This window comes from Flavobacterium sp. ASW18X, from assembly GCF_005144745.1.
Lineage (GTDB): Bacteria > Bacteroidota > Bacteroidia > Flavobacteriales > Flavobacteriaceae > Croceivirga.
The window spans coordinates 288,358-346,028 of sequence record NZ_SWKK01000003.1; the positions used below are offsets into that span (position 1 = coordinate 288,358).

Genomic DNA, 57,671 nt, shown 5'->3' on the forward strand with positions numbered 1-57,671 from the left:
AAAAAATTAAAGAATGGAACTTTTAAGGGAACTTTTGAGTTACCTAAAGAGAATAGTTACGAGTTCCGTTATTTGGTAGATGAAAATTACGTAAATGACGAATCTGCTGATCGTTACCAATGGAACGATTTTGCCGGTGCAGAAAACGCTGTGATAGAACTTTAAATATAAAAGCCCCGTTTATTAACGGGGCTTTCCTTTTTTTTATGCAATAGTGAATAAGTAGTTTTTAAAAGTACTATTTGCATCTGTAAATTGATTCACCACACGTAAACCGGCATCTTCTGCCATTTGGTGAACCATAGCATCATCATATTTTTGTGAAATTTCGGTATGTATAGTCTCCCAAGCATCAAACTCAAAACTTTGTTCTAAAGCTTCTATGGTTACTTCTTGTGCAATTTTGCTCACCAAATAGCTTTTGGCAGTACCTGTTTCTGGGTTATAACTCTCCCAATGAATAAAGTTGTCCAAATTAAAATTGCCTCCTAATTCATTGTTAATTCGGGTTAAGACATTCTTGTTAAATGCTGCCGTAATACCAGACGCGTCGCTATAGGCATTTAAGATTGTCCTTGGGTGTTTCTTTTGGTCCATCCCCATAAAGAATAAATCGTCTTTATTAAGAATATGGGCAATGTTCATCAAAAATTCTACCGCAAGTTTATGGTTAAGGTTGCCTATATTAGAACCTAAAAACAAGATTACCTTTTTCTTTTCTTGAGTTTGCCCCATTTCTTTTAAACTATCAAAATAAGTGCCTTGTATAGGTTGTACAGATACGTTAGGCAATTCATTGGTCAAGGAGGTACTTAGTTGTGCTAAAGCATTGGCACTAATATCTATTGGGCGGTATTCAAATTGGTAGTTTTGCGCTAATAGCCCTTTTAAAAGTAGTTTGGTCTTAGTGCCATCACCAGCACCAAGTTCATATAAATTGAAAGGAACATGTGGGGCAGAAAAACTAGCGGTTATTTCTGTTTTATGTTGCTCAAAAATTGCGTACTCCGCTCGTGTTAAGTAATATTCTGGCAAAGCCATAATTTGCTGAAAAAGCTTATCTCCAATTTCATCATAAAAGTATTTGGAAGATAAATGTTTAGGATAGGAGCTGAGTCCTTCTTTTACCTCTCTGGCAAAAACCGTGTTTGTTTTAGGTGTTGTTGTTTTTTCCATTACATGTTTTATTTTACCAGTCTTAGGCCAGTGTATTGCCACCTTAATTGTGGGTGAAAAAAATTTCTATAGGTGTGGCGTGTGTGTTTTATTGGGGTGGCTATAGAACCACCTCTGAGTACTTTTTGACTTACCATGAATTTGCCGTTGTATTCGCCCAAAGCCCCGTCTGCTTTTTTATAGTTTGGATAGGGTAGATAAGCACTTTCTGTCCATTCCCACCGGCTACCCCATTGTAGTTTGTCATTCGCAACTTCCCATTCAAATTCTGTTGGCAGTCGTAAACCCTTCCATTGTGCAAAAGCGAAGGCTTCATAAAAGGAAATATGAGCTAAAGGTGCATTTAATTGAATTGGTTGTAGGCCTTGTAATGTATAATACTGCCAATTATCTGCTATCAAGTGCCAATAACTGGGAGCTTTAATATTGTTGCTGGTTATCCAATCCCATCCTTCTGCATGCCATAAGTCAAAACGTTCATAACCACCATCGGTTATAAATTCTAAAAATTCACCATTGGTTACTAACGTGTTTCTAATACTAAAATCATGTAGGTAGACTTTATGTCTACCCAATTCGTTATCATAACAAAAAGCATCGCCCTTGTGACCTATTTCATAAACTCCCTTATCAATAGAAATCCATTCCGTTTGTGTTGCATCAGGGGGATATTCGACAATCTTATCATCATAACTTGGCAATAGTGGATTGTTACCAAGAATGTACTTAATATCTGTTAGCAATAATTCTTGGTGTTGTTTTTCATGATGAATGCCAATTTCTAAAAGTGCTATTACATCTTCAGTAATGGGGGCATCAAATAAAGTAGCAATGGCTTGGGTAACTTGCTCTCTATAGCTATAAATTTGAGAAACGGTTGGTCTACTTAAATTGCCACGGTTTGCACGTACCACTCGTTTGCCAACAGTTTCATAGTAGCTATTAAAGACAAATGAAAAATCCTCATGATAGGTTTTGTAATTCTTTACGTGGGGTTTAAGGATAAACTCTTCAAAAAACCAAGTAGTATGGCCCAAATGCCATTTTGGTGGACTCACATCTGCTATGGGTTGTACCACATAATCTTCTGTAGCTAGTGGTGCACAAAGTTTTTCGGATTGTTTTCTTGTTGCTAAGAAAAATTCCAGCATAGGGTGCATTGTGGGCATGTATAGCGTTTTTTCTAAATATACGCATTAAATAGGGGGCTACTACGCATTAGATATGTTATAAATTGGTAAAGAAAAGCTAAAAATGGTTCCCTCATTGGGTTTGCTTAATACCTTGATGCTGGCATTATGCAGTTCTACAATTTTTCTTACAATGGCTAAACCTAGGCCGGCCCCTTCTTTTTCATGACTTTGTTTGGTTTGTCTGTAGCGTTCAAAAATTAAAGCCTGATTTTCTTCTGTGATACCAGGGCCGTCATCCTTTATTAAAATAGCAACTTCTTTATTGTTGTTGACTAATTGAAGTGTAACCGTGCCGTTTTCTGGCGTAAATTTTAGGGCATTGTCTATTAAGTTTTGGATGGCACGTTCTACCAAAGATATATCTGCAAATACCAGCGGCACGTTTTCTGGAATGTCCAGTGAAAATTGAATGTTCTTTTTCTGCGCCAATACTTCATAGTTGTTGCAAATGTCATGCGCCAATTCGCTTAATAAAAATGGTTCTTTTTTGGGGGTTATTTGCTTGGCTTCTAACTTGGAATACTCAAACAATTGGGCTATCATCTTAGATAATCGCTCGCCACTAGAACTTATAATATCCATGTAGCGTTCTTTATCGCTTTCAGATAATTGTCCTTCTTTCATTTTCAAAGTTTCGATATAACCTTGTATTACGGATAAGGGCGTACGCAGGTCATGGCTAATATTGGCTATAAGTTCCCTACGCATGTTTTCTAAAGATTTTATGTGTTCCATATCTTTTAATATGGTATCTGCCATCTCGTTATAGGTGTTGGCAAGTCCGGTTAAATCGGTTTTGTGCTTGGCAGCAATTCGGTACTCTAAATCTCCTTGCTGAAAACGCTTGGCAGCATAGCTAATTTCCCGTAAGTTCTTGGTTAGATACCAAATACTAAGAATGCCTAAAAGTCCGGCAAAAAACAAGGTAAGGATAGAGATGCCCAAGCCCATTTTTTGTGCATATCCGCCAAACAATAACGCTTTGGTATTACTGTAATCTTGCCCAGCTAAAATAATGTAGATATAGCCTTCTTTTCCGCCTTTAGAAAATTTGGCTGCAGAAAATATTTGTTCTTCTCCAGGACTTCTAGGATTGTCTCCTAGGATATAGCCATTTCCATTTTGAGCAATAAAAGTTTCAATTGGGGCTAAGGCAACTTGTTCTTGTTGTTTTTTGGGGTCACTATGGTCTAGAACAACAGAATACTGTACTTTTCCTTCCATATCTAACAGATAAACTTCTATAGCACGATTTATTCCCATCATATCGTGCATAATGTCTCCAAACAAAGCTTTGTTTACATTGCCCAAACTATCTATGGGGCTTTCAGAAACAAATTTTTCGTCAATTAAATCTTGGGCTAAATTAGCGTGTAATCGTTGGGTGGTCTCGGATAAATAGTGATTAGAAAAATAAAATGTGGCCACCGTAAAACCAATACCGGCCAAAAGAAGTACCGCTAAGAAAGAAATTATTAGTTTGGTAATAAGCCGGTTAGAGTAGAGATTTTCTTTCATACTTCTTCATTGAATTTATAGCCAACACCCCAAGAGGTTAAAATATATCTTGGATTGCCCATGTCTGGCTCTATTTTAGAGCGCAATCTGTTAATGTGTGAGTTTACCGTATGCTCATAACCCTGAAAATCATAACCCCAAATAAGGTTAAGTAGCTTGGTACGGTCATAACTTTTACCGGGATTGCTAGACAGTAACACTAGTAAGTCAAACTCTTTAGGGCTTAAGTCTATTTTTTTGTCTTTTAGGGTAACTTTCCTGTATTCTAAGTCTACTGCTAGTTCTCCAAAGGTCATTTTTTTGGTTTCCTTAGTTATAGGTGCTACGGGAGCACTCATATTACCGCGTCTAAAAATGGCTTTTACACGTGCCAAGAATTCTCGTATGCTAAAGGGTTTAGTTAGGTAGTCGTCTGCGCCCATTTCCAAACCTAGTACCTTGTCTATTTCTTCAGATTTTGCCGTTAGCATTAAAATAGGACTATTTAGTTGTGCGGCACGTAGTCTTCTGCAAATTTCTATTCCGTCTAGTTCTGGTAACATTACATCTAAAACAATAAGGTCTGGCTTAAGAGATAAAGCTTTTTCCAAACCTTTTATCCCTTTTGTGGCGGTTTCCACTTGGCAGTCCAAGTCTTTTAAATGGAGTTCTAATAAATGAATAATTTCCGGGTCGTCCTCTATAATCAATACCTGCTTCATACGGGCTAAATAAGACATAATATTTCACAAAAAGTTCACAAGTCCACAAGGCATTGTGATGGTTTGTGATAAAATAGTCGCACTTTTCTTAAAAGGCTAACAATTTGATATTAAGATAGGCATTAAAGTGTTGAAAATCAACATGTAATAAATTTTGAAATTTCTGTGAAGAGTTTGCAATCTGTGGTGGGTTCCTTTGTCAAAACTTAAAAATTATAACAATGAACCACTTTAAATCATTATGGCTAATAGCAATATTGGCCTTAGTCGTAGTCTCGTGTTCAGATGACGATGATAGTACTACGACACTAGAAAATTTAGAAGCTGGCACACTAGCTGGCGGTCCTTTTAACTTTACGGTAGATGGTGTGCCAGATATGGTGAGCGGAATAACCTTAGACAATTTTACTGGACAAGGAGATGTACAGTCTTTTGTGATTACCGACGACGCTAAGAACATTTTGGGCTTACCGCCAACTTTTGAAGCCTTAGAAGGTGTGGATTTTGATGGGGCAGGAGAAGGTGTATGCTATATTTACCATATTACCTACCAAACGGGTTTAACAGGTTTGGAAACCGAACAAAATTTAGACGATTTAGATGGCACGTTTGATTTATCCAACTTTATTGTTGTAAATCGTGGCGGTCTTAACGCCGGAATGTTATCTGGCGGACCGTACGAATTTGTTGTAGATGGTTTACCAGATATGGTTTCAGAAATTGCATTGGATGCAGCAAATGTAACCGGCGATAACCAAACGTATGTAATTACAGATGATGCTAAAAATATCTTGGGTTTGCCACCAACCTTAGAAGCAGTGATGGGGGTAGATTTTGATGGGGCTGGTGTTGGTTCTTGTTACATTTATCACCTAACGTATTCCGCAGAATTAGGCGGATTGGAGCAAGGTGGTAACCTAGATAATCTTACTGGGCAATTTGCCGTGTCTAACTTTGTTGTAGTAGATAGAGTTGGGCTGAATGCAGGCGCATTAAGTGGAGGTCCTTATAATTTTGTGGTAGATGGTATGCCAGACATGGTGTCTGCTATTGCTTTGGACGAGACGGACCTAAATGGTGAAAATCAAACCTATGTAATCACAGACGATGCTAAAAATATTCTAGGATTGCCACCGACTTTAGAAGCAGTAATGGGTGTAGATTTTGATGGAGCTGGCGTAGGTTCTTGTTACATTTACCATGTTACATATACTTCTGGTATAGAAGGTTTGGAGCAAGGCGGTAATCTAGAAACCTTATCTGGTTCTTTTGCGGTGTCTAACTTTGTAACAGTAAACAGAAACGCATTAAACGCAGGTATCCTTTCTGGCGGACCGTTTATGTTTTCTGTAGATGGGACTGCCGATAGGGTTAGCGGTATTACTTTGGACGAAACTCAGCTAACAGGTAGCAATCAAGGTTATGTAATTACAGATGCAGACCTAAATATTCTAGGTTTACCGCCAACATTAGAAGACGTAGAAGGGGTGGATTTTGATGGCGCAGGCATAGGACTTTGTTTAATATGGCACATAACCTATGAAGATGGTATTGTGGGATTGGAAGCTGGAGCAAATGCAGCCGATTTGGATGGTTTTTTTGCGTTATCTAATAGCGTAAGTGTATATAGAAATCCAAATGCTGGAGTTATTTCTGGTGGTCCTTTTACCTTTCAAGTAGATGGTAACCCAGATATGGTAAGCGGTATTAGCTTGGATAGTAGTGCTGCCACAGGAAGTAACAGTACTTGGGTAATTACAGACGACCAAGGTAATATCTTAGGCTTGCCACCAACATTGGCAGCGGTAGAAGGTGTAGACTTTGATGGTGCTGGTACAGGCGTTTGTCTAATCTGGTATATGCGTTATGAAGACGGTTTAACAGGCTTGGAAATGGGTAGTAATGTAGACGATTTGGAAGGTTTGTACGGACTTTCTAATAGTATAACCGTAACACGAAACTAATTGCTATGGAAAAGAATGGTCTTTTCTAAGTGTTTTGTTTATTTAAAAAGCCCAAACCATTCGGTTTGGGCTTATGTATTTATACGGCCACGGCACCTTTAATATGTGGGTATGGGTCGTAATTTTTTAGGGTAAAATCTTCAAACGTAAAGTCAAATATGTCTTTAACGTCTAGATTTAATTCCATTGTGGGTAAAGGTCTAGGTTCTCTACTTAATTGTAGTTCTACCTGTTCCATGTGGTTGTTATAAATATGTGCGTCTCCAAAGGTGTGGATAAATTCCCCAGCTTCGTAACCACAAACTTGAGCCATCATCATTGTGAACAAGGCATAAGATGCAATATTGAAAGGTACTCCAAGAAAGATGTCTGCACTACGTTGATACAACTGGCAACTTAATTTACCGTTGGCTACGTAAAATTGAAAAAAGGCATGGCAAGGCGGTAAAGCTGCTTTACCATTGGCTACATTTTCTGAGAAAGATACAGAAGTATTTGGCATAACACTTGGATTCCAAGCAGAAACCAACATTCTACGGCTATTGGGGTTGTTCTTTAAGGTATCAATTACCTCTTTGATTTGGTCAATCTCTTCACTATTCCAGTTGCGCCATTGGTGCCCATAAACAGGACCAAGGTTACCATTTTCATCTGCCCATTCATTCCAAATACGTACGCCGTTTTCTTGTAAATAGGCAATGTTTGTATCACCTTTTAAAAACCAAAGTAGCTCGTGTATAATTGATTTTAAGTGCAATTTTTTTGTGGTCACCATAGGGAAACCCTCTTGTAAATCAAATCGCATTTGGTAACCAAAAACACTTAAAGTTCCGGTGCCCGTTCTATCTCCTTTTTGATTGCCCTCTGCAAGGACATGTTTTAATAAATCGTGGTATTGTTTCATAAAAAGCGCTCTACTGTCTCATGTATAGATAAGACTTTAAACTAAAAATAAAAGTAGCGGATAATTCAACCTAAATTCATTTTTGTTCTAAAGTATTATACACTTTTTATTAACGAGAAATGGTGCTGACAAAGCTTAGGCAAGGAAGATGGAATGGAGCGATTTTGTAGGATAGGTAAAAGGGAGGTTTTTAAAAATCCTGATGTCCTTTTTTTCCTATTGATTGACCATTGATTTTTATTCAAACTTCTTGTAAAAAAACAGATTTTAAAGGCATAGCGTAGCGGTTTCTCTCAAAATATCGATTACAATCTAGAATAGCCGCATTATTCCGAGTGAAAAGACCCCAAAAAAATCGGATTTAATAGTTTTTCTAATTGGGCTTTGGTACGTAAATAAACCAAGTACTTACAATTAACCTAAAATCATGCCGGCAATGGTGGCAGAAAGTAGGGACGCTAAGGAGCCACCTAGAACCGCTTTCATGCCAAATTCGGATAAGGTTTTTCGTTGTCCCGGTGCTAAAGAACCAATACCTCCAATTTGGATGCCTATGGAAGCAAAATTAGCAAAACCACAAAGCATATAAGTGGCCATGATTACCGATTTGTTATATGTGAAATGAGCACTGCTCGCTACATTTTTCAATTCTGCTAGTTGTATATATCCAATAAACTCACTTGCTGCGAGTTTGATTCCTAGTAATTGCCCCATTAGCATTACGTCCTCATTACTAACACCAATAAGCCACATTAAGGGGGCAAATATGGTACCTAGAATAGCCTCTAAAGAAAATGAATCGTAGGGAGTGTTAGCTGCTATCCAGGTATTTAGTGTAGTGTACTCGCCAACGCTACCTAGTATGCCGTTAATCATGGCAATAAAAGCAACGAATACTAAAAGCATTGCGCCCACGTTCACAGCTAGTTTTAAACCTTCTGTAGTACCATTGGCAATGGCATCTAAAAAGTTAGCCCCAATGCGTTCTTGAGATACCTGTACGTCTGTATTAATGCTTTCTGTTTGGGGATATAATATTTTAGATATAACGATAGCTCCAGGTGCAGCCATAACAGAGGCAGCTAATAGGTGTTTGGCAAAAACCAAACGTAAAGCGGGGTCGTCACCTCCTAAGAATCCAATATAAGCAGCTAAAACGGCACCAGCTACCGTGGCCATGCCGCCAACCATTACTAAAAGAATTTCTGACTTATTCATTTTTTCTAAATAAGCCTTGATAAGTAATGGAGCTTCCGTCTGACCTAAAAAGATGTTTCCTGCAATAGATAAGCTTTCTGCGCCAGAGATACCTAAGGATTTGGTTAATAACCAAGCCAATGCTTTGACCACTTTTTGTATTACTCCTAAATAAAACAACACAGAGGTTAAAGCAGAAAAGAAAATGATGGTCGGTAGAACTTGAAAGGCAAAAATGAACCCGAAGGTATCCATATCTACCACAAGGCCTTCAAATAAAAATTGACTCCCAGCTCGGGTAAAATCTAGAATGGAAACAAAAACTTCGCCGATGGTTTCAAAAACCAACTGCACAAAAGATACTTTTAGAACTCCTATGGCAATGATTAGTTGTATGGCTAAGCCAATACCTACTGTTTTCCAATTTATGGCTCTTTTATTGGCACTGAATAAAAAGGCAATTATAACTAGCGCGGCCATGCCCAACATTCCTCTTAACAAAGTGGATAAAGAAAAACCTTGGTTAGGCACCAATTGGTTTTCTGTGCTGTTTAAGCCAATGGTAGTGGCGGTGTTGGCAAGGCTATCTGCCACAACGGGCTCTTGTGCCACCAACTGTGAACTTAGAAGTCCTAGTATGATGAAGCACCAAAACTTGGCTGGTTTCATATAAAATGGAAGTTATTTTCTTTTAGAAATTTCGTCTCTTAATTGGGCTGCTTTTTCATAGTCCTCTTTGGCAACCGCTTTGTCCAATTCTTGGTGTAGTTCTTCCAAGGTCATTTCTCTGTAGGCACCGCTAGGATTAGAATCTATCTCTACAGTTTCTCCTTCTTGCAGAATTTCGTCTACCATAATACTGTCATCACTTTCGTTCTCTTCCTTATCTTGATTAGAGAACTTTAAAAAGATGCCTGCCTTATCTAAAATGGTTTTATAGGTAAAAATAGGGGCGTTGAAACGCAAGGCTAAAGCAATGGCATCACTGGTGCGTGCGTCTACAATTTCTTCGTGGCCGTCTCTTTCGCTAATAATGCTAGAATAGAATACGCCATCAACCAATTTATGAATGATTACTTGCTTTACAAGGATGCCAAACCGATCGCAAAAATTCTTAAATAAATCGTGGGTTAGTGGTCTTGGAGGCTTAATTTCCTTCTCTAGGGCAATGGCAATAGACTGGGCTTCAAAAGCACCAATAACAATTGGGAGTTTACGGTCTCCTTCAACTTCATTTAAAATAAGGGCGTACGCGCCGTTTTGTGTTTGGCTGTAAGATATTCCCTTAATCTTTAATCGTACTAAACTCATATTAACTTTTGCCTAAAATAAAAGTGGCTGTTCAAAAATATGGCCTAAACCGAATCTGAACAGCCGCTTCCAAAAGGCAAATTAACAAAATTTAAGCGTTTTGGGCTTTAAATTCTTTTAATTTTTCTATGAGTTGAGGTACCACTTCAAAGGCATCACCGACAATACCGTAGTCCGCTGCCTTAAAGAATGGTGCTTCTGGGTCATTATTGATTACTACCTTGGTTTTAGAGGCACTTACTCCTGCAAGATGCTGTATGGCTCCAGAAATACCAATAGCAATGTAAAGATTGCTAGCTACTGGTTTACCGGTCTGCCCAACGTGCTCACTATGTGGTCTCCAACCTAAGTCAGAAACCGGCTTAGAGCAAGCCGTTGCGGCACCGAGGACGTCTGCTAATTCTTCTATCAATCCCCAGTTTTCTGGTCCTTTAAGGCCTCTACCGCCAGAAACAACGACATCAGCATCTGCAATTGTAGCTTTGCCTACAACCTTATCCACCTCTACAGATTTTACACCTAAATCGGTGTCAGCTATCGTTGGAGCAAAAGCTTCAACACTGGCTGTAGTACTATTTTCTACAGTGCCGTAAGCATTGTTAGAAACGCCTACAATCTTAATTTCTGATGTAATCTCTGTATGTGCAAAGCCTTTGTTACTAAAAGCAGTACGCTTAACAACAAAAGGGGCTGAGCTTTCTGGTGCAGCCACAACATTAGGAGCATACCCTGCTTTTAAAGTTCCTGCAAGGATGCCACCTAAAAACTTACTGTCTGCACTAGAACTAATGATTACTACTTTAGCGCCTTCGGCTTCTACCGCTTGTGATATTGCACTGCTATAGGCCTTCGCATTAAAAACGCTTAATTGGTCGTTACTTACATTAAGTACTTTGGCTACACCGTAAGTTCCCAATTCTGAAGCGTCTTCTACATTAAAGGTAATAGCAGTTACACTAGTGCCCATTTTTTGAGCTACATCATATGCATAAGAAGCTACTTCAAAAGCGTTCTTTTTTAATTTTCCTTTTTCTGATTCTGTATATACTAAAACTGACATTTTCTTCTTGCTTTAAATTAGATTACTTTGGCCTCATTGTGTAACAATGCAACTAACTCACCAACATTACCAGCGTCTACCAACTTAACAGGTCCTTTAGCTGCAGGCTTTTCAAAGCTTTGATCTGTTGTAAAACTTGCAGCATCCGCAGGAGGCACAACATTTAATGTTTTTTTACGAGCCATCATAATCCCTCTCATGTTAGGGATACGTAAATCGCTTTCTTCTACTAATCCTTTTTGACCACCGATAACTAGAGGTAAACTAGTACTCACTTTTTCTTTACCGCCATCTATTTCTCTAACAGCGGTTGCGTTGGTACCGTCTACTTCTAAGCCTATACATGTATTTACAAAATTCATTTCTAATAAAGAAGATAGGATACCAGGGACCATACCTCCATTGTAATCAATAGATTCACGACCAGCTATAATTAAATCATAACCTCCATTCTTAACTACTTCTGCTAACTGGCTAGCAACAAAAAAACCATCTGTAGGCGTAGCATCTATTCTAATTCCCTCATCAGCACCAATAGCTAAGGCTTTTCTCATAGTTGGTTCCACGCTAGCATCACCAACCGTTGCAATGTGTACAGTAGCTCCTTGCTTTTCTTTAAACCACATTGCTCTAGTAAGCCCAAACTCATCATTTGGATTTATCACAAATTGTACTCCATTTGTATCGAACTTGGTGTCACCGTCTGTAAAATTTATCTTAGAGGTGGTATCAGGTACGTTACTAATGCAAACTAATATTTTCATAGTATTAGGTTAATTTATTACGACTGTAAAGATAACGATTTTTCCCAAATTTATTATGCATGCATAATAAATTTTGTCATTTTTTTGTTTTTTGTGGGTAATCCGTTCCTGTATTATTTCCTATTTTTGCTAGCATTTAAAATAAACCACTCCAGTTATATATGAAGACATTACAATTTAGACAGGCTATAGCAGAGGCCATGTCCGAGGAAATGAGAAGGGATGAGTCCATTTACCTTATGGGAGAAGAGGTTGCAGAGTATAATGGCGCTTATAAGGCTTCTAAAGGAATGTTAGATGAGTTTGGTCCAGACCGTGTTTTGGATACTCCTATCTCTGAGCTTGGCTTTGCCGGTATTGGAGTGGGGTCTGCCATGAATGGTAACCGCCCTATTATTGAGTTTATGACCTTTAATTTCTCTTTGGTAGGGATTGACCAAATAATTAACAACGCAGCAAAAATTAGACAGATGTCTGGCGGTCAGTTTGATTGCCCTATAGTATTTCGTGGTCCTACAGCCTCCGCAGGACAATTAGCAGCAACACACTCACAAGCTTTTGAAAGTTGGTATGCTAACTGTCCGGGTCTTAAAGTGGTAGTGCCATCTAACCCAGCAGACGCAAAAGGCTTATTAAAAGCATCTATTAGAGATAACGACCCGGTTATCTTTATGGAGTCAGAGCAAATGTATGGGGATAAGGGTGAAGTTCCAGAAGGGGAATATACTATTCCTCTAGGTGTTGCAGAAATTAAAAGAGAAGGTAAGGATGTTACCATAGTTTCTTTTGGTAAAATAATAAAGGAAGCATACAAAGCTGCAGACGAGTTAGAAAAAGAAGGTATTTCTTGTGAGGTTATCGATTTAAGAACGGTACGTCCTATGGATCATGAGACCATCTTAAACTCGGTTAAGAAAACCAATAGATTGGTAATTTTAGAAGAAGCTTGGCCATTTGGCAACGTTGCTACTGAGATAACGTATCAGGTACAAGAGAAAGCGTTTGATTATCTAGATGCTCCTATTATAAAAATTAACACCGCAGACACACCTGCGCCATACTCTCCTGTTTTATTAGAAGAGTGGTTGCCAAACAGTGACGATGTGGTAAAGGCTGTTAAGAAAGTGTTATATAAAGACTAATGCGATATATCTAAGGTATATTAGCCCCGTCAAAAAATCTTTTGACGGGGTTTTTCTTTTAATGTATAAGTGTCTAATTCTGCAAACAGGTGTCTTATACTAACAGATTGTGGATGGGATGGCAGTCCCAAGGTAGAAACAGACTACATGCAAAAAATCTTAAGTTACTTATTCTTTATATGTTTTATCACTGCTTATGCCCAAACCAAAGTTGGTGGTATGGTGGTAGATGAGTTTGGGGAAGGGGTTCCCTTTGCTAATATTTTATTCAAGGATTCTTCAGAAGGTACTATTACAAATGATAATGGTAGGTTTTATCTAGAGTCTGATAATACTTTTGAAATCCTAGTGGTTTCTTATGTTGGCTATGATACCAAAGAAATTGTATTGCCTAAAAAAGTAAACTACAACATGGAGATTGTGTTGGTAGAAGCAGCACAACAATTAAATGAAGTTGTAGTATATACTGGGAAACAATCAAAAAAAAATAATCCAGCTATTGAAATTCTTAAAAAAGTTTGGGCCAAGAAGAGAGAAAACGGGGTATATAAATACAATAGTTATGAATACGATAAGTATGAAAAGGTTGAGTTTGATTTAAATACCATAGACAGCTCGCTTATAAAGAGTAAAATGTTTCGTGGGTTAGAGTTTATGTTTGATGATTTAGATACTTCCCGAATCACAGGGAAAACCTACCTGCCAATGTTCCTTAATGAAGTCTTTTCTAAAGTTTATGGTGATAACAAACAAAACCTGAAGAAAGAAGATGTTTTAGGGAATAAAAGTTCTGGTTTTGCAGGAAATCAGGCAATAACGGCATTTGTAGAAGACTTATATTCAGATTACGACATCTACAACAATTATCTTAAGTTTTACGATAAAAGCTTTACAAGTCCAATTTCTAAAACAGGTGTAGATACTTATAATTATGTGCTAGCAGATAGTACCTTTATAGATAACAAATGGTGCTACAATATTATTTACTATCCCAGAAGAAAGAACGAACTTACTTTTAAGGGCGATTTCTGGATTGCAGACACCTCCTTTGCTGTCAAAAAAATTAATATGGAGGTCACTAAAAGTGCCAACATCAATTGGGTAAAGGATATTTACATTGAGCAAGATTTTGATGTTGTCAGTGATTCGGTCTTTTTATTGAAACGAGATTATATGCTTACTGATTTTGCGTTCAGTAAAAAAGAAGATTCCCGAGGCGTTTATGGTAAACGTACTACCGTATATGATCATTACAATTTTAATCTAGACCGTCCAGAAGCCTTTTATAAGTCAGAAAGCGACCCTTATGACCCAAGGGTGTTTGATCGGGATAGCGTCTTTTGGAAAAATGCTCGTTTAGAACAATTGAATGATGATGAAGAAGGCATTTTTCAGTTATTAGATACGCTTAAAACAGTACCAAAATTCAGAACTTATTACGATGTGGTAAGTATTCTGGGTTCTGGCTATGTAGAAATAGATAAATGGAATGTAGATATAGGGGACGTATACAGTACTTTCGGTTTTAATGATGCAGAAGGTATACGAGTACGTGGTGGCGCAAGAACTTATTTTGGCCAGAATGATCCATGGCGTGTAGAAGCCTATACCGCTTATGGTTTTGAAGATAAAAAATTTAAATACGGTATTTCTGGTAAAGTGTTATTAGACCGCAAGAATAGGATTATCCTATCTGGTGGTAATCGTAGAGATATTGAACAATTAGGGTTAAGCCTTACCAGTACTACAGATGTTCTGGGCAGAAGCATCGCCTCCTCTTCCTTAGTTTCTGTGGGGAGTAACAACAGGCTTACGAATATTAATCTCTCTGTATTGAATTTAGAAATAGAACCTGTAAAAAACCTTCGGTTTAATGTAGGTACTTCTTTTAGAACATTAAGTTCTGCCTTGCCAGAAGCGTTTAGTTTGGCTTATGTAGACCCGAGTTCAGAGACTGGTATTTCTTCAGAAATCAAACAATTCGACATTAATACGTCTATCATTTTTACACCAGGTAGAAGGACTATTGGTTACGGTGTGGAGCGTTCAGATATAGATGATGACATCAGCACTATTGTCTTAAATTATACCAAAGGGTCAAAAGGTTTTTTAGAAAGCGATTTTGATTACGAGCGTTTGCAATTTAGCTATACGCAACCATGGCAATTAGGTGGTTTTGGTAGGTTGCTAACTTCTGTAGAATTGGGTAAAACGTTTGGCGAGGTACCATTAGGATTATTGAGTGTTATACCGGGTAACCAAACCCTTTTTACCATTTATAATACCTTTCCAAATTTAGATTTTTATGAGTTTGTAACGGATACCTATGCTACAGTTCATTTAGAACATAACTTTAATGGAAGAATTTTTTCTAGAATACCAGTAATTAGAAACTGGAATTTAAGAGAGATAGTAGGGGTACGCGCAGCCTGGGGTAGCATCTCTGATGAAAATATAGCATTGAGTAGTCCTACAAATATTCCGCTAATTGCCCCTAATAATACACCATACTGGGAATATTCTTTTGGAGTTGGTAATATTTTTAAGATTTTTAGATTGGATTTCAATTTTAGGGGTAACTATTTAGATGCTCCAAATGCCAGGTCCTTTGGTATAACAGGTTCTTTCGGATTTAACTTTTAGATAAGAATTGAACTACAATTAACATAGAAATCCTTCGTTTAAGTTACTTTTGCAACCTAAATTTTTAAATATGGCTAAGCAAGCAGGAGAAAATAAAGGAAAAAATACAATCACATTTGACGTTCTTATTGAAATTCCTAAAGGAAGTAGAAACAAATATGAGTACGATTTTGCCCTGAATAAAATCCGTTTTGATAGAACATTATTCTCATCTATGATGTATCCAGGAGACTATGGTTTTGTGCCAGAAACCTTGGCATTAGATAAAGATCCGTTAGACGTGCTGGTATTAGGTACGGAGCCTACCTTTCCTATGGTAGTAATGGAGGTGAGACCAATTGGTGTTTTTCATATGACAGATGAAAAAGGTCCAGATGAAAAGATTATCTGTGTTCCTGTTAACGATCCCGTTTGGAACAGAAAAAAGGATATCAGTGAAATAAATCCACACCGAATGAAAGAGATAGAACATTTCTTTGCAGTATACAAGGATTTAGAAGAGAAAAAGGTAGATACTGGCGGTTGGGGAGATGCTCAAGAAGCGATTAAAATCTACCATGAATGTGTAGAGCGTTATGAGAATAGCGAACACAAAGCAAACAGAACTTTTATGATATAAGGTTAGTTATCGCCACAATATAAAGCCATCTTTTCTTAAAAAAGATGGCTTTTTTTATTCAGGTACATTTTCTTACATTTATGAAATGTTGAAAAATTTAACATAATCATAATTAACTAACTAAACTGAATTGAAATTATGGAGCAACTTGTGAATTTTCTGCCTGCATTTGGGGTATTGGCCTTATTGTATGTCTTTATTAAAAGTGGTTGGGTTTCCAAACAAGACGTGGGAGAAGAAAAAATGGCACGTATAGCAAAAAACATTGCAGACGGTGCCATGTCTTTTTTAAAGGCAGAATATAAAATACTAGCCGTATTTGTTTTAGCTGTGGCCGTTTTACTCTTCTTTAAGGGGAGTAATGAAGAAGGCTCTAATGGCCTAGTGGCGGTATCTTTTATTGTTGGGGCCATATGTTCTGCGTTAGCCGGTTTTATAGGGATGAAGGTAGCTACCAAAGCTAATGTCCGTACTACCCAGGCAGCAAGAACTTCGCTAGGAAAAGCCTTAGAAGTGGCCTTTGCTGGTGGAGCTGTAATGGGGCTTGGCGTAGTAGGTTTGGGCGTACTTGGCTTAAGTGGTTTATTCATGATTTATAGTGGTCAGGGTTGGGCTTTGGGGGAAGTCCTTAATGTGCTTTCTGGATTTTCTTTGGGAGCTTCTTCCATAGCGTTATTTGCGCGCGTAGGCGGGGGTATTTACACAAAAGCTGCCGATGTTGGTGCAGATTTGGTAGGTAAAGTAGAAGCGGGTATTCCAGAAGACCATCCACTAAACCCTGCTACAATAGCGGACAATGTAGGGGATAATGTAGGGGATGTTGCAGGTATGGGAGCGGACCTTTTTGAATCTTACGTAGGTTCTATTATTGGTACTATGGTATTAGGTGCTGCATTTACGCAAATTCCAGCTTTTCAATCATCTTTTGATGGGTTGGGCGCAGTCTATCTTCCGCTAGTACTTGCGGCAGTAGGTATTATTATGTCTATTATAGGTACCTTTTTTGTTAAAGTAAAAGACGGAGGTAATCCCCAAACAGCACTAAATATAGGTGAATTTGGTTCTGCTGGATTGATGCTGGTGGCTTGTTATTTTATTATACAAATGATGCTGCCAGAAAGTTGGTCTTTCAACGGTGTAGAATACGGTTCTTTAGGAGTATTTATAGCTGTTTTGGCTGGTTTAATTGCTGGTTTGGCCGTTGGTAAGGTAACCGAGTATTATACCGGTACCGGTACTAAACCTGTAAATAGTATCGTACGTCAATCAGAAACTGGTGCGGCTACCAATATTATTTCTGGTTTGGGCGTAGGGATGATGTCTACCATGTTTCCTATCTTGTTAATTGCTGCAGCTATTTTGGTATCTCACCATTTTGCGGGATTGTATGGTATTGCTATTGCCGCGGTGGGGATGTTAGCAAATACTGGAATACAGTTAGCGGTAGATGCGTACGGACCTATTTCTGATAATGCTGGAGGTATTGCAGAAATGGCAGAATTACCCAGTGAAGTCCGCGAGCGAACCGATAAATTAGATGCAGTTGGTAATACAACAGCGGCTATTGGTAAAGGATTTGCAATTGCTTCTGCGGCCTTAACAGCTTTGGCCTTATTTGCAGCTTTTATGCAAACGGCAGGCGTAACGGGTATAGATGTTTCTAAGCCTACAGTAATGGCAGGTTTATTAATTGGTGGTATGCTACCATTCGTATTTTCAGCCTTATCCATGAATGCAGTAGGTAGAGCAGCGATGGCTATGATAGAAGAGGTGAGAAGGCAGTTTAGAGATATACCACAACTTAAAGCAGCTTTAGAAGTAATGAGAGCGGTAGATTCTGATATGTCTAAAGCTACGCCCGAGCAACGTGCGACTTTTGATGCTGCGGATGGGGTAGCAGAGTATGATAAGTGCGTAGCTATTTCTACACAAGCTTCTATTAGAGAAATGGTACTTCCTGGATTACTAGCTATTGCTGTGCCGGTTGCCATCGGTTTTATAGGTGGAGCAGAAATGTTAGGTGGACTTTTAGCAGGAGTGACTACAGCGGGAGTCCTTATGGCGATATTTCAGTCTAATGCTGGTGGTGCATGGGATAATGCTAAAAAAACAATAGAGAGTGATGGTAGAAAAGGCTCGGATGCCCACAAGGCAGCAGTAGTAGGGGATACCGTTGGGGATCCTTTTAAGGATACTTCTGGTCCTTCTTTAAATATTTTATTAAAGTTGATGAGCGTAGTAGCATTGGTCATTGCACCCAGTTTAACCAGCATGTCTGCAACTGATGACATAAGCATGTTAAAAGAGGATGGCAAATCTATTACGATGACTACGGACAAGGGGATAGAGACACAACAAGTAGAGAAGCAAATCCGTGTAGAAATGAGTAATACGGAGAAGGGTGCATTTAAGGCAATATTAACCGAAACTACTACGGTCAATGGTAAAGTGACAGAAGAAACAAAAGAGTTTTCTGGAGCAACTAAAGAGGAGGTGCAAAAAGCAATAGATGCTTATACACAAAAAAAAGAATAAGGCATAACTTCCCCGAGTTATTGTTAAGGAGCTACAATTTACAAAGTAGCTCCTTAGTTTTTTATTGTAATTTAAAATTGATAGGGATAGAAAAAGGAACCTTTACGGGTCTACCTCTTTGCTTTCCAGGTTGCATGGTGGGCAGTTTACTCATAATCCGGGCGGCTTCTTTTTCTAATAGCTCATGAGGTCCACGCATTTTTATATTTGTAATGTAACCGCCTTTATCAATGGTAAAAAGTACGTGTACTTTACCTTGTAACTGCATGTCTATAGCAGTTTCAGGGTATTTAAAGGTTTTCTTTATATGTTTTAGCATCATTTCTTGAAAACAAGCTTTTTTATCGGTAGCACCTTCGCAACCTGGAAAAATAGGGGCGTCTTCTACCGCAATAAAAGAGACTTCTTCTTCCTCTTCTACAGCTAGCGTTTCTATCGCTGTATAGTCTAGCTCAGTTAAATCATCTGTAGATTCAGGAAGATTAATAATGCTTTCAGGAACCTCAACATCATCTTCTTTTATAGTTATAATTGCAGGTGATTTTATTATTGGTTTAGGTGGCTCTGGTAGCTGTTGTAGGGTGATGGGGACTTCTTCATCTATAGAAATCAATGCTATACCGTTCTGTGCCTTAGGTGTCGCTTTAGCGAATGATTTCCATTCTATGGCGATATAACTTAGGGCTAAAATAAAAGCTAAACCGGCAACAAAGAAGGTGCCGGAATGCTTTTCTACTTGTAAATTAGGATGTTTTTTAGCTTTCATAAACATTTGGTTTTAGGATTATGCTTATGAAAGTAGGTGTTGTATTATCGTTTAAAAATTAGGGATGAGTAAACTCCTTGGTTGAATGAGCTAACGCATCTTAAACAATAAGGTTGATGGTTGTGTTGTGCGGATAGGCACAATTTTTTTAAATCACTGATCGGTACTTCTTTGGTTTGTTTCCTAATTCATTGGCCCATTCTATGGCGTCTTCTAAATCCAGAAATGTTTGCATTTGATTGCGCATAAACATTTTTTCTAATAAAGAATTAGACCAAGATTTACCTTTTTTCTGAGTAACTATTGCATAGCCTTTTAAAGAATAGCTAAATCTAAAAAAGTGAATCCAATCACTTGGTACCACAGAATAGTTGTTAACGCGGTTAGAGATGTAAACCACCTCTTTGCCATTATGGTCATATAAATTGGTAAGTTCTTCTACCACTTGTTTGGCGTGGTCTTTCCAGTTAAATACGATATCTTCTTTAACTTCTGCGACCACAAAATTTTCAAAAAGATAATAATCGCCAAAAGGATAATTTATTTCCTGAATGGCATCTTTGTAATAGGGGGATTCTTTTACACTTGTCATTTACGTCCTTCACATTTATTTCTCTAACAAAATTACGTTCAAGAGTTATTTTTATTTTAACCCATCGATAAAGTGCACGTAAAATAGGTGTAGTATGTAAGAAATGGACTATATCGAAGAAAATAGTCTGTAAAACGACTAAGTGTAAGTGAATTAAGGCGTTGTTTTATCTCGGTGAAATGCTACGGTGATTAAAAAAGGCCATGTATTTCAGCATCAATTCTGTTAATAATGTTGCCCAAATCTTCTGGGTTAGATACAAAATCAATATCGTCTACATCAATTATCAATAACTTTCCCTTTTCATAAGTATTAGCCCAAGCCTCATAACGTTCATTCAATCGGCTTAGGTAATCTATACTGATACTGCTTTCGTAATCTCTACCTCTTTTGTGTATTTGTTTTACTAAATTAGGAATGGTACTACGTAAGTAAATAAGCAGGTCTGGTGGCTGTACCAAACTTTCCATTAGCTCAAACAACCCTTTGTAATTGTCAAAATCTCTATTGGTCATTAGGCCCATGGCATGTAGGTTGGGTGCAAAAATATGAGCATCCTCATAAATAGTACGGTCTTGAATTACCTTTTTACCGTGTTCTCTAATTTTTAGAATCTGTCGGTACCTGCTGTTTAAAAAATAGATTTGTAGGTTAAAACTCCAACGCTCCATTTGGGTGTAAAAATCATCTAAATAAGGATTGTCTACAACATCTTCAAAATGGGCCTCCCAATGGTAATGTTTAGCCAATAAAGTAGTTAGGGTAGTTTTTCCTGCTCCAATATTTCCTGCGATGGCAACGTGCATGTTTCTTGGTTTTAACGGGTGTTGTACAAATTAATCGGGAGGTGCAATATACAAGTATTCCACAGTCCTAAAAAATCTTTTTGCTCGCTAATTAGGCATATTTTTTGGATTTAATTTTTTTAAAATAAAGATTAAACCTTTTTCAATTTTAGGGGTCTTACCTCTAATCAAAAACAGACCAAAAATGAGATTGAACCACATTTTAATTGTTTGCGCCTTACTATGTTTAAGGTTTGCTTGCGCTCAAGAATTTCAAGGCATAGCAACGTATCAAAGCAAGACTACTTTGGATATTAATTTAGAAGGTAGGCGCATACCGGAAGATAGAAAGGCCCAGATAATGGAGCGTATGAAAAAGGGCATGGAGCGTACGTACGACTTAAATTTTGATAAAACTGCAAGTTTATACACAGAACAGCAAGCTTTGGAAACACCCAATACGGATAGTAGGGGTGGCCGTTTTAGAATAATGATGGGCGGCTCTACAGGTATTTATTACAAAGACATACAAGCCAAAACATTTAAAAATCAACAAGAGCTTTTTGGAAAGGTTTTCTTAGTAGTAGATAGTTTGGAGCCATGGCAATGGAAATTGGGTTCTGAAACCAAAAAAATCGGAAACTACACGGCCTACAAGGCAACAGCCATTAAAAAAATAGATACGAGCAAAACAAATCAGTTTAGACGATTTGGACCGCCACCTCCACCGGGAGATGAGGAGAAAAAGGCGCAAGAAAAGGATAGTACTGGTACAAAAACGGAAAACACTCTTTTTAACCGAATGGAACAACCTACGGAAAAAGAAATTGTAGCGTGGTATACTCCAGAAATTCCTGTAAGTACAGGACCAGGGAACTATTGGGGTTTACCAGGACTAATCCTAGAGGTACATGACGATAAAACCGTAATCCTTTGTTCTAAATTAGTGCTAAACCCAACGGAGAAATCTAAAATTGAGGCACCTAAAAAAGGCAAAGAAGTTACCCAGGCTGAGTATGATGAAATTGTTGTAGATAAGATGAAGGAAATGTCTGAACGATTTAGAGGGGGTAACAGAGGTAGACAAGGCGGATTTAGACCAAGAGGGTAATGATGGGTACATATAAAATTGCGGTATGGGTAGGGAGTTTACTTTTTACCGTAGGAGCGTTAGCACAAAACATTACGCTAAAAGGTATGGTCAAAGATAGTCTGCAAAACCCTTTAGATATGGCTAATGTTATGGCTGTAAACCAAGATGGGCAGGCGTTAGATGGTTTTGGAATCACCAGCCCTGAAGGTAAATTTCAATTTAATGTAAAGGCAAACGCTACATACATGATAAGGGTTAGTTTTTTAGGATTTACCACCAAAGAAATTCCCTTGACCACAACAACACAAGATGTTAATTTAGATGTCGTTCTATACGAATCGGCAGAAAGTTTAGATGAGGTAGAGGTAGTCTATGAGATTCCAGTTTCTATAAAAGGTGACACCATTATTTACAATACGGATTCTTTTGTAACGGGTACAGAAAAAAAATTAGAAGATGTTTTAAGCCGTTTACCTGGGGTAGAAGTCAATGATGACGGCGAAATAGAGGTAGAAGGTAAAACAGTAACTAAGGTAATGGTAGAAGGCGAAGATTTTTTTGATGGTGATTCTAAATTGGCGACGAAAAATATTCCTGCAAATGCTTTGGATAAGATAGAAGTGCTACGTAATTATAGTGAAGTTTCACAATTAAAAGGGGTTACCAATAACCAAGATAATATAGCCATTAATTTAAGATTAAAAGAAGGGAAAAAGAAATTTTGGTTTGGAGAGATTACCGGTGGTGCAGGTCCAGATGGCAGGTATACTGCCAACCCCAAGTTGTTTTACTATAGCCCGGATTTTAGCTTAAACCTGCTAACGAACCTTAACAATGTGGGCGAAGTAGCTTTTTCTAGAAGAGATTATTGGAATTTTACGGGAGGTTTTAGAGGGGCTACTCGTAGCAATACAGGAACTAGTTTTAATACGGGTTCTAGTGGCTTAGGGATTAGTACGGCACAAAACGATAGAGCAAAAGAAATAGATACCAAATTTGGTGCTTTAAACTTTACCTTAAAACCAACGGATGTTTGGACATTAAATGGTTTTGGAATATACTCCTATACTAATACGCTTATGGAAACAGAAGCAAGCAGGATTTTTATTGCAAGTAACCAAACGGAACAAACCACGGCTAGTACAGACCAAGTTTCTAAACTGGGGCTTATAAAGTTGGGGTCTAACTACAAGCCTAACGATACTTTTCAATGGAATTATGATGTTTTGGTAAGGCTATCAGACGAGGAAGAAGTTACAAACACCTTGTCTTTGACAACAACCGCAGATACTATTAACGAGCAAAATAGCCAACGACCAACAACCATTACACAAAATAGCAATATATATTACACGGCTAATGAAAGCAATATTTTTGCTTTAGAAGCAAGTTATGAGTATGCAGATGAAAATCCGTTTTATAATGCTATTAGGGAGCAGCAACCGTTTTTAGGCACCATTCCTTTTAACGAAGAGCAATCTGTATATAATGTAAATCAGGACCAATACACCCAAACGCATCGATTAGATGCTAAACTGGACTATTTTTGGGTAACCTCTCCTAAAAGTCATGTAAACTTTACCCTGGGCACTACGGTAAGTGAGCAACGTTTTAATTCTAAAATATTTCAAATTTTAGATAACGGCACATCGGAAGATTTTAATGAGAGTGCGTTAAACAATGATGTTGACTTTTCTTTTTCTGATGCTTTCTTGGGTATGCACTACAAACTAGTTGCAGGTAAGTTTACGTTAAATCCTGGTTTTCATGTGCATGCGTATAAAGCCACGAACACTCAATTAGGAACTTCTGTAAGTGATGATTTAGTGAACATAGTGCCAGATATGTTTATTCAATACCAATTTAAAGATTCGGAGAGCTTACGCTTTAATTATAACATTACGCGGAGTTTTTCAGATATTAACAGCTTTGCTTCGGGTTATATCTTTAACAATTACAACTCGCTCTATCAGGGTAATCGGGATTTAGAAAGTGCATTGTATCATAATGTCAGCTTAAACTTTTTCAGTTTTAAAATGTTTAATCAGCAAAATATCTTTGCGAATGCCTCTTACAGCAAGCGCATAGATGCATTTAAGACCAATACCAGTATTACGGGTATAAATCAGGTTAACTCACCAATAAATTCCAATTTGGAAGATGAGACCCTTTCTACCAATGGCAATTACCAAAGAACTTTTGGTAAGGTAAAAGTTAGTGCCCAAACCGGACTTTCTTATGGTAATACTAATAATATTGTTAACGGTGAAGCTCAAAATTCGCAATCGTTTACCCAAAATTATACGGCTTCTGTGGGTAGTAGTTTTGTAAATGCACCCAATTTAGAGATAGGTTACCGCTACACGGTAAACGATTACAATACAGGTGCCACCAACGCTACGTTTTATACCGATAGGCCATTTGCTAAGTTTGATGCCGCTTTCTTAAACGGCTTTGTGTTCTTGGCAGATTACGATTACTATTTTTATAGGGATAAGGCAGAAACGGTAGAGAATAAATACGGTTTCTTAAATGCCAGTTTATCCTATCAAAAACCTAAAAGTAAGTGGGAATATAGTATTGAGGCTACCAATTTGACCAATAATGAGGTGCTGAATAGGGATACGTATAACGACAATTTTATAAGTACTTCTGCCTATTTTGTGCAGCCAAGGTATCTGATATTCAAAATTAAGTACGATTTATAATTTTCAATTTTGTCAAAAGCATTTGGCTTCCTACTTTTGTCCTCCATTAATGAGGAAGGATTTGACTGATTGCAACCTCAGAAGTTGAAACTGGTTTTCGGCGGAAATAAAAAAATGCTAAAAAGTGGTGTTAACTTCTTTGGGGTGTTTCGTCAAATCTATCCATAAAATTGAAATGAATGCCCTATTTATTTACTTCGGAGTCCGTAAGTGAAGGACACCCAGATAAAATAGCAGACCAGATTAGCGATGCCTTGTTAGACAACTTTTTGGCGTTTGACCCAGAAAGTAAGGTTGCATGTGAGACCTTGGTAACTACAGGCCAAGTGGTATTGGCCGGAGAAGTAAAGAGCGATACTTATTTAGATGTGCAAACCATAGCTAGAGAGGTAATTAACAAAATAGGTTACACCAAAGGGGAATACCAGTTTAGTGGCGATTCTTGCGGCGTAATTTCTTTAATACATGAGCAAAGCCAAGATATTAACCAAGGTGTAGACCGTGCTACTAAAGAAGAACAGGGTGCAGGAGACCAAGGAATGATGTTTGGTTACGCCACTAAGGAGACCGAAAATTACATGCCTTTGGCTTTGGATATTTCTCATAAAATTTTGCAGGTATTGGCAGATTTAAGGAGAGAAGGCAAAGAAATATCCTATCTGCGCCCAGATGCAAAGGCACAGGTTACCATAGAGTATTCTGATGAAAACGTACCGCAGCGTATAGATACAATTGTGGTTTCTACCCAGCACGATGCTTTTGACGAGGACGATGCTATGTTGGCTAAAATCAAAAAGGACATTATTGAAATCTTGATTCCACGGGTTAAGGAACAATTGCCAGCCTATGTGCAAGCATTGTTTACTAATGGTATAACGTATCATATAAACCCTACTGGCAAGTTTGTAATAGGAGGTCCGCACGGAGACGCTGGTCTTACAGGTCGTAAAATTATAGTAGATACCTATGGGGGTAAAGGAGCGCATGGTGGTGGTGCCTTTAGTGGTAAAGACCCGAGTAAGGTAGACCGTAGTGCCGCTTACGCGGCAAGGCATGCTGCCAAAAATTTAGTGGCTGCAGGGGTTGCAGATGAGATTTTGGTGCAGGTGAGTTATGCTATTGGTGTAGTAGAGCCTACCTCTATTTTTGTAGATACTTATGGTACGGCAAAAGTTGATTTATCTGATGGTGCAATAGCTAAAAAAGTGGCAGAATTGTTTGATATGCGTCCGTTTGCTATTGAAGAACGCCTTAAACTACGTAACCCTATCTATTTAGAGACCGCCGCTTACGGGCATATGGGTAAAACCCCACAAACCGTAACCAAGGTTTATGAGTCTCCTTACAACGGTAGAATAGAAAAAGAGGTAGAGTTGTTTACTTGGGAAAAATTAGATCAGGTAGATGCGGTAAAAGCCGCTTTTGATATCTAAAAGAATCGTATAGATTTAACTTTTAATTGAAAAACCGCTAAGTATTTAGCGGTTTTTTTATACGTAATTTCTTAGTTTGTATTTTGGAATACAAAAAGAATTCGTTGCAACATCAGAAGAAAAGAAAGCAGCCTTGGCCCACCAAGGACGCCATGCAACAAATCTATGAACTAGGTTTTTGGGGCTCAGGAAACAATCCATATTATTCTGGTCATGGTTCTCACCATCCAAAATATGTAATACCCTATATTTCTGCGGTATCTCAGTTTTTAAGCAGTTTTACAAACCCGATCAAGGTATGCGATTTAGGCTGTAGAGATTTCAATATAGGCAAGAAGCTGATTCCCTTTGTTTCAGAATATATTGGTGTAGATATTGTACCGGCACTTATTCAATTCAACCAAGAAAAGCATAGCACGGATAGTGTGTGTTTTAATTGTTTAAATTTGGCAGAAGAGGAACTGCCAAAGGCAGATTGTGCTATTGTTAGACAGGTGCTGCAACATTTATCCAATACAGAGATTGAAAGTATAGTACCCAAGTTGTATCAGTATAACTACCTAATACTAACAGAACACCTTCCAGAAGGTAAATTTCAGCCTAATTTAGACATTATTTCGGGTAGAAACATTCGCTTAAAAAGAAATAGCGGTGTAATTCTAGAAGCAGCACCGTTTAACTTTAAGCCGATAGCAAAAAAGCAGTTGCTAGCCATCCAAGATGCTACAAATGGGGGCGTTATAATCACTACCTTATATCAATGTAATTAAAATAACCAAATTGAGATTTACATGCTTCCAAGAATTCTGTTTACGGCTATAATTGTTTATGTTTAAGGGAAATATGAGGATATGAAAACTCCGTACTACGTGTTTGTGTTTTTTGTGTTATTAATTTTAAATCCAATTAACGCACAGGAATCTGTGTTTGTATCTGACTTTATAGAGCGATTAGAAAATTCGCAAAAGTACGTGGAGCAAGTGGCGGAGCTCATGCCAGCGGAAAAGTTCCAGTATAGGGCTTCAGAAGAATCCTTGAGTTTTGCACAAAATCTATTGCATATCGGCTTCGCCTTAAACTGGCATTCCAAAACTTTGATTGGAGGCATAAAAACCCCAACTTGGCAAGAAGATACAGTATATAAAGAAGCGGGTAAGTCAAAGAAAGAAATGATTGCAATAGTAAATGCTACATTTAAAGAGGCAATTGCATTGTTAAAACAGATAGATGTTGATGAATTGGAAAATCGACAGGATTATTTTGGTTTGGATAGGACCAAAAGGCAAATCTGTTTGCTTTTGGCAGACCATATTACGCATCACCGAGCTCAAATGATAGTCTATTTAAGATTAAACGGAATTACACCGCCACGGTATGTGTTGTATCAATAATTCACAGAAAAACGGGTGGTTAGCGTTTATTAAAACAACTGTTACAAATTCAATAGAAAAGTAGTAATCCTTTAAAAAAAGGTAAAACATTAGGAATTCTAATATTTCTGCCTTTATATTTGCCCTATAAAGTTCACACACGTATTGAATAGTTATCAAGAAAGGTGGAGGGAATAGACCCTTTGAAGCCTTAGCAACCCTTGAGCGTTACCAACAACTGTTGGTGCTTCAAGAAGGTGCTACATTCTACCCTAGTGGGAAGGATAACACAAAGAGAATTTCTCATCTATCTTCTTATAACTTTTTTATACCTGTTTACGACAAACATGTCGTTGGCTTTTAGTATTCAATTTTTAATAGTCGATAAAAACAGAAACATGAGTAATTCACAATTTGCAACCAACGTTTTACACGCAGGCCATGATACCACACAAACAGGCGGTACCAGAGCTGTTCCCATTTACCAATCTACCTCTTATGTATTTAACAATACGGACCATGCGGCCAATCTATTTTCTTTGGCAGAACTTGGATTTATCTATACCCGTTTAAATAACCCTACCAATCAAATTTTACAAGAGCGTTTAGCTGCTATTGAAGGTGGCGTAGGTGCTGTAGTTTTTGCATCGGGTACTGCTGCCATTTCTACCGGTTTGCTAACTTTATTAAAAGCAGGAGACCATATTGTGGCTTCTAGTAGTCTATATGGTGGCACCTATAATTTGCTAAATGTAACCTTACCAAGATTAGGTATTACCACTACGTTTGTAGATGCCGCAGACCCAGACAATTTTGGCAAAGCAGTACAAGAAAATACCCGTGCGTTTTTTGTAGAATCCTTAGGAAATCCAAAATTAGATGTGTTGGATTTAAAAGGGATTTCTAAACAGGCAAAGGCAGCGCAGGTTCCTTTTATTGTAGATAATACGGTAGCAACACCAGGCTTACTAAATCCTATTGAACATGGTGCCAATTTGGTAATACACTCGTTGACCAAATATATTGGTGGTCAAGGTAATTCTCTAGGTGGTGCTATAATAGATGCAGGAACGTTTGATTGGAGCAATGGTAAATTCCCTGAATTTACAGAGCCTTCTGCAGGTTACCATGGTTTGGTATACCATGAGGCCTTGGGCGCCGCAGCATTTACGTTTAAACTGATTTTAGAAGGACTTCGTGATTTTGGTGGGGCATTGAGTCCTTTTAACGCCTTCCAGATTATCCAAGGATTAGAAACCTTGCCGGTACGTATAAAACAGCATAGTGAAAACGCCTTGGCATTGGCAGAATGGTTAGAAGGTAGAGAAGAAGTAGCTTGGGTAAATTATCCAGGTTTAAAGAGTAGTAAGTACAATAGCCTTGCACAAGAATATTTGCCTAAAGGGCAAAGTGGTATTGTTACTTTTGGGGTCAAAGGTGGTTTTGAAGCAGCAAAAAAATTAACAGACGCAACCAAGGTCTTCTCTTTATTGGCCAATATTGGTGATACTAAATCTTTAATTATACACCCAGCGAGTACCACACACCAGCAATTGAGCGTAGAGCAGCAAGCAAGTGCCGGGGTTACACAAGATTTGATTCGTTTGTCTGTTGGTTTAGAAGATATAGCGGATTTAAAGTCCGATTTGGAACAGGCATTCGCGGCCGTAAAATAATACAGTTAAAGAGGGTTTGCCCTAAGTAATTTAATCGCATACATGTTACATCAATTTAAGATAGAAAATTTCAATACCCTGAGTGGTGCTACGCAAGACATTCAATTGTCTTATCAGCTTTTTGGTAAAGAATTGCACACGGCCCCAATTGTGATGGTGAATCATGCATTGACGGGTAACTCAAATGTTACCGGAGACGACGGCTGGTGGTCAGAAATTATTGGAGAAGGAAAATGTATAGATATCCAAATTTATACCGTGCTGGCATTTAACATTCCGGGTAATGGGTTTGATGGCTTTGTCATAGAAAATTATAAAGATTTTGTGGCTGGCGATATGGCACGTATTTTTCTAAAAGGATTAGAATTACTTAAGGTAAACCACTTACATGCTTTGGTAGGTGGTTCTTTGGGTGGCGGCATTGCATGGGAAATGATTGCGTTAAAACCTGATATTGCCGATAATTTAATACCGGTGGCATCCGATTGGAAATCTACGGATTGGTTAATTGCCAACTGCCAAATTCAGGAACAGTTTTTGGTTAATTCCAAGAATCCAGTGCATGACGCTCGTATGCATGCCATGTTGTGTTACCGTACACCAGAGTCTTTTAAAGAACGCTTTAAAAGAAGTACCAATGAGGAGCTCAATGTGTTCAATGTAGAAAGTTGGTTAATGCACCACGGTAAAAAGTTGCAAGAACGCTTTCAACTATCAGCATATAAGCTGATGAACCAACTACTCAAGACTATTGATATAACTCGCAATGGTGAAGCCATTTTTACCAAGATTGAAGAAAGCAACATACGCATACACATCATTGGGGTAAATTCTGATTTGTTTTTTACCGCTGAAGAAAACAAGGAAACGTACAAAAGATTGGCTCAAAGTAGTAGCAATGTTACCTACGGTGAGGTACAATCGTTGCACGGGCATGATGCATTTTTAATAGAATTTAAACAATTAGAAAATTTAATACGCCCGGTATTTGAGCAGCAACGTGTTCAATCTGGATTAAAGGTTTTAAAATTTGGTGGTCGTTCTTTGGCCAATGGTAAAGGTTTAAATGCGGTTCTGGACATACTAGCCCAAAGGGTTGCGGCTGGCGAACGTTTGGCGGTTGTACTTTCTGCTAGAGAAAAAGCTACGGACACCTTGGAGCGCATGTTAGAAAAAGCCGCTTCCGGAGGGGATTATAGCGTAGATCTACAAAGCTTTGCCCTTTACCAACAGGCAGGTTTGGCCCAAGTAGATATGAGTCAAGAACTTTCGGTATTGGAAAGCAAATTAAATGGTGTTGCCCTTTTGGGCGATTATAGTGCTAAAACCAAAGATGAGGTATTGTCTTTTGGCGAGCTTATTTCAGGGCAATTGGTGAGCCGATTGTTAAAGGAAAAGGGTATTAACGCGGTATTTATAGATTCGCGCCAGCTCATAAAAACAGATAATGCTTTTGGAGAAGCAAAGGTAGACGAAGGTTTGTCCAAGATCAAAGTGGTTGAAAAATTTGCCCAATTAGAACCAGATGCAGTGCCAATTATTACGGGCTTTATTGCCTCTAATGAAAAAGGGGAAACTACTACTTTAGGTAGAAATGGTAGTAACTACACGGCATCTCTATTCGCCAATTTTTTAGATGCAGAGGAATTACTGAATTATACACATGTAGACGGAATTTTTACCGCAAACCCAGATGTGGTTACAGATGCCAAAATCATAGATTCACTTTCATTTGCAGAGGCAAATGAGCTAGCCAATTTTGGGGCTAATATTCTACATGCAAAGACCATAATTCCGCTTTTAGAAAAGAATATTCCCTTACGTATTTTAAATACGTTCAATCCAAAATCTAACGGTACATTGATTAGTGCTGATGGTGGCAAACAAGGTATTACCTCTTTGAGTGTAATGGAAAATATGGCATTGATTAACCTAGAAGGTCGTGGTTTGCTAGGTAAAGCGGGTGTAGATGCGCGTATTTTTAATGCCTTGGGCCGCAGAAATATAAGTGTAGGTATCATATCTCAAGGTTCCTCAGAAAGAGGTATTGGTTTGGTGGTAAATGCCAAGCGCGCTTTGGATGCCAAAAAAGCGCTTGAAGATGAATTTGCAAATGATTTTGGTTCTAAAGACGTTAACAGTATTTCGGTAAATAAAGAAGTAGTGGTAATTTCTGTGGTGGGGCAAGATTTGAGCTCTTTTCACGAACCGTTTAATGCGCTGATAAAGAATAAGGTCGTACCTATTTTATTCAACAATACGGTATCTGGTAAAAACATCAGTTTGGTGTTCCATAAACAAGATTTACACAAAGCCGCCAACGTTATGCATGGGCAAATTTTTGGTATCGCAAAGCGAATTAACCTTGCCATTTTTGGAGTAGGTACGGTAGGTGGCACGCTTATAGACCAAATTTTGGCTTCTAAAGAAAGCATTGTAGATAGAAAAGGGATAGAGGTAAATATTTTCGCTGTTGCTAATTCTAAAAAAGTGTTGTTAAATAGAAAAGGTGTTGGTGCCCAATGGAAGCAGAATCTCCTAGGGCAAGGAGGAACCTATAATTTAGACACGCTTATAAAGTTTGCACAAGAAAATCACTTAGAAAACTTAATCGCAGTGGATAACACGGCGAATGCGGAATTTGTGAAACACTACAGTAAACTTATTAAGGGCGGGTTCGATTTGGTATCGTCTAATAAAATAGCCAATACGCTTGATTATCAGTTTTATAAGGATGTTAGAAAGGAGTTGAATGCCAACCGCAAACAGTATTTGTACGAGACAAACGTGGGGGCAGGCTTACCTTTGATAGACACCATTAAATTGTTGCATTTATCAGGAGAGAATATTACCCGCATAAAAGGGGTGTTCTCAGGTTCTTTAAGTTACATATTTAATACGTTTTCTGTAGCCGATGTGCCTTTTTCTAAAGTTGTATTAGAAGCAAAAGAAAAAGGATACACGGAGCCAGACCCTAGAGAGGATTTATCTGGGAACGATGTAGGTAGAAAGTTGTTGATATTGGCTCGCGAGCTAGAGTTAGAGAATGAGTTTTCTGATATAAAAATCAAGAATTTAATTCCAGAGCAATTGAGGAATGTAGACCAGGATACCTTTTTGGAACGTGTTACGGAATTGGATGCCGAATTTAAAGTGGTAAAAGAAAATCAAGATGCAGACCATGTTTTACGTTATGTGGGCGATTTACATGGCGATTTGCAACAAGATAAAGGAGTGTTAGAAGTAAAATTAATTTCTGTGCCAAAGTCAAGTGCTTTAGGACAAATAAGTGGTTCGGATTCCATTATTGAAATTTATACGGAATCCTATGGTGAGAACCCAATTACCATACAAGGTGCCGGCGCGGGTGCTGCGGTAACCGCACGTGGCGTATTTGGAGATATTTTGCGCATAGCAGAGAAAGGCTAGTTTTTTTAAAGAAAAGGAGAATGGAGAATAAGTTTGAAACCAATGCAATAAGAAATCAACTGGAACGGTCGCAATACCTAGAGCATTCCGTGCCCATGTATGTTACCTCTAGTTTTGTTTTTGATGATGCTGAAGATATGCGTGCTTCTTTTGCCGAAGAAAAGGATAGAAACATTTATTCGCGCTACAGCAATCCTAATAACAATGAATTTGTGGCAAAGATTTGTGAGATGGAAGGTGCTGAGGCTGGTTTTGCATTTGCCTCTGGTATGGCTGCGGTTTTTTCCACGTTTGCGGCTTTGTTAGAAAGCGGAGACCACATTGTTGCCTCCAAAAGTATTTTTGGTTCTACACTTAATTTATTCAATTCGTTCTTACCCAAGTGGAACATAGAAACCAGTTATTTTGGTGTTAATGAGGTAGACCAAATTGAAAGTCTTATCACAGAAAAAACCAAAATATTGTATGCCGAATCACCTACCAATCCTGGGGTGGATATTGTGGATTTGGAAGTGCTTGGAACAATAGCTAAAAAACATAATCTAATATTGATTATAGACAACTGTTTTGCTTCGCCCTATTTACAGCAGCCCATGAAATTTGGGGCCGATTTGGTCATTCATTCGGCTACTAAATTAATAGATGGTCAAGGAAGGGTTTTGGGCGGAATTACCGTAGGTAAGGCAGATTTAGTCGATAAGGTGTATCGTTTTTCTAGAATTACGGGGCCGGCACTTTCGCCCTTTAATGCTTGGGTGCTTTCCAAAAGTTTAGAAACCTTGGCGGTACGTGTAGATAGGCATTGTGATAATGCCCTAAAGCTTGCAGAATATTTAGAAACACACTCCAAGATTAATTGGGTCAAATATCCTTTTTTAAAATCGCATCCAAAGTATGAAGTAGCCCTTAAGCAAATGAAAGCTGGTGGTTGTGTGGTAGCTTTTGAAGTCAAGGGCGGATTGGAAGCAGGCAGAAAATTCTTTGATTCCATTAAATTATTGTCGTTATCTGCCAATTTAGGCGATGCCCGTAGTATTGTAACACATCCAGCTTCTACAACGCATAGTAAATTAACGCCAGAGCAGCGGTTAGAAGCAGGTATAACAGAAGGTACGGTAAGGGTGTCGGTAGGGTTGGAACATATAGATGATATTATTACTGATATAAGCCAAGCATTGGGATAAGCATTTTCACTATATTCGTGTTATGCTGTCCAAGAAAACCAAATACGGATTAAAGGCGTTGGCCTATCTGGCACAACAAGAGGGTAAAACCCCGGTGCAAATTGCAGAAATTGCTAAAGAAGAGAATATTTCCCAAAAGTTTTTAGAAAGTATTCTATTGTCTTTAAGGCGTAATGGATTTTTGGGTTCTAAAAAAGGAAAAGGCGGGGGCTATTATCTCATAAAAGAGCCCAAAGACATACCTATGACCACCGTTATGCGGGTCTTGGAAGGACCTATTGCCATGGTGCCCTGTGTAAGCTTAAATTTTTATGAATCTTGTGATGATTGCCCAGATGAAGCTACATGTTCCGTACATAAATTAATGCTTCAAGTTAGGGATAGTGCTTTGGATGTTTACAGAAATAACACCTTGGCAGACTTGCTATAAGGTAGATTTCGCCTTAAATTTTCTTAAAAATAGCACCAAAATTTTAATAATCTACTAAAATAGTAGGGTAAACGTGAAATTTAACCCTATTCTGCATTTTGGTTTAAAAAATTACCCTATGTTTGTATTCTCTAGTAAATAGATAGGATAATAAGATTATGATTGCAGATCAACTTGTTGTGGATTCCAAAAAAGAGAAAAGTACCTATGCTAAGGACAAAAATGCGGAGAGTCCAAAGCGCAGTATCGCTAAAAGTATAAGCTGGCGTATTGTAGGTACAATAGATACGGTAATTATTTCTTGGATAGTTACCGGTACGTTAACCTTAGCCTTTTCTATTGGTTTAATAGAGTTGGTAACCAAAATGGTACTATACTTTTTTCACGAACGTATTTGGAACAGCATAAGTTGGGGTAAAAAATAGTAAGCTATGTCAGAAGATCAATTACCAAAATGGAATGCGCAATTAAAAGGTATTCCGCCACAAGAAATCATAGCGTGGGCATTGCAGCACGGAGACAAACCTGTATTAACCACCAATTTTAGACCATATGAGGTAGCCATATTACACGCTGTAACAGACGTGGCTCCTAATATTCCTGTAATTTGGTGCGACACAGGTTATAACACACCTAACACATACAAGCACGCAGAAGAGTTAATTGAGCGTTTAAAACTAAACGTAAAATTATATGTGCCAAAACAAACCGTAGCACATAGAGATGCCGTTATGGGTATTCCGCAAATAGATGACCCAAAACATAAATTATTTACGGAGCAAGTAAAACTAGAACCTTTTCAAAGGGCGATGGCAGAGCATAAACCAGACGTGTGGTTTACCAACTTAAGAAAGGGGCAAACCGCACTTAGAGACTCTTTGGATATTTTAAGTTTGAGCAAAGATGGGGTTCTAAAAGTGAGTCCTTTTTATAACTATAGCGATGCTCAATTAGATGCTTATTTAAAACAACACAATTTACCGAACGAACATAAGTATTTTGATCCTACAAAGGTGTTAGAAAACCGTGAGTGTGGATTGCATACCTAATAAATGAACAGAAAGAACGCCAACTAGGTTGGTTAAATAAAAATATGACCTTGGATACAGTAACAAAAGAAATTTCGGCAACGGATTCGCAAGTATTGGGCGCAACAGGAGATGTGGCGAATGCATTGGAAAACGAAGCTATCTATATTATAAGGGAAGTGGCAGCACAGTTTGAGAAACCAGTGCTGTTATTTTCTGGAGGTAAAGACTCTATAACTCTAGTGCGCTTGGCGCAAAAGGCGTTTTGGCCTGCAAAAATTCCGTTCCCATTAATGCACATAGATACGGGGCATAACTTTCCGGAAACCATTGAATTTAGAGATAGGTTGGTAGAAGAATTGGGCTTGGAATTGATAGTGCGTAACGTACAAGATTCCATAGACCAAGGAAAGGTAAAGGAAGAAACGGGTAAATATGCTAGTAGAAACATGCTGCAGACCACTACTTTATTAGATGCTATAGAAGAGTTTAAGTTTGATGCGTGTATTGGTGGTGCTCGTAGGGACGAAGAAAAAGCACGAGCTAAAGAGCGTATTTTTTCTGTGCGAGATGATTTTGGGCAATGGGATGAAAAGAACCAACGTCCAGAATTGTTTGATATGTTGAATGGCCAAATAGAATTGGGGCAGAACGTACGTGTGTTTCCAATAAGTAACTGGACAGAGCTAGACGTATGGAGCTATATTGAAAGGGAGCAAATAGAAATACCTTCTATCTATTTTGCACACCAACGTAAAATTTTCTTGAGAGATGGTCTAATCTGGTCCGCAGAAGATGATGTTGTGTTTAGGGCAGAAGATGAGGTGGTAGAAGAACGTACCGTACGCTTTAGAACGGTAGGAGATATGTCTTGTACCGCCGCCGTAGAATCCAATGCAGATACTATAGCAAAAGTAGTGGCAGAAATTAGAGAATCATCTATTTCTGAACGTGGTGCCCGTATAGATGATAAGCGTTCTGAGGCCGCCATGGAGAAACGTAAACAACAAGGATATTTTTAATCTAGTTGATGGCCGTTGGTTGTTCGTCGCTACATTTTTACGAATACCACCAACAACTATGAACTAACAACGATAAACGAAATTGAAAGTTTTAAAATTAGCAACAGCAGGGAGTGTGGACGATGGTAAAAGTACCTTGATAGGACGTTTGCTATATGACACAAAATCTTTGACTACAGATAAATTAGAAGCCATAGAAAAAACCAGCAAACAACGTGGTTATGACTATTTGGATTTTTCTTTGGCAACGGACGGTCTGGTGGCAGAGCGTGAGCAAGGTATAACTATAGATGTTGCCCATATTTATTTTTCTACACCAACCAAGAGTTACATTATAGCAGATACTCCAGGGCACGTAGAATATACTCGGAACATGGTTACCGGTGCTTCTACCTCGCAGGCGGCAATTATTTTGATTGATGCACGTAAAGGGGTTATTGAGCAAACCTACAGACACTTTTTCATCAATAACATGCTTCGTATTAAGGATGTCATCGTAGCTATCAATAAAATGGATTTGGTAGATTATGCAGAGGATACCTTTAACGCAATCAAAGCAGATTTTGAGGAATTAATGGCGAAGCGCGATTACCAAGACCAGAACATCACTTTTATTCCAGTAAGTGCATTAAAAGGAGATAACGTGGTTAACAAATCTGATGCAATGCCTTGGTACCAAGGGCAAACATTGCTACAGCATTTAGAAGAATTAGATTTAAAAGATATCTACAATACGGGTACGCCTCGTTTTCCAGTACAATATGTAATTCGTCCTAAAACAGACGATTATCATGATTTTCGTGGTTTTGCCGGTAAAGTGTACGGTGGCGAATTAAGTGTAGGGGACGAGGTGGTTGCCTTACCGTCACAAACACGTTCTAAAATCAAGGAAATTTATTTTCACGATAAAAAGTTCCAAACGGCATCTAGAAGGTCTTCGGTAACCATTACGCTAGAAGATGAGATTAATGTGAGTAGAGGAGATATGTTGGTTAAGGCAGATGATTTGCCTCAGATAGAAAAGCAATTTACCGCAACGGTATCTTGGATGGATTCTGACCAACTTACTCCAGGTAAAAAATATGTGGTACAGCATGGGGTTAATAAGGTGTTGGCTAAAGTAGATGCTATTCATCATAAAATTAAACCAGACTATACGGGCATAGATGAGGAAGCAACTAGTTTGGGTATGAATGATATTGCAAAAGTGAGCTTTAAATTGAACAAGCCTATCTTTTACGATGCATTTAAAGACCATAGAACCAACGGTTCTTTTATATTGATAGATGCACAGTCTAACGCCACAGCTGGTGTTGGCTTTATAGAATAAAATGAAGTTCTGGAGCGTAAGGTTCCAGAATTTTTTAGACCAATAACCTATAAAATCTATAGGAAATATAAATTATTTAAAATACCACTTCCTCAACTGAGTTTTCCGCTCTTTAGAGAGAGGTTTAAAGAGGATAGTAAAAGTTTAATTTAAAATTACCGTAAAGTGCTCCTTCCCTTGGGGGAGGTCGGGGTGTGGCAATGCAAAGTTTTAGAACCGAAATAGAAAATCCAGTAGTAGAAAAGGATATTATTGAATTGGAGAAGAAGATTCGCCAATTTAAAGAAGGTAAGGTAGACGAGGAGCGCTTCCGTAGTCTTAGATTGGCCCGTGGGGTATATGGTCAAAGACAGCCGGGCGTGCAGATGATTCGTATAAAACTACCTTACGGCAAGGTTACTGCTAACCAATTGCTACGTATCTGTGATGTTTCGGACGAATTTTCTACAGGCCGTTTACATATCACCACAAGACAAGACATTCAAATTCATTATGTGGATTTGGAGCGTACTCCAGAATTGTGGGCGCAGCTAGAAAAAGACGATGTTACCCTTAGAGAAGCTTGTGGTAATACGGTACGTAACGTAACTGCTAGCGAAACTGCTGGGATAGATTTAGAAGAACCTTTTGATGTTTCGCCATATGCACATGCTGTTTTTCAGTATTTTCTTAGAAACCCTATTGGGCAAGAAATGGGGCGTAAGTTCAAAGTTTCTTTTTCCGCTTCGGAGGCAGATACGGGCTTGTCTTACATGCACGATTTAGGTTTCATAGCCAAAATAGAGAATGGTGTAAAAGGTTTCAAGGTAATGTTGGCCGGCGGTTTGGGTTCCCAACCAAGGCATGCAGACGAATTGTATAGCTTTTTGACATCAGACCAAATAATTCCTTTAATGGAACAGGTTATTCGCGTCTTTGATAGATACGGGGAGCGTAAAAGTAGGGCCAAGGCAAGAATGAAGTTTTTGCTGAAAGACATCGGTTTAGATGCTTTTAAAGAATTACTAGAGCAAGAAAAAACAGCGGTACCACACCAAACCTACCCCATTGATGCTGAGTCGTATCCAAAGGTAAACATCGCGCAGCCAAAAATTCCGACGGTAGAAATTAAAGAAACTTTAGCCTACGAGTTGTGGAAAAGCACTAACGTAATTCCACAAAAGCAAGAAGGCTATGTTGCTATTGGTATTAAGGTTTTGTTGGGCGATTTCTATACGGACAAAGCAAGACAATTAGCGCATCTCGTAAAAGAATATGCAGCGGGTGAGTTACGCTTATCGCTACGTCAAAATATCTTAATTCCTTATGTTAAGGAGGAGCTGGTTCCTTACTTCTATCAAGAGTTAGAAAAACTTGGTTTTGTAGAAGCAGGATATAACAAAGCTTTGGACATTACGGCTTGCCCAGGTACGGATACGTGTAATTTGGGTATTGCCAGTAGTACCGGGATAGCAGTAGAACTAGAACGTGTAATTAAAGCAGAATACCCATCGTACATCAATAATCCAGATGTGGTAATTAAAATTAGTGGATGTATGAATGCCTGTGGGCAACACAATATGGCGCACATCGGCTTTCAGGGGATGAGTGTACGTACCAAGGATAAATTAGTGGCACCGGCATTACAGGTATTGCTAGGTGGTGGCAACCACGGTAATGGTAACGGAACGTTTGCAGATAAAGTGGTTAAAGTACCGTCTAAAAGAGGGCCGCAGGCATTGCGCTTAATCTTAGATGATTATGAAGCTAACGGACAAGGTAAATCTTTTGATGCCTATTATGCGGAAAAAGGTCAGCTGTACTTCTACGACTTTCTTAAAGAGTTAACAGATGTAGATAACCTTACCGCAGAAGATTTTATAGACTGGGGAAATACAGAAAAATATAAAAAAGAGATTGGTGTAGGGGAATGTGCAGGGGTTATCGTGGATTTGGTAGCTACGCTATTCTTTGAAAGCCAAGAAAAAATTGATAATGCTGCAGAAGCACTAGAGCAAGGTAAGTGGGCGGCAAGTATTTATTATAGCTATCAGTCTATGGTAAATTCTGCAAAGGCCTTATTGACATCAGAAAAGACAAAGGTGAATACCCACAACAGTATCATTAAAGATTTTGATGCCTTGTTTGTTGCAACTAATAGAATAGATTTTGAAGGTGGTTTTAGTGATTTGGTGTTACAATTAAACCAAAACGAACCTACTGAAACATTTGCCAAAAGTTATTTAGAAGATGCCAAGAAAGTATTGGCCAAACTAGAAGCATTTAGAAATCTAGAATTACAAGAAGCCTAAAAAATGAATCATAGTAACAATCATACAGCAAACACTACTCCATTTTCAGGGCCATTTGGGACCGCTGGTAAGCTTACTGTGGTAGGGGCCGGACCAGGAGACGCAGACCTCTTTACACTTAAAGGTATAAAAGCCTTAAAAAGTGCGGACGTAGTTCTGTTTGATGCCCTAGTGAACCCTGATTTATTGGAGTACGCCCCGCAAGCAGAACAAATTTTTGTAGGGAAACGCAAAGGTTGTTACAGCTATCAGCAAGAACAAATAAATGAGCTCATTGTTCAACGTGGCCAAGAAGGAAAGCACGTAGTACGTCTTAAAGGTGGCGACCCATTTGTATTTGGTCGTGGAGCCGAAGAGATGGAATATGCGGCTGGCTTTGGTTTAGAGGTGGCTATGGTACCCGGTATTTCTTCCTCGGTATCCGTTCCCGCCTATCAAAATATTCCAGTAACTAAAAGAGGCGCGGCAGAAAGTTTTTGGGTAATTACGGGTACAACCAAGGAGCATAAATTGTCTAAAGATGTAGCACTAGCGGCAAAATCATCTGCAACAGTGGTAATTTTAATGGGCATGAGCAAATTGGGCGAAATCATGGCGTTATTTCAACAAGAAGGTAAATCAGAAACTCCAGTTGCCATTATCCAAAATGGTACTAGAAAAGATGAAAAAATAGGTATTGGCACTGTTGCTTCCATAGAGTCCAAGGCAAAGGAGCAGCAGCTGTCCAATCCTGCAATTATTATTATAGGTGATGTGGTGGCGCATAGAGAGCGTATCTTAGCAGTACAACAAGAACAAAACGTACAAGCCTAATGGAACGCAATAACCTTTATCCCATTTTTCTAAAAACCTCTCAGTTAGAAGTGCTTATCATTGGTGGTGGATTTGTAGCCGAAGAAAAGTTGCATTTTTTAACCAAGTCTAGTCCAGATGCAAAAGTAACTATGGTGTCTCCAATGTTTAGAGAAGCCACTACTGAATTGGCCAATGCATTTAATGTGACCATGATAACCGATGTTTATCATCCTAAATATTTGGAAGGTAAACATATGGTGGTGGCAACTACAGATGTACCTGAAGTGAATATACAGGTTTATAACGATTGCAGGGCGCAGAGTAAATTGGTGAATGTAGCGGACAACCCACCATTGTGTGATTTCTACATGGGCGGTATTGTTACCAAAGGGAACGTAAAAGTTGCTATTTCTACCAATGGAAAGTCGCCTACCACCGCAAAACGTTTACGTCAGTTTTTTGAGGAGGTAATTCCAGAAGACATAGACCAAATGGTAAAGAACCTAAATGAGTATAGAAAAACCATTAAGGGTGATTTTGAGGAGAAAGTAGACCAGATGAATCAGATTACGGAGAAGCTGGTCAATAAAAAATAAAAGGCCGTGCGTAATGGCGGTAAAATAAAAAGAATTAGAAAAAGAAAATTAAAATAGATTGAAATTCCCGCGCTAGCGGAAATACAAAAGTAGATAACATGATAAAGACGGATATACTTATTATTGGTGCAGGACCAACAGGATTGTTCACTGTTTTTGAAGCAGGATTGTTAAAGCTTAAATGCCATATTATAGATGCATTGCCACAACCGGGTGGGCAATGTTCGGAGATTTATCCTAAAAAACCTATTTATGATATTCCTGCTTATCCAGAAATTTTAGCGGGTGATTTGGTAGATCGCTTAATGGAGCAAATAAAACCTTTTGAGCCAGGATTTACCTTAGGGGAACGTGCGGAGACTTTAGACAAGCAAGAAGACGGTTCTTTTATTGTTACTACTAACTTAGGAACGCAACACCATGCACCAGTGGTGGTAATTGCCGGTGGTTTGGGTTCTTTTGAGCCAAGAAAACCGCAAATTCCAAATTTGGATATCTATGAAACCAAAGGTGTGGAATACATGATAAAAGACCCAGAAGTGTACCGCGATAAAAAAGTGGTAATTGCTGGTGGTGGAGATTCTGCCCTAGATTGGTCTATTTTCTTGGCAGATGTAGCCTCAGAGGTACATTTGGTACACCGTAGAAACGAATTCCGTGGCGCTTTAGACTCCGTTGAGAAAGCAAGAGAATTAGCGCAGGTTGGTAAAATTAAGTTACACACCAAGGCAGAGGTAAAAGAACTGCATGGTGCAGATACTATAGAAGCGGTAGTTATTAAATCTACAGAAGAAGGAGTAGAGCCTAAGTATGTAGAAACCGATTATTTTATTCCGTTGTTTGGTCTGTCTCCTAAATTAGGGCCTATAGGTAGCTGGGGCTTAGAGATAGAAAAGAACGCTATTAAAGTGAACAATGCCAAAGATTACCAAACCAATATACCGGGTGTGTTTGCCATTGGTGATGTAAATACGTACGAAGGTAAACTAAAACTAATCTTATCGGGCTTTCATGAAGCAGCGGTAATGTGTCAATATGCCTATCAAATTATAAATCCGGATAAACGATTTGTAATGAAGTATACCACGGTTGGCGGGGTAGAAGGATTTGATGGATCCAAGAAAGAAGCCAAAAAAGAGGTGGTGCAAAGTATCGTCTAAAATCTTAGATGAGTTTGAGTTAGCGAGCCTCCTTACCAAGGGAGGCTTTTTTGTGATAAAAGAAACGGTTTTTTTGTATTTAATCCGTAAGGGCCTTTTCTTTGCACGCAGTTCATTAAAAATAATGTAGGTTATCAAGAAAGGTGGAGGGAATAGACCCGTTGAAACCTTAGCAACCCTTGCTTTAACTAGTATAAGCAATGAAGGTGCTACATTCTACTTCATATTTAGATAGATTCAACTCTGTTGAAAATCGTTAAAGCCTTTATGAAGAAGGATAACAAAAACAACAGTCTTTTGTGTACCCTTGTAACTTTGCTAACCTACTAAAATAATACGTCGCCAATATTGGTGACCTTTGTAGTTATGAAGATTGAAGAAGTTTTAAAGGAGCGCATATTAGTTTTGGATGGTGCTATGGGTACCATGTTACAACGCTATAAGTTTACCGAAGAGGATTTTAGGGGAGAGCGTTTTAAAGACTGGCCAAGTCCTTTACAAGGAAATAACGATTTATTATCCATAACCCAACCCGAAGCTATTGCCACGGTGCATGCCAAGTATTTTGCAGCTGGTGCGGATATAGTAGAAACCAATACTTTTTCTGGCACTACCATTGCTATGGAAGATTATGGCATGCAAGATTTGGTGTACGAACTTAATTACGAGTCGGCCAAAATAGCCAAGCGTGTTGCGGAAGAATTTACTGCCAAAGAGCCACAAAAGCCAAGGTTTGTGGCTGGTAGTATTGGCCCAACCAACAAAACGGCCAGTATGAGCCCAGATGTTAACGACCCTGGATTTAGAGCTATTTCTTTTGATGAGTTGCGCGTGGCATACAAACAACAAGTAGAGGCATTGTTAGATGGTGGTGCCGATTTACTTTTGGTAGAAACCATTTTTGATACCCTAAATGCAAAAGCAGCGCTTTTTGCCATAGAAGAGGTAAAAGAAGAGCGCAACATAGAAGTGCCCATCATGGTCAGCGGTACTATTACAGATGCTTCTGGTAGAACCTTATCTGGACAAACCGCGGAAGCATTTTTGATTTCAATTTCGCATTTACCCATACTTAGTGTTGGTTTCAACTGTGCTTTGGGTGCCAAGCAGTTAACGCCCCATTTAGAGGTAATTTCCGCAAAGTCAGAATTTTTTACCTCTGCACACCCTAATGCTGGTCTACCAAATGCTTTTGGAGAGTATGATGAGACGCCAGAAGAAATGGCCGCACAGATAAAAGAATATTTAGATAAAAACTTAGTGAATATTGTGGGTGGGTGCTGTGGAACTACGCCAGAACATATTAGCGCGATAGCAAAATTGGCAGCTGGCTATGCGCCTCGCCCGTTGTTCGTTAATCGTTAATCGTAGCTCGAAAGGATGGATTACAAAGAATTGGATGTTTGGGTGCAAGCTAGAGAATTAGTTAAGAAAATATACTTGCTTTCTAAGGATTTTCCTGATGATGAAAGTTATGGGCTTACTTCTCAAATTAGTAGATGTGCCGTTTCGGTTTCCTCAAATATAGCCGAGGGTTGTGTAAGACAGACTGCAAAGGACACGATTAATTTCTTGAGTATCGCCAGAGGTTCTTTGTTTGAGTTAGAAACTCAAACAATTTTAGCATCAGATTTAGAATATCTTTCGCACGATGAAAGTGAAATCTTAGGTGAAATTGAACGAGTAAAAAAATTACTCAATGGATTTATTAATTACCATAGAAAGTTATGAGTTTGCCAAACGAACAACATAAAACGAATAACGACCAACGCTTTCTTAGGTTATCAGGCCTAGAACCTTTGGTCATAACCCCAGAAAGTAATTTTATAAATGTAGGGGAGCGCACCAATGTGGCTGGTTCTAAGCGTTTTTTGCGTTTAATAAAAGAAGAAAAGTTCGAAGAAGCTTTGGATGTTGCCAGGCATCAGGTAGAAGGAGGCGCACAGATAATAGATATTAACATGGATGACGGTCTTATTGATGGTAAGGCTGCCATGGTAAAGTACCTGAATTTAATAATCGCCGAGCCAGATATTGCCCGTGTGCCTATAATGATAGATAGTTCTAAATGGGAAATTATAGAGGCCGGTTTGCAAGTGGTGCAAGGTAAATGTGTCGTCAATTCCATTAGCTTAAAAGAAGGGGAGGCAGAGTTTATACACCACGCCAAATTGATTAAGAGATACGGTGCGGCCGTGATTGTCATGGCATTTGATGAGGTTGGGCAGGCAGATACGTATGAAAGACGAATAGAAATAGCAGAACGTTCGTACCGAATTTTGGTAGATAAAGTAAAATTTGCTCCAGAAGACATCATTTTCGATTTAAATATTTTTCCTGTAGCCACGGGAATGGAAGAACACCGAAAAAACGCAATCGATTTTATCGAGGCTACACGTTGGGTGCGCCAAAACTTGCCGTATTGTAGTGTAAGCGGTGGGGTAAGCAACGTTTCCTTCTCGTTTAGGGGTAATAATCCCGTTAGGGAAGCCATGCATTCTGTGTTTTTATACCATGCTATCAAGGCAGGGATGAATATAGGTATTGTAAACCCAACTATGTTAGAGGTTTATGATGATATCCCTAAAGATCTTTTAAAACACGTTGAGGATGTGATTTTAGATAGAAGGGACGATGCTACAGAGCGGTTATTGGAGTTTGCAGAAACCTTTCAAGGAAAAACCAAAGAAAGCACGGTAGATTTATCGTGGCGAGAAGAGCCATTGCAAGACCGTATTACCAGAGCCTTGGTAAAAGGTATTGACCAATATATAATTGAAGATGTAGAAGAGGCCAGACAACAGGCAGCAAAACCATTGCACGTTATTGAAGGCAATTTAATGACCGGTATGAATGTGGTGGGCGACTTGTTCGGAAGCGGTAAAATGTTCTTGCCGCAGGTAGTAAAATCTGCTCGGGTAATGAAAAAAGCGGTTGCCTATTTAGAGCCTTATATAGAAGAATCAAAAAAAGCCCCCCAAACCCCAAAGGGGGAGTCGCACTGGAAAACTGCAAATCCTGTTTTGTATGGTGCTTTAAAAGAATACGCTAAGAAAATGCGTAATCAACCAACTAAAGCAGAGGCCTTGCTGTGGAATGCGTTGAGTAATAAGAATTTGGATGGTTTTAAATTTAGGCGACAACATATTATTGGTGAATTTATAGCAGATTTTATCTGCCTAAAACGCAATTTGATTGTTGAAGTAGATGGATTTCATCATCAATTACCAGAGAATAAAAAAACAGATTTAGAGAGAACAAATTGGTTAGAAGAGCAGGGCTATAAAGTAATACGATTTACTAATGATGAAGTGTTATCGGGAATTGATAATGTATTAGATAAAATTTTAACCGAGTTAAAAGCTCCCCCACAGGGGGCGGGGGGGGCTCCGGCTGGTAAGATTTTAATGGCCACGGTAAAAGGCGATGTGCACGATATTGGTAAAAATATCGTATCAGTGGTATTGGCTTGTAACAATTATGAGATTGTAGATTTAGGAGTGATGGTACCGCCAGAGGTAATTATCAATCGTGCTATAGAAGAACAGGTAGATGTTATTGGTCTTAGCGGATTAATTACGCCTTCTTTGGATGAGATGGTTTTCTTGGCTAAAGAAATGGAGCGCCAAAACTTTAATGTACCCTTATTGATAGGTGGGGCAACTACCAGTAAAGCACATACCGCAGTTAAAATAGACCCGGTGTATAAACATGCCGTTGTGCACGTAAATGATGCATCTAGAGCGGTAACCGTGGTGGGCGATTTACTTCAAAAAGAATCTTCAGATACCTATAAAAAATCGGTAAAGCTAGATTACGAGAGCTTTAGGGAAAAGTTTTTGAATCGTTCCAAGCATAAAGAATTTCTGACTTTGGAACAGGCTAGAGCTAATAAACTAAAAATCGATTTTAAGCCAGAAGACATTGTAGAACCAAAGGTTCTAGGAACTACGGTTTTAGAAGATTTTGATTTGCGAGAGCTAGTAGACTTTATAGACTGGACACCGTTTTTTAGAAGTTGGGATTTACATGGTAAATATCCAGACATTTTAGAAGATAAGGTGGTTGGTGCACAAGCAACGGAATTGTTTTCAGATGCGCAGAAAATGCTCGTAGAAATAGTAGAACAAGAATTGCTAAAGGGAAAAGCCACTTTTGGATTGTTTCCTGCCAATCAGATAAACGATGATGACATTGAATTGGGCGTACCAGGTAATGAAACCACTGTTTTTAGAACGCTAAGGCAGCAAACCAAAAAACGAGATGGAGTGCCAAATATCGCGTTAGCAGATTTTATTGCACCAAAGGAAAGTGGATTACAAGATTATATTGGCTGTTTCTGTGTTTCGGCAGGGTTTGGAACCAAAGAATTAGCAGAAAAGTATGAGGTTGCACATGACGACTATTCGAGTATAATGGTCAAGGCATTGGCAGACCGTTTGGCAGAGGCATTTGCAGAATATTTGCACAAAGAGGTGCGTACCAAGTATTGGGGTTACGCTAATGCAGAGAATTTAGACAATACGGAACTAATCAAAGAAAGTTATCGTGGTATACGCCCTGCACCGGGTTACCCTGCCTGTCCAGATCATTTAGAGAAGCTAACCATATGGGAATTGATGCAGGTAAAAGAAACTATTGGTGTGGAATTAACAGATAGTTTGGCCATGTGGCCTGCGGCCAGTGTAAGTGGCTATTATTTTGCGCATCCAGAAGCAAAATACTTTGGTTTAGGAAAGATAAAAGAAGACCAAGTGCACGATTTTGCCAATCGAAAAGGTATAGAAAAGGACATTGCAGAAAGATGGTTGGCCCCTAATATCGCTGAAAGCTAATGGAAAAGTTTATTGAATTGTCTTTAGGTAGTTTTGTTATTAGTCATGGATTTGATAAAAATAACAAAGAGATTGAAGAACACATAGTGGTAGAAGGATTTTCGAAGAAAACAGTTTCCGTTGCAAGAATTAAATCTTTGAGTGAAAAATACATCCTTACTGATTATTTAGATGGTAGGTGGATTTATTGGGAATATGAAGAGGACTATGAAATCATAAAAAATAAGTTGAAATCCTTATGAAGGTAACCGAACACATAGCAAACGCCAAGGGAGAAACGTTATTCAGTTTTGAAATTGTACCTCCGGTAAAAGGGAAAAACATACAAGATTTGTATGATAATATAGACCCGTTAATGGAGTTTAAACCTCCATTTATAGACGTTACTACCTCTAGGGAAGAGTACGTTTACATAGAAAAAAATGGCCTCTTGGAGAAAAAGGTTACACGTATGCGTCCGGGTACCGTTGGTATTTGTGCGTCTTTACAATACAAATACAATGTAGATACCGTGCCCCATGTATTATGTGGCGGTTTTACAAAAGAGGAGACGGAATATATGTTGGTAGATTGCCAATATTTGGGGATAGACAATGTTATGGCGCTACGTGGGGATGCCATGAAAGGAGAGCAATATTTTAGTCCTTGTGAAGGTGGGCATAGCTATGCTAAAGGTTTGGTAGAACAAATTGCAGCTCTAAACCAAGGTAAGTATTTAATTGATGAATTAAAGATGGAGCATACACCAAATTTCTGTATTGGTGTGGCGGGTTATCCAGAAAAACATTTGGAGGCTCCAAGTCTTCAAAATGATTTAAAACGATTAAAAGAAAAGGTAGATGCAGGGGCAGACTATGTGGTAACCCAAATGTTTTTTGATAATAAAAAGTATTTTGAATTTGTAGATGCCGCAAGGGCTATGGGTATTACCATTCCCATAATACCAGGTATAAAGCCATTGGCCGTTCAAAAGCATTTACGTTTGTTGCCACAAGTGTTCTGGGTAAATTTACCAGAAGATTTAATAGATGCGGTAGAGGCTTGCCCAGATAACAAAGCGGTAAGGCAAGTGGGTATAGAATGGGCCATACAGCAATCTAAAGAATTAAAAGATGCTGGCGTTCCTGTATTGCATTATTACTCTATGGGTAAATCTAGCAATATTAAAGCTATTGCGGCCGCCTTGTTTTAATTAACATAACCCTTGTGCATATCTTTGGTAGATTGCCCTAGTATTAAATACCTTTGGGGGCTTATGAAAAAAGCTTGGATACTTTTTTTCTTGGTTTTGCCGTTATGCGCTAGGGCACAGCAAAAACAAGATGCTCCACATTTTGTACTAGAGGCCAATCAGTTTTATGGTTCTGTACTATTACATAATACAGATATTTCGCACTTAATTACCAACCATCCGGGCGGTGTTATTTTAGGATTCAATAGAAAACGCTTTGGCAAACAAAAGTGGGAAGCAGATTTTGGTTATCCAGATACAGGTTTCACCTTTGTGTATCAAGATATGAACAGTGCTACTCTAGGAGAGCATTTTGGGCTCTATGCGCATTACAATTTCTATTTTCTTAAACGCAATTTACAGTTTAGAGTAGCACAGGGCATTAGCTACAATACCAATCCGTACGATAAAGCCAATAACTTTAGGAACAATGCCTACGGTTCTCATTTATTGAGTTCTACAATGGTAATGCTTAATTACAACAAAGAGCGACTTATTGACCGTTTTGGTGTTAAGGCGGGTTTGTCTTTGATCCATTATTCCAATGCTAATTTCAAGGCACCCAACACCTCTACCAATACTTTTGCGTTCAATGTGGGTGTTACGTACGATTTAAATGCAGAAGATAGACCAGATTTTATTACGTATGATAAGGAACCAAAATATACGGAACCAATTAAGTGGAATTTGGTTTTGCGTGGCGGCGTTAATGAGAGCGATGTGGTAAATAGTGGCCAGTATGGTTTTATAATTGCATCGGCATATGCAGACAAACGTCTGGGAAGAAAAAGCGCTATTCAATTTGGGGCAGATGCTTTCTTTTCTAATTTTTTAAAGGAACTTATTGCGTTTCAAGCAACTTCTTTTCCAGAAATGGATGTTCAGGTAGATGATGATTACAAACGTGTAGGATTATATCTGGGGCATGAGCTGTTTGTAAACAAACTAAGTGTGGTTACCCAATTAGGCTATTATGTGTACTATCCTTTTGATTTTGAAGGTAAAGTCTACAATAGAGTAGGTTTAAAACGTTACTTTGGCAATAAGGTTTTTGGTGCAGTTACCTTAAAATCTCATGGTGCGGCCGCAGAGGCGTTGGAATTTGGTGTTGGAGTACGATTATAATTTAGGATGATGAAGACAAGAACATTAATAGTGGTTTTTTATAGTGCGATGGTGCTTATCTTTCTAGGTTGTAATTCACAAGATGCTGCGGATTGTTTTCAAAATGCAGGCGATTTGCAACAGGTTGAAGTTGCTTTGCCCAACTTTACCAAGATAACTGTATTTGAGCAACTGAACTTAGTACTTAAACAAGGGCCAGAACAGAAAGTTGTCATAGAATCAGGGGAATATCTTTTAAATGAAATTTCTGCGGAAGTTGAAGAGGGGCGTTTAATTGTACAGAATGAAAATGGCTGTAACCTGCTTCGGGATTATGGATTGTCTACGGTATATGTTACAGCACCCAATATAGAGGAAATACGAAGCAGCACCGGGCTTACCATTTCTAGTGATGGCGTGTTAAGTTATCCTACGCTACGCTTGGTCTCGGAAAGTTTTAATAATCCAGATACAGAAACTACCGATGGTTCTTTTGAACTCGATTTAAATACCACAACCGTGTCTATAGTGGTAAACGGAATTGCTTACTTCAATCTAAAAGGCAATTCTACCAACCTTGATATCACTGTGGCGGCTGGAGATACGCGTATTGAAGCGCAAGAACTTATAACTACCAATGTAAATCTAAACCATAGGGGTTCCAATGACATTTTGGTAAATCCCCAAGAACGCCTAATTGGGGTTATTAGAGGCTATGGAGATGTACTAAGTTTTAATAGGCCAGAAACGGTTAGGATAACAGAAGAATTTAGAGGTAAACTTATTTTTAAAGACTAGTATGGCTTGGTGGAATACCCTTTTTGGCATTTTTAGCCGTAAAAAACCAGTATCACTGGCTAACTTGGAAGGAAAATCCTATGTAAATTCTGCTTTAGGCAATTTGGTTTTGGAAAATAAAGTGCCAGGTATTTCTGTTACCATACTCAAAGGAGGAAAAGTTTATTTACAGAAAGGCTATACCAATAACAACCTGCAGCAAGAAGCCATTGAGCCCGAGCGTTCGATGTTTAGAATTGCTAGTATTTCTAAATGTATAACGGGATTAGCATTTGGTAAAATGGTAGAGCAAGGCTTGGTTTCTTGGGACGATTCTTTTTACAAGCATGTGCCTGATTATCCTAAAAAAAAATATGACTTTACGCTTAGGCAATTGGCAAGTCACACCGCGGGAATACGTAGTTACAAGGGTAAGGAATATGCTTGGAACAAGCCATGGGAGATAGCAGAGAGTATTACTTTTTTTAAAGACGACCCCTTGGTTTTTGAACCCGGAAAAGGGTATTTGTACAACAGTTTAGATTTTGTTTTACTCGCTATTGCCCTACAAAATGCTGCAAAAATGCCTTTTGAAGAATATGTAAGTAAAGAAATTCTAACTCCGTTAGAAATGCATCAAACTAAATCTCCAAGAAAGGTGGTAGATACTGTGCCGTTTTTTACCCGTTGTGGCATGGGTTTTAGAGCGGCAAGTGAGGTGGATAATTATTACAAACTTGCAGGTGGTGGTTATTTGTCTACGAGTGCGGATATTGCCAAATTGGGACAAGAACTACTGCAGCAAACCATACTGAAACCAGAAACGTATAAAGAATTGCTCACCGCCCAAGTGGTAAATGGAAAAAGCACGTATTACGGATTAGGTTTTCAGGTAAGTCAAGATGTTTTGGGTAGAAATTATGTTGGCCATATTGGCAACAGTGTTGGCGCTTATTCCAATTTATTCGTTTACCCAGAACAGCAACTGGTCGCGGTTTTACTAACCAATTGTACAGACCCCAAGGTGCAACCGTTTTGGGATGATATTTTGACCAAAATAGCCTAATTTATGTATCGGCTTCTGCCGCAAAAGCTTCGCAAAGGTCTAGCGTCTCTTGTACGTCTGCTAGGGTGGTACGTGGATTAATTAAACACATGCGCAACACAATTTGATTGTTTAAAATGGTGGTTACCAATAATGCCTTTTGTGAGCTAACTACCTTCTCAGATATATATTGGTTAAGCTTGTCTAACTTTTTAGCAGAATAATTCTTGCCGATGGGGTTGTACCTAAAATTGATAATAGCTAAGGTTGCCGGGTGTACTATTTCCCACAGACTACTTTTTCGCATCTGTTCTTCTAGCTGTTCTGCCAAGTCCATATTGTACGCAATAGCATCACGAAAGGATTGCAAACCGTAGGTTTTGATAGACATATAGAATTTTAAAGCGCGGAAACGTCTGGTAAGCTGTATGCCTAAATCATAAAAATTAATCTCAGAGGTATTTCCCTCTACATCTCGCAGGTATTCTGGTTTTTCTGTGAAGGTGTGGCTTAAATGTTTGTGATTTCTAACCAATAAACATCCCATTTCATAAGGTTGGTACAACCATTTATGTGGGTCAATGGTAACAGAATCTGCTTTTTCTATGCCTTTTAGCGCCGTTTTACCTTTAGGTGCTAAAATAGCCGCACCGCCATAGGCACCATCAATATGAAACCATATATCTTCTTTCTTGCAAATGGTAGCCAATTCTGTTAATGGGTCTACTGTTCCTGTATTAGTGGTGCCGGCGGTGCCAATTAGGCAAAACGGTTGTAAACCTGCTAAACGGTCTTTGGCAATGGCATTTTTTAGTTTGTTAATTGGGAAGTTAAATTCACTATCCGTAGGTATAATCCGTACTTGTTCTTCGCTAAAACCAATTACGCGAATGGCCTTTATATTAGAACTGTGGGCCTGGTCTGATAAATAAATTACGGCTTTAGAAAAGTCCTTTCCACATTTTATATTACGGGCGGTGGTTAAAGCGGTTAAATTGGCCATAGAACCACCAGAGGTAAAAATTCCACCGCCTTTCTTTTTAGGGAAGCCAAAAATCTTTAACAGCCATTGTATGGTAATAATCTCTAGCTCTGCGGCTGCAGGGGATGCTGACCATCCGCCAGAGAAAACATTAAAACCGGTTGCCAATGCATCTGCCATAACGCTCACATAGTTACTTGGCCCAGGTACAAAAGAATAGGCTTTAGGGTGTGAAAGCAAGGTGCTATTGGCCATAACATTCTTTAAAACAAATTCTAACACCTTTTGTGCGTCCATTCCTTTTTCTGGGGCTTCTTCCAAAAAAATAGAATCCATTTCTGCACGTGTACCTACAGCTACCGGTAGCTTTTTATCTTGGGTCAAATGATGGTCCACAATGGCGTCAACAATTTCATACCCTAAAGATTTCATCTCTTCTTTAGACAGTTCCAAACGTGGATTAGACGTGCTCATGTAATAGAATTTATTTTTTGCAAAGATACCCATCGCCCTAGCCTAATAAAACTTTACTGCAGTATTCTTTTAAAAGAACATAGAAAGATGAGGTTAGCTGATATATATCATATTTTACCTAAGCAAACCCAGATACTTTTACAGCATAATTAAAATAATCAGGTATGACAACGTATAACGAATTTTTAGGGGAGTATAGAAAAAACGAAAGAGGATATGCTAGCATCTTTATTATAGCACAAAGCTGTTTGGGTTCTGTTGCTGCAATGGCAGTTTTAATGCAAGGCATTGGTATTTACCAGATGGTACAATTGTTTTTAGTAGTGATGGGGTGCATGTCTTTTAATGCAGCGGTTTTGGCACAGTTACCATCTAAAATCACTTTTAATATTTTTATTTTGAGCCTTTTAGTAAGTAGCCTAGTTTTGGGGGCTAATTTAATATAAGGTGAAAACAGACATAAATTCTAGGGAAGATGTTGCTCTTCTAGTGCATCGCTTTTACGATAGGGTGCGTGAAGATAAAGAGATAGGTCATTTTTTTAATGAGACCATAAAAGATTGGCCTGCTCATTTAGATAAGCTCACGGACTTTTGGGAGAGCAACCTCTTTTACCAACAAAAATATTTGGGAAACCCGCTGTTGGTGCACGCAGAAGTAGATGCAAAGTTTAAGGGAGCCATTGACAATTATCATTTTGGAATTTGGCTGCGCCATTGGATTGCTACCCTAGATAGTCATTTTGAAGGCACAGTTACAGAAAAAGCCAAACAACGCGCAAGAAATATGAGTGTGCGTATGTTTTTTGAGATTTATGAACACCGTAAACTTAGGCAGATGTAAGCTCGGTAAATAGGCTTTCTAAATTTTTGTTTTTACGACTTAATTGTAAAGTTTTAAGCTGATTGTCATGCGCAAAATCGAATACAGCAGGGCGCATGTCTTTTTGAGTGTCAAAAGTAATTTCGTAGACAAAACCACCGGTATTATTAACATGCACGGCATTCGGAAGCTTCTGTAATAGCACATCTTCCACACGGTAATCAAACTCAACTTCTATAATTTGTTGTTCCGTTTGTCTTAAATCTTCTAGTGATTTATCTGCCACTAATTTTCCTTTGTTTATAATGATAACTCGGTCGCAAACGGCTTCTACCTCTTTCATAATATGGGTAGAAAGCATCACGGTTTTATTTTTACCAATTTCCTGTATTAGTTTTCTTATTTCAATAAGCTGATTAGGGTCTAGGCCAGTTGTAGGTTCATCTAGAATTAATACCTCAGGGTCGTGCAACAAAGCAGCGGCAAGACCAACGCGTTGGCGATACCCTTTAGAAAGTTGGCCAATTTTTTTGTGGGCCTCTGGTGTTAATCCCGTTTGTGTTATAACTTCTGCAATACGCTCTTTTTTTACCTTATGTATCTGTGCATTAAACATAAGGTATTCTTTAACGTACATGTCTAGGTATAAAGGATTATGTTCCGGTAAAAAGCCAATACTGGCTTGTACGTCTTTGGCGTGTGTAGTAACATCAAAACCATTTACAGTGGCGCTACCTGTATCTGCAGCGTGAAAAGTGGTTAATACACGCATCATAGTAGACTTGCCAGCACCATTTGGACCTAGAAAGCCAACAATTTCTCCTTTATCAATAGAAAAGGAGATTTGGTCTAGGGCTATTTGTTCACCGTAAGTTTTTACAATATCTTTTACAACTATGGACATATACAGGTATTTACTGTCAAAAGTACGTTTTACTTATTTTTTTAAGAAGTGAATTTTAGGATAATTGAAAATAGGTGGTTTTGTAAGATATACTTTGTGGAAAGTGTCTGTTGCTATGCGATTTTAATAATAAATCGGCATTTTTGTGTAATAAAAATCAGCAATAATGTAGTTTTTGTTAAAAATTCTAAAAATTAAAAAATTAACTTTGTCATTCATAAAGAAAGGGTAATCTTAGCCAAACATTTACAACAAGATGAGCAAATTATATTTCTGGAACCGTTTTTATTTTTACTTCTTTTTCCAAAGAGGTACGGGACTGTTCTAGCTATATGTAACTAAATAAAACAATAAGGTCCCGATGTTAAATTCGGGACTTTTTTTTTGCAATGGATTTAAAAATAGCCATACAGGGAATAAAAGGGAGTAACCATCACAAGGTAGCTAAAGATTACTTTGGAGATGCCATTAGTTTGGTAGAGTGCATGTCTTTTGATAAGTTGGTGGCCAGCGTTCTAGATGGTACTGCAGACAAAGCGGTAATGGCCATAGAAAACTCTATTGCGGGGAGCATAATTCCCAATTACAATTTAGTTTACCATAATAATTTGCACATTATAGGGGAGCAATATCTAAACATTAACCATAATTTAATGGTGTTAAAAGGGCAAGATATTTCTAAAATTACAGAAGTGCGATCCCACCCTATGGCTTTGTTACAGTGCATGGATTTTTTAAAGCAGTACGACCATATTAAATTGGTAGAAGATGTGGATACGGCAGAAACAGCAAAACAAATCCAAGAAAATCAATTAGCGCATGTAGCCGCAATTGCCCCAGATGTAGCTGCCGAGTTGTATAATTTAGAAATTATAGCGCCGGCCATACAAACCATAAAAAATAACGCTACGCGTTTTATTATCCTGAAAAAGGAGAACAAAGAATGGCCTAAGGAAGCAATTAACAAAGCGTCTCTTAGGTTTATTACAGACCATAAAAGAGGTAGTTTGGCAACCGTACTTAATGTGATGAGCGATTGCCATTTAAACCTAACTAAAATACAATCCCTACCCGTAATTGAAACCCCTTGGAAGTACGCTTTTTTTGTAGATGTAACTTTTGATGCGTATCAAAATTTTGCTAAAGCGAAAAGTTTACTAGAAATAATGGCAGAAGATTTTAGGGTATTGGGAGAATATAAAAATGCATTGATAAAATGACAACGGCAGACAGATTAAACTCGGTACAAGAGTACTACTTCTCTAGAAAATTAAGAGAGGTGCGTGGTCTTATGGCAGATGGGAAGCCCATAATCAATATGGGCATAGGTAGTCCAGATTTGGCACCTTCGCCTAAGGTGTTACAAACACTAAGTGCAGCTATTTTAGATGCAGGGGCGCACCAGTATCAGAGTTATCAGGGCTTACCAGAATTACGATTGGCAATTGCCAAATTTTATCAAGATAAATTTAATGTATCGGTAGATGCCAATACAGAGGTATTGCCTTTAATGGGGTCTAAAGAAGGGATTATGCACATTAGCATGGCCTTTTTAAATGTGGGAGATGAGGTGCTTTTGCCCAACCCAGGATATCCCACCTATGGATCGGTTACCAAATTGGTAGAAGCAGTACCAAAAACGTACGATTTAACTGCGGAGAATGGATGGTTTCCAGATTTGGAAGCGCTGGAGAAAGAAGATTTAAGCAAGGTTAAATTAATGTGGGTGAGTTATCCGCATATGCCAACAGGAGCAACCGCAACCACCGAGCAAATGCAAGAACTATTGGCATTTGCCAAGCGCAACTCTATTTTATTGGTGAATGACAATCCGTATAGTTTTGTTTTGGCCAATAACCCAACAAGTATGTTATCCCTGCCAGGGGCAAAAGAAGTGGCCTTGGAATTAAATTCATTGAGCAAAACTTTTAATATGGCAGGTTGGCGTGTAGGAATGCTATTGGGGAATGCTGATTACATTAATGCAGTACTTAAGGTAAAGAGCAATATGGATTCCGGAATGTTCTATGGTATTCAAAAAGGAGCTGTAGCTGCTTTAGAAAGCGGTAAGGAATGGTTTGAAGCTTTAGACGAGATCTACCAAAAAAGAAGAGCTTTAATCTATCAATTAGCAGATAAATTGGGGTGTACCTATGATACCAATGCTGTTGGTATGTTTGTTTGGTGCAAACTACCGGCAGGTGTCAAAGACGCAGAAAGTTTTGTTGATGAGGTGTTGTACGATAGGAATATTTTTATTGCGCCAGGTACCATTTTTGGAACAAACGGTGAGGGATATATTCGTTTTTCGCTTTGCGTAAAAGAAGAGAAAATACAAGAAGCCATAGAAAGATTCTAAACATGAAAGTAGTTGTAGTTGGCATTGGTTTAATTGGAGGCTCTTTCGCAAAAGACATTCGGGAAACGCATCCAGAAGTACGCATAGAGGGTATAGAAGCAAATACTTCGCATATAGAAGAAGCTATCAATTTGGGTTTAATAGATGCGGCTACCACCTATAAGGGTTTAGCAGATGCAGATGTGGTAATTGTAGCTATTCCAGTAACAGTTTTGGCTAAAGAGTTACCCATCATCCTAGACTATGTTGGGGAAGAAACAGTGGTGATTGATGCTGGTTCTACCAAAGCACAAATTTGTAAGGTTGTAGCGGAACATCCAAAACGTAGAAATTATTTGGCTTGCCATCCTATAGCAGGTACCGAGTATTCTGGGCCATCTGCAGCAATCAGTGGATTATACAATGGCAAAACCAATATTATCTGTGAGGTAGAGCAGACCGCATTTAAGTTACAAGAAAAGGCTTTGGCCTTATTTGAAAAATTAGGCATGAGAATACGGTACATGAATCCGGATAATCATGATAAACATATAGCTTATGTATCTCATCTGTCACACATTAGTTCCTTTATGTTAGGAAAGACGGTTATTGAGAAAGAAAAAAATGAGCGTGATATTTTTGACATGGCTGGGAGTGGATTTGAGAGTACGGTGCGGTTAGCCAAAAGTTCCCCTGCAATGTGGGCACCAATTTTTGAGCAAAACAAAGCAAATGTGTTAGAAA

50 protein-coding genes and 2 riboswitches (2 of these 52 only partly in view) are annotated in these 57,671 nt (G+C 38.5%); of the genes, 36 read left to right on the top strand and 14 right to left on the bottom strand.

All coding sequences use genetic code 11. From position 1 onward, the window contains the following. On the top strand, positions 1–165 hold the 3' portion of the coding sequence (locus tag FBT53_RS02280; protein WP_136949547.1) for an isoamylase early set domain-containing protein. The gene continues 132 nt to the left of window position 1, outside the view; only the last 165 of its 297 coding nucleotides appear in the window; the start codon falls outside the window, past its left edge; it ends in the stop codon at positions 163–165. A gap of 39 nt (positions 166–204) precedes the next feature. Here FBT53_RS02280 and egtD read toward each other — a convergent pair whose 3' ends face one another. From egtD to FBT53_RS02300, 4 genes are read right to left on the bottom strand one after another with little or no spacing between them, the layout of a single operon-like run. After that, positions 205–1,176 carry an L-histidine N(alpha)-methyltransferase gene (gene egtD / locus FBT53_RS02285; RefSeq protein ID WP_136949548.1) on the bottom strand — a complete coding sequence of 324 codons (972 nt, stop codon included), beginning with the start codon at positions 1,174–1,176 and terminating at the stop codon, positions 205–207. 8 nt (positions 1,177–1,184) lie between these two features. Next, the gene (gene egtB, locus FBT53_RS02290; protein ID WP_136949549.1) at positions 1,185–2,345 is read right to left on the bottom strand and encodes an ergothioneine biosynthesis protein EgtB; all 1,161 of its coding nucleotides are present in this window, start codon (positions 2,343–2,345) and stop codon (positions 1,185–1,187) included. A gap of 42 nt (positions 2,346–2,387) precedes the next feature. After that, entirely contained in the window at positions 2,388–3,887 is a 1,500-nt protein-coding gene (locus FBT53_RS02295; protein ID WP_136949550.1) for a HAMP domain-containing sensor histidine kinase, read from the bottom strand. Beyond that, the gene (locus FBT53_RS02300; RefSeq protein ID WP_169630304.1) at positions 3,884–4,588 is read right to left on the bottom strand and encodes a response regulator transcription factor; all 705 of its coding nucleotides are present in this window, start codon (positions 4,586–4,588) and stop codon (positions 3,884–3,886) included. Before FBT53_RS02300 ends, FBT53_RS02295 begins: the two co-directional genes overlap by 4 nt. Before the next feature lie 221 nt (positions 4,589–4,809). On the opposite strand from FBT53_RS02300, the gene FBT53_RS02305 reads away from it, so the two are divergent. After that, on the top strand, positions 4,810–6,552 hold the full coding sequence (locus FBT53_RS02305; protein WP_240729746.1) for a hypothetical protein: 1,743 nt from the start codon (positions 4,810–4,812) through the stop codon (positions 6,550–6,552). A gap of 79 nt (positions 6,553–6,631) precedes the next feature. Here FBT53_RS02305 and FBT53_RS02310 read toward each other — a convergent pair whose 3' ends face one another. The 5 genes from FBT53_RS02310 to FBT53_RS02330 all read right to left on the bottom strand — a co-directional run bounded on the left by FBT53_RS02310 (position 6,632) and on the right by FBT53_RS02330 (position 11,788). After that, the gene (locus FBT53_RS02310) at positions 6,632–7,456 is read right to left on the bottom strand and encodes a thymidylate synthase (RefSeq protein ID WP_136949552.1); all 825 of its coding nucleotides are present in this window, start codon (positions 7,454–7,456) and stop codon (positions 6,632–6,634) included. A gap of 414 nt (positions 7,457–7,870) precedes the next feature. Then, positions 7,871–9,322 (bottom strand): NupC/NupG family nucleoside CNT transporter, encoded by a 1,452-nt coding sequence (locus tag FBT53_RS02315; protein WP_136949553.1) that lies wholly within the window; start codon positions 9,320–9,322, stop codon positions 7,871–7,873. Positions 9,323–9,334: 12 nt separating this feature from the next. Then, a complete protein-coding gene (locus FBT53_RS02320) occupies positions 9,335–9,964 on the bottom strand; it encodes a bifunctional nuclease family protein (RefSeq protein WP_136949554.1) in 630 nt (209 codons plus the stop codon). 91 nt (positions 9,965–10,055) lie between these two features. Next, positions 10,056–11,024, bottom strand: coding sequence for an electron transfer flavoprotein subunit alpha/FixB family protein (locus FBT53_RS02325; RefSeq protein WP_136949555.1), 969 nt, complete (start codon positions 11,022–11,024; stop codon positions 10,056–10,058). 17 nt (positions 11,025–11,041) lie between these two features. Next, positions 11,042–11,788: an electron transfer flavoprotein subunit beta/FixA family protein gene (locus FBT53_RS02330; RefSeq protein ID WP_136949556.1), complete on the bottom strand. Its 747-nt coding sequence runs from the start codon at positions 11,786–11,788 to the stop codon at positions 11,042–11,044. 161 nt (positions 11,789–11,949) lie between these two features. Here FBT53_RS02330 and FBT53_RS02335 point away from each other — a divergent pair, with 161 nt between their 5' ends. From FBT53_RS02335 to FBT53_RS02350, 4 genes are all read left to right on the top strand, one after another. Continuing rightward, entirely contained in the window at positions 11,950–12,930 is a 981-nt protein-coding gene (locus tag FBT53_RS02335) for a pyruvate dehydrogenase complex E1 component subunit beta (protein WP_136949557.1), read from the top strand. Positions 12,931–13,077: 147 nt separating this feature from the next. Next, positions 13,078–15,573 carry a DUF5686 family protein gene (locus FBT53_RS02340; protein ID WP_136949558.1) on the top strand — a complete coding sequence of 832 codons (2,496 nt, stop codon included), beginning with the start codon at positions 13,078–13,080 and terminating at the stop codon, positions 15,571–15,573. Between the two features lie 70 nt (positions 15,574–15,643). Next, complete coding sequence (locus FBT53_RS02345; protein WP_136949559.1) at positions 15,644–16,192, top strand: inorganic diphosphatase; 549 nt, start codon at positions 15,644–15,646, stop codon at positions 16,190–16,192. Positions 16,193–16,330: 138 nt separating this feature from the next. Beyond that, on the top strand, positions 16,331–18,727 hold the full coding sequence (locus FBT53_RS02350; protein WP_136949560.1) for a sodium-translocating pyrophosphatase: 2,397 nt from the start codon (positions 16,331–16,333) through the stop codon (positions 18,725–18,727). Positions 18,728–18,788: 61 nt separating this feature from the next. On the opposite strand, the gene FBT53_RS02355 is transcribed toward FBT53_RS02350, so the two are convergent. The 3 genes from FBT53_RS02355 to FBT53_RS02365 all read right to left on the bottom strand — a co-directional run bounded on the left by FBT53_RS02355 (position 18,789) and on the right by FBT53_RS02365 (position 20,891). After that, a complete protein-coding gene (locus FBT53_RS02355) occupies positions 18,789–19,493 on the bottom strand; it encodes an energy transducer TonB (RefSeq protein ID WP_136949561.1) in 705 nt (234 codons plus the stop codon). A gap of 148 nt (positions 19,494–19,641) precedes the next feature. Then, complete coding sequence (locus FBT53_RS02360) at positions 19,642–20,085, bottom strand: hypothetical protein (RefSeq protein WP_136949562.1); 444 nt, start codon at positions 20,083–20,085, stop codon at positions 19,642–19,644. A gap of 191 nt (positions 20,086–20,276) precedes the next feature. Continuing rightward, on the bottom strand, positions 20,277–20,891 hold the full coding sequence (locus FBT53_RS02365; protein WP_136949563.1) for a deoxynucleoside kinase: 615 nt from the start codon (positions 20,889–20,891) through the stop codon (positions 20,277–20,279). 184 nt (positions 20,892–21,075) lie between these two features. On the opposite strand from FBT53_RS02365, the gene FBT53_RS02370 reads away from it, so the two are divergent. The 25 genes from FBT53_RS02370 (at position 21,076) to FBT53_RS02490 (ending at position 51,428) form a co-directional block, all read left to right on the top strand. Then, positions 21,076–21,981 (top strand): GLPGLI family protein, encoded by a 906-nt coding sequence (locus FBT53_RS02370; RefSeq protein ID WP_136949564.1) that lies wholly within the window; start codon positions 21,076–21,078, stop codon positions 21,979–21,981. A 2-nt stretch (positions 21,982–21,983) separates the two neighbouring features. Beyond that, on the top strand, positions 21,984–24,671 hold the full coding sequence (locus tag FBT53_RS02375) for an outer membrane beta-barrel protein (protein ID WP_370323660.1): 2,688 nt from the start codon (positions 21,984–21,986) through the stop codon (positions 24,669–24,671). A 179-nt stretch (positions 24,672–24,850) separates the two neighbouring features. After that, positions 24,851–26,104 (top strand): methionine adenosyltransferase, encoded by a 1,254-nt coding sequence (gene metK / locus FBT53_RS02380; protein WP_136949566.1) that lies wholly within the window; start codon positions 24,851–24,853, stop codon positions 26,102–26,104. A gap of 152 nt (positions 26,105–26,256) precedes the next feature. Then, complete coding sequence (locus FBT53_RS02385) at positions 26,257–26,874, top strand: class I SAM-dependent methyltransferase (protein WP_136949643.1); 618 nt, start codon at positions 26,257–26,259, stop codon at positions 26,872–26,874. Between the two features lie 81 nt (positions 26,875–26,955). Further along, positions 26,956–27,495 (top strand): DinB family protein, encoded by a 540-nt coding sequence (locus FBT53_RS02390; protein ID WP_240729747.1) that lies wholly within the window; start codon positions 26,956–26,958, stop codon positions 27,493–27,495. 149 nt (positions 27,496–27,644) lie between these two features. Further along, positions 27,645–27,765, top strand: a riboswitch (SAM riboswitch). Positions 27,766–27,872: 107 nt separating this feature from the next. Next, entirely contained in the window at positions 27,873–29,150 is a 1,278-nt protein-coding gene (locus FBT53_RS02395) for an O-acetylhomoserine aminocarboxypropyltransferase/cysteine synthase family protein (protein WP_136949567.1), read from the top strand. A 42-nt stretch (positions 29,151–29,192) separates the two neighbouring features. After that, positions 29,193–32,579: a bifunctional aspartate kinase/homoserine dehydrogenase I gene (thrA, locus tag FBT53_RS02400; RefSeq protein WP_136949568.1), complete on the top strand. Its 3,387-nt coding sequence runs from the start codon at positions 29,193–29,195 to the stop codon at positions 32,577–32,579. A 20-nt stretch (positions 32,580–32,599) separates the two neighbouring features. Further along, entirely contained in the window at positions 32,600–33,763 is a 1,164-nt protein-coding gene (locus tag FBT53_RS02405) for a PLP-dependent aspartate aminotransferase family protein (RefSeq protein ID WP_136949569.1), read from the top strand. Between the two features lie 22 nt (positions 33,764–33,785). Continuing rightward, entirely contained in the window at positions 33,786–34,193 is a 408-nt protein-coding gene (locus FBT53_RS02410) for an Rrf2 family transcriptional regulator (protein WP_010519083.1), read from the top strand. Between the two features lie 158 nt (positions 34,194–34,351). Then, complete coding sequence (locus tag FBT53_RS02415; RefSeq protein ID WP_010519084.1) at positions 34,352–34,618, top strand: DUF2061 domain-containing protein; 267 nt, start codon at positions 34,352–34,354, stop codon at positions 34,616–34,618. Between the two features lie 6 nt (positions 34,619–34,624). Further along, positions 34,625–35,242 (top strand): phosphoadenosine phosphosulfate reductase family protein, encoded by a 618-nt coding sequence (locus tag FBT53_RS02420; RefSeq protein WP_136949570.1) that lies wholly within the window; start codon positions 34,625–34,627, stop codon positions 35,240–35,242. Positions 35,243–35,286: 44 nt separating this feature from the next. Further along, complete coding sequence (cysD, locus tag FBT53_RS02425) at positions 35,287–36,243, top strand: sulfate adenylyltransferase subunit CysD (protein ID WP_010519086.1); 957 nt, start codon at positions 35,287–35,289, stop codon at positions 36,241–36,243. 82 nt (positions 36,244–36,325) lie between these two features. Further along, positions 36,326–37,573 carry a sulfate adenylyltransferase subunit 1 gene (locus tag FBT53_RS02430; RefSeq protein WP_080318216.1) on the top strand — a complete coding sequence of 416 codons (1,248 nt, stop codon included), beginning with the start codon at positions 36,326–36,328 and terminating at the stop codon, positions 37,571–37,573. 200 nt (positions 37,574–37,773) lie between these two features. Beyond that, positions 37,774–39,864: a HEPN domain-containing protein gene (locus FBT53_RS02435; RefSeq protein WP_136949571.1), complete on the top strand. Its 2,091-nt coding sequence runs from the start codon at positions 37,774–37,776 to the stop codon at positions 39,862–39,864. A 3-nt stretch (positions 39,865–39,867) separates the two neighbouring features. Continuing rightward, entirely contained in the window at positions 39,868–40,677 is an 810-nt protein-coding gene (cobA, locus tag FBT53_RS02440; RefSeq protein WP_136949572.1) for a uroporphyrinogen-III C-methyltransferase, read from the top strand. Beyond that, entirely contained in the window at positions 40,677–41,255 is a 579-nt protein-coding gene (locus FBT53_RS02445) for a bifunctional precorrin-2 dehydrogenase/sirohydrochlorin ferrochelatase (RefSeq protein ID WP_136949573.1), read from the top strand. Before cobA ends, FBT53_RS02445 begins: the two co-directional genes overlap by 1 nt. 98 nt (positions 41,256–41,353) lie before the next feature. Further along, entirely contained in the window at positions 41,354–42,415 is a 1,062-nt protein-coding gene (locus FBT53_RS02450) for an NAD(P)/FAD-dependent oxidoreductase (RefSeq protein WP_136949574.1), read from the top strand. A 128-nt stretch (positions 42,416–42,543) separates the two neighbouring features. Next, a riboswitch (SAM riboswitch) is annotated at positions 42,544–42,653 on the top strand. A gap of 128 nt (positions 42,654–42,781) precedes the next feature. Beyond that, entirely contained in the window at positions 42,782–43,780 is a 999-nt protein-coding gene (locus tag FBT53_RS02455) for a homocysteine S-methyltransferase family protein (protein ID WP_136949575.1), read from the top strand. 15 nt (positions 43,781–43,795) lie between these two features. Next, a complete protein-coding gene (locus FBT53_RS02460; RefSeq protein ID WP_136949576.1) occupies positions 43,796–44,146 on the top strand; it encodes a four helix bundle protein in 351 nt (116 codons plus the stop codon). Continuing rightward, entirely contained in the window at positions 44,143–47,250 is a 3,108-nt protein-coding gene (locus FBT53_RS02465) for a vitamin B12 dependent-methionine synthase activation domain-containing protein (protein ID WP_136949577.1), read from the top strand. Before FBT53_RS02460 ends, FBT53_RS02465 begins: the two co-directional genes overlap by 4 nt. After that, complete coding sequence (locus FBT53_RS02470; RefSeq protein WP_136949578.1) at positions 47,250–47,492, top strand: hypothetical protein; 243 nt, start codon at positions 47,250–47,252, stop codon at positions 47,490–47,492. The genes FBT53_RS02465 and FBT53_RS02470 overlap by 1 nt, the downstream gene beginning before the upstream one ends. Beyond that, positions 47,489–48,442 (top strand): methylenetetrahydrofolate reductase [NAD(P)H], encoded by a 954-nt coding sequence (gene metF / locus FBT53_RS02475; RefSeq protein WP_010519095.1) that lies wholly within the window; start codon positions 47,489–47,491, stop codon positions 48,440–48,442. Before FBT53_RS02470 ends, metF begins: the two co-directional genes overlap by 4 nt. A gap of 63 nt (positions 48,443–48,505) precedes the next feature. Next, positions 48,506–49,606, top strand: a complete 1,101-nt coding sequence (locus FBT53_RS02480; RefSeq protein WP_136949579.1) for an acyloxyacyl hydrolase — start codon at positions 48,506–48,508, stop codon at positions 49,604–49,606. 9 nt (positions 49,607–49,615) lie between these two features. Continuing rightward, complete coding sequence (locus FBT53_RS02485; RefSeq protein WP_136949580.1) at positions 49,616–50,383, top strand: head GIN domain-containing protein; 768 nt, start codon at positions 49,616–49,618, stop codon at positions 50,381–50,383. Position 50,384: 1 nt separating this feature from the next. Beyond that, the gene (locus FBT53_RS02490; protein WP_136949581.1) at positions 50,385–51,428 is read left to right on the top strand and encodes a serine hydrolase; all 1,044 of its coding nucleotides are present in this window, start codon (positions 50,385–50,387) and stop codon (positions 51,426–51,428) included. Position 51,429: 1 nt separating this feature from the next. Here FBT53_RS02490 and FBT53_RS02495 read toward each other — a convergent pair whose 3' ends face one another. Continuing rightward, positions 51,430–52,863, bottom strand: a complete 1,434-nt coding sequence (locus FBT53_RS02495; RefSeq protein WP_136949582.1) for an aminotransferase class V-fold PLP-dependent enzyme — start codon at positions 52,861–52,863, stop codon at positions 51,430–51,432. A 164-nt stretch (positions 52,864–53,027) separates the two neighbouring features. Here FBT53_RS02495 and FBT53_RS02500 point away from each other — a divergent pair, with 164 nt between their 5' ends. Next, complete coding sequence (locus tag FBT53_RS02500; protein ID WP_136949583.1) at positions 53,028–53,309, top strand: hypothetical protein; 282 nt, start codon at positions 53,028–53,030, stop codon at positions 53,307–53,309. Between the two features lies 1 nt (position 53,310). Continuing rightward, the gene (locus FBT53_RS02505; protein ID WP_136949584.1) at positions 53,311–53,706 is read left to right on the top strand and encodes a group III truncated hemoglobin; all 396 of its coding nucleotides are present in this window, start codon (positions 53,311–53,313) and stop codon (positions 53,704–53,706) included. On the opposite strand, the gene gldA is transcribed toward FBT53_RS02505, so the two are convergent. Continuing rightward, positions 53,693–54,589, bottom strand: a complete 897-nt coding sequence (gene gldA, locus FBT53_RS02510) for a gliding motility-associated ABC transporter ATP-binding subunit GldA (RefSeq protein WP_136949585.1) — start codon at positions 54,587–54,589, stop codon at positions 53,693–53,695. The genes FBT53_RS02505 and gldA overlap by 14 nt on opposite strands. A 389-nt stretch (positions 54,590–54,978) precedes the next feature. Here gldA and FBT53_RS02515 point away from each other — a divergent pair, with 389 nt between their 5' ends. The 3 genes in view from FBT53_RS02515 to FBT53_RS02525 are tightly spaced (at most 2 nt apart) and all read left to right on the top strand, a layout consistent with a single transcriptional unit that may run on beyond the window. Next, positions 54,979–55,809 carry a prephenate dehydratase gene (locus FBT53_RS02515; RefSeq protein WP_136949586.1) on the top strand — a complete coding sequence of 277 codons (831 nt, stop codon included), beginning with the start codon at positions 54,979–54,981 and terminating at the stop codon, positions 55,807–55,809. Then, on the top strand, positions 55,806–56,948 hold the full coding sequence (locus FBT53_RS02520) for a pyridoxal phosphate-dependent aminotransferase (protein ID WP_136949587.1): 1,143 nt from the start codon (positions 55,806–55,808) through the stop codon (positions 56,946–56,948). The genes FBT53_RS02515 and FBT53_RS02520 overlap by 4 nt, the downstream gene beginning before the upstream one ends. Positions 56,949–56,950: 2 nt before the next feature. Continuing rightward, a protein-coding gene (locus FBT53_RS02525; RefSeq protein ID WP_136949588.1) for a prephenate dehydrogenase crosses the window boundary here: on the top strand, positions 56,951–57,671 show its 5' portion. 140 nt of this gene lie beyond the right edge of the window; only the first 721 of its 861 coding nucleotides appear in the window; it begins with the start codon at positions 56,951–56,953; the stop codon falls past the right edge of the window.

Excerpts from the sequence above, each read along its gene's own strand:
- egtD (WP_136949548.1), bottom strand. The coding sequence starts at position 1,176 with ATGGAAAAAACAACAACACCTAAAACAAACACGGTTTTTGCCAGAGAG.
- egtB (WP_136949549.1), bottom strand. The coding sequence starts at position 2,345 with ATGCCCACAATGCACCCTATGCTGGAATTTTTCTTAGCAACAAGAAAA.
- FBT53_RS02295 (WP_136949550.1), bottom strand. The coding sequence starts at position 3,887 with ATGAAAGAAAATCTCTACTCTAACCGGCTTATTACCAAACTAATAATT.
- FBT53_RS02300 (WP_169630304.1), bottom strand. The coding sequence starts at position 4,588 with ATGAAGCAGGTATTGATTATAGAGGACGACCCGGAAATTATTCATTTA.
- FBT53_RS02305 (WP_240729746.1), top strand. The coding sequence starts at position 4,810 with ATGAACCACTTTAAATCATTATGGCTAATAGCAATATTGGCCTTAGTC.
- FBT53_RS02310 (WP_136949552.1), bottom strand. The coding sequence starts at position 7,456 with ATGAAACAATACCACGATTTATTAAAACATGTCCTTGCAGAGGGCAAT.
- FBT53_RS02315 (WP_136949553.1), bottom strand. The coding sequence starts at position 9,322 with ATGAAACCAGCCAAGTTTTGGTGCTTCATCATACTAGGACTTCTAAGT.
- FBT53_RS02320 (WP_136949554.1), bottom strand. The coding sequence starts at position 9,964 with ATGAGTTTAGTACGATTAAAGATTAAGGGAATATCTTACAGCCAAACA.
- FBT53_RS02325 (WP_136949555.1), bottom strand. The coding sequence starts at position 11,024 with ATGTCAGTTTTAGTATATACAGAATCAGAAAAAGGAAAATTAAAAAAG.
- FBT53_RS02330 (WP_136949556.1), bottom strand. The coding sequence starts at position 11,788 with ATGAAAATATTAGTTTGCATTAGTAACGTACCTGATACCACCTCTAAG.
- FBT53_RS02335 (WP_136949557.1), top strand. The coding sequence starts at position 11,950 with ATGAAGACATTACAATTTAGACAGGCTATAGCAGAGGCCATGTCCGAG.
- FBT53_RS02340 (WP_136949558.1), top strand. The coding sequence starts at position 13,078 with ATGCAAAAAATCTTAAGTTACTTATTCTTTATATGTTTTATCACTGCT.
- FBT53_RS02345 (WP_136949559.1), top strand. The coding sequence starts at position 15,644 with ATGGCTAAGCAAGCAGGAGAAAATAAAGGAAAAAATACAATCACATTT.
- FBT53_RS02350 (WP_136949560.1), top strand. The coding sequence starts at position 16,331 with ATGGAGCAACTTGTGAATTTTCTGCCTGCATTTGGGGTATTGGCCTTA.
- FBT53_RS02355 (WP_136949561.1), bottom strand. The coding sequence starts at position 19,493 with ATGAAAGCTAAAAAACATCCTAATTTACAAGTAGAAAAGCATTCCGGC.
- FBT53_RS02360 (WP_136949562.1), bottom strand. The coding sequence starts at position 20,085 with ATGACAAGTGTAAAAGAATCCCCCTATTACAAAGATGCCATTCAGGAA.
- FBT53_RS02365 (WP_136949563.1), bottom strand. The coding sequence starts at position 20,891 with ATGCACGTTGCCATCGCAGGAAATATTGGAGCAGGAAAAACTACCCTA.
- FBT53_RS02370 (WP_136949564.1), top strand. The coding sequence starts at position 21,076 with ATGAGATTGAACCACATTTTAATTGTTTGCGCCTTACTATGTTTAAGG.
- FBT53_RS02375 (WP_370323660.1), top strand. The coding sequence starts at position 21,984 with ATGGGTACATATAAAATTGCGGTATGGGTAGGGAGTTTACTTTTTACC.
- metK (WP_136949566.1), top strand. The coding sequence starts at position 24,851 with ATGCCCTATTTATTTACTTCGGAGTCCGTAAGTGAAGGACACCCAGAT.
- FBT53_RS02385 (WP_136949643.1), top strand. The coding sequence starts at position 26,257 with ATGCAACAAATCTATGAACTAGGTTTTTGGGGCTCAGGAAACAATCCA.
- FBT53_RS02390 (WP_240729747.1), top strand. The coding sequence starts at position 26,956 with ATGAAAACTCCGTACTACGTGTTTGTGTTTTTTGTGTTATTAATTTTA.
- FBT53_RS02395 (WP_136949567.1), top strand. The coding sequence starts at position 27,873 with ATGAGTAATTCACAATTTGCAACCAACGTTTTACACGCAGGCCATGAT.
- thrA (WP_136949568.1), top strand. The coding sequence starts at position 29,193 with ATGTTACATCAATTTAAGATAGAAAATTTCAATACCCTGAGTGGTGCT.
- FBT53_RS02405 (WP_136949569.1), top strand. The coding sequence starts at position 32,600 with ATGGAGAATAAGTTTGAAACCAATGCAATAAGAAATCAACTGGAACGG.
- FBT53_RS02410 (WP_010519083.1), top strand. The coding sequence starts at position 33,786 with ATGCTGTCCAAGAAAACCAAATACGGATTAAAGGCGTTGGCCTATCTG.
- FBT53_RS02415 (WP_010519084.1), top strand. The coding sequence starts at position 34,352 with ATGATTGCAGATCAACTTGTTGTGGATTCCAAAAAAGAGAAAAGTACC.
- FBT53_RS02420 (WP_136949570.1), top strand. The coding sequence starts at position 34,625 with ATGTCAGAAGATCAATTACCAAAATGGAATGCGCAATTAAAAGGTATT.
- cysD (WP_010519086.1), top strand. The coding sequence starts at position 35,287 with ATGACCTTGGATACAGTAACAAAAGAAATTTCGGCAACGGATTCGCAA.
- FBT53_RS02435 (WP_136949571.1), top strand. The coding sequence starts at position 37,774 with ATGCAAAGTTTTAGAACCGAAATAGAAAATCCAGTAGTAGAAAAGGAT.
- cobA (WP_136949572.1), top strand. The coding sequence starts at position 39,868 with ATGAATCATAGTAACAATCATACAGCAAACACTACTCCATTTTCAGGG.
- FBT53_RS02445 (WP_136949573.1), top strand. The coding sequence starts at position 40,677 with ATGGAACGCAATAACCTTTATCCCATTTTTCTAAAAACCTCTCAGTTA.
- FBT53_RS02450 (WP_136949574.1), top strand. The coding sequence starts at position 41,354 with ATGATAAAGACGGATATACTTATTATTGGTGCAGGACCAACAGGATTG.
- FBT53_RS02455 (WP_136949575.1), top strand. The coding sequence starts at position 42,782 with ATGAAGATTGAAGAAGTTTTAAAGGAGCGCATATTAGTTTTGGATGGT.
- FBT53_RS02460 (WP_136949576.1), top strand. The coding sequence starts at position 43,796 with ATGGATTACAAAGAATTGGATGTTTGGGTGCAAGCTAGAGAATTAGTT.
- FBT53_RS02465 (WP_136949577.1), top strand. The coding sequence starts at position 44,143 with ATGAGTTTGCCAAACGAACAACATAAAACGAATAACGACCAACGCTTT.
- FBT53_RS02470 (WP_136949578.1), top strand. The coding sequence starts at position 47,250 with ATGGAAAAGTTTATTGAATTGTCTTTAGGTAGTTTTGTTATTAGTCAT.
- metF (WP_010519095.1), top strand. The coding sequence starts at position 47,489 with ATGAAGGTAACCGAACACATAGCAAACGCCAAGGGAGAAACGTTATTC.
- FBT53_RS02480 (WP_136949579.1), top strand. The coding sequence starts at position 48,506 with ATGAAAAAAGCTTGGATACTTTTTTTCTTGGTTTTGCCGTTATGCGCT.
- FBT53_RS02485 (WP_136949580.1), top strand. The coding sequence starts at position 49,616 with ATGAAGACAAGAACATTAATAGTGGTTTTTTATAGTGCGATGGTGCTT.
- FBT53_RS02490 (WP_136949581.1), top strand. The coding sequence starts at position 50,385 with ATGGCTTGGTGGAATACCCTTTTTGGCATTTTTAGCCGTAAAAAACCA.
- FBT53_RS02495 (WP_136949582.1), bottom strand. The coding sequence starts at position 52,863 with ATGAGCACGTCTAATCCACGTTTGGAACTGTCTAAAGAAGAGATGAAA.
- FBT53_RS02500 (WP_136949583.1), top strand. The coding sequence starts at position 53,028 with ATGACAACGTATAACGAATTTTTAGGGGAGTATAGAAAAAACGAAAGA.
- gldA (WP_136949585.1), bottom strand. The coding sequence starts at position 54,589 with ATGTCCATAGTTGTAAAAGATATTGTAAAAACTTACGGTGAACAAATA.
- FBT53_RS02515 (WP_136949586.1), top strand. The coding sequence starts at position 54,979 with ATGGATTTAAAAATAGCCATACAGGGAATAAAAGGGAGTAACCATCAC.
- FBT53_RS02520 (WP_136949587.1), top strand. The coding sequence starts at position 55,806 with ATGACAACGGCAGACAGATTAAACTCGGTACAAGAGTACTACTTCTCT.